The organism is Bradyrhizobium altum (genome assembly GCF_020889705.1).
GTDB classification, from domain to species: Bacteria; Pseudomonadota; Alphaproteobacteria; order Rhizobiales; family Xanthobacteraceae; genus Bradyrhizobium; species Bradyrhizobium altum.
On record NZ_JACMYP010000004.1, the window covers coordinates 57,672 to 109,480 of the forward strand.

39 protein-coding genes are annotated in these 51,809 nt (G+C 60.1%); 26 read left to right on the top strand and 13 right to left on the bottom strand.

The window, feature by feature from the left end; all coding sequences use genetic code 11:
- Nucleotides 1–93 precede the first annotated feature (93 nt).
- The 3 genes from H8B02_RS47910 (at nt 94) to H8B02_RS02825 (ending at nt 2,751) form a co-directional block, all read left to right on the top strand.
- Nucleotides 94–1,251: a glycosyltransferase family 4 protein gene (locus H8B02_RS47910; protein WP_229164763.1), complete on the top strand. Its 1,158-nt coding sequence runs from the start codon at nt 94–96 to the stop codon at nt 1,249–1,251.
- Nucleotides 1,252–1,651: 400 nt separating this feature from the next.
- Nucleotides 1,652–2,518, top strand: coding sequence for a heparin lyase I family protein (locus H8B02_RS02820; RefSeq protein ID WP_229164764.1), 867 nt, complete (start codon nt 1,652–1,654; stop codon nt 2,516–2,518).
- A 59-nt stretch (nt 2,519–2,577) separates the two neighbouring features.
- A complete protein-coding gene (locus tag H8B02_RS02825) occupies nt 2,578–2,751 on the top strand; it encodes a hypothetical protein (protein WP_229164765.1) in 174 nt (57 codons plus the stop codon).
- A gap of 60 nt (nt 2,752–2,811) precedes the next feature.
- Here the strand turns inward: H8B02_RS02825 and H8B02_RS02830 are convergent, their stop codons facing one another.
- From H8B02_RS02830 to H8B02_RS02840, 3 genes are all read right to left on the bottom strand, one after another.
- The gene (locus H8B02_RS02830) at nt 2,812–4,071 is read right to left on the bottom strand and encodes a glycosyltransferase family 4 protein (RefSeq protein ID WP_229164766.1); all 1,260 of its coding nucleotides are present in this window, start codon (nt 4,069–4,071) and stop codon (nt 2,812–2,814) included.
- Nucleotides 4,052–5,314 (bottom strand): nucleotide sugar dehydrogenase, encoded by a 1,263-nt coding sequence (locus H8B02_RS02835; protein ID WP_229164767.1) that lies wholly within the window; start codon nt 5,312–5,314, stop codon nt 4,052–4,054. Before H8B02_RS02835 ends, H8B02_RS02830 begins: the two co-directional genes overlap by 20 nt.
- 431 nt (nt 5,315–5,745) lie before the next feature.
- Nucleotides 5,746–7,488, bottom strand: a complete 1,743-nt coding sequence (locus H8B02_RS02840; RefSeq protein WP_229164768.1) for a hypothetical protein — start codon at nt 7,486–7,488, stop codon at nt 5,746–5,748.
- 703 nt (nt 7,489–8,191) lie between these two features.
- Here H8B02_RS02840 and H8B02_RS02845 point away from each other — a divergent pair.
- From H8B02_RS02845 to H8B02_RS02880, 7 genes are all read left to right on the top strand, one after another.
- The gene (locus H8B02_RS02845) at nt 8,192–9,352 is read left to right on the top strand and encodes a Gfo/Idh/MocA family protein (RefSeq protein WP_229164769.1); all 1,161 of its coding nucleotides are present in this window, start codon (nt 8,192–8,194) and stop codon (nt 9,350–9,352) included.
- Nucleotides 9,353–9,356: 4 nt separating this feature from the next.
- Complete coding sequence (locus tag H8B02_RS02850; protein WP_283842123.1) at nt 9,357–9,998, top strand: sugar transferase; 642 nt, start codon at nt 9,357–9,359, stop codon at nt 9,996–9,998.
- 43 nt (nt 9,999–10,041) lie between these two features.
- Nucleotides 10,042–11,205: a DegT/DnrJ/EryC1/StrS family aminotransferase gene (locus tag H8B02_RS02855; RefSeq protein WP_229164796.1), complete on the top strand. Its 1,164-nt coding sequence runs from the start codon at nt 10,042–10,044 to the stop codon at nt 11,203–11,205.
- Nucleotides 11,206–11,231: 26 nt separating this feature from the next.
- Nucleotides 11,232–11,969 (top strand): acyltransferase, encoded by a 738-nt coding sequence (locus tag H8B02_RS47915; protein WP_312000590.1) that lies wholly within the window; start codon nt 11,232–11,234, stop codon nt 11,967–11,969.
- Nucleotides 11,970–11,995: 26 nt separating this feature from the next.
- Nucleotides 11,996–12,952 (top strand): glycosyltransferase, encoded by a 957-nt coding sequence (locus tag H8B02_RS48375; protein WP_229164797.1) that lies wholly within the window; start codon nt 11,996–11,998, stop codon nt 12,950–12,952.
- A gap of 88 nt (nt 12,953–13,040) precedes the next feature.
- Nucleotides 13,041–14,057 carry a polysaccharide deacetylase family protein gene (locus H8B02_RS02875; protein ID WP_229164771.1) on the top strand — a complete coding sequence of 339 codons (1,017 nt, stop codon included), beginning with the start codon at nt 13,041–13,043 and terminating at the stop codon, nt 14,055–14,057.
- A gap of 62 nt (nt 14,058–14,119) precedes the next feature.
- On the top strand, nt 14,120–15,271 hold the full coding sequence (locus tag H8B02_RS02880) for a glycosyltransferase (RefSeq protein WP_229164772.1): 1,152 nt from the start codon (nt 14,120–14,122) through the stop codon (nt 15,269–15,271).
- A 164-nt stretch (nt 15,272–15,435) separates the two neighbouring features.
- Here H8B02_RS02880 and asnB (H8B02_RS02885) read toward each other — a convergent pair whose 3' ends face one another.
- Nucleotides 15,436–17,391: an asparagine synthase (glutamine-hydrolyzing) gene (gene asnB, locus H8B02_RS02885; protein WP_229164773.1), complete on the bottom strand. Its 1,956-nt coding sequence runs from the start codon at nt 17,389–17,391 to the stop codon at nt 15,436–15,438.
- Between the two features lie 971 nt (nt 17,392–18,362).
- On the opposite strand from asnB (H8B02_RS02885), the gene H8B02_RS02890 reads away from it, so the two are divergent.
- The 4 genes from H8B02_RS02890 to asnB (H8B02_RS02905) all read left to right on the top strand — a co-directional run bounded on the left by H8B02_RS02890 (nt 18,363) and on the right by asnB (H8B02_RS02905) (nt 27,028).
- A complete protein-coding gene (locus H8B02_RS02890) occupies nt 18,363–20,162 on the top strand; it encodes a heparin lyase I family protein (RefSeq protein ID WP_229164774.1) in 1,800 nt (599 codons plus the stop codon).
- Nucleotides 20,163–20,659: 497 nt separating this feature from the next.
- The gene (locus H8B02_RS02895; RefSeq protein ID WP_229164775.1) at nt 20,660–23,404 is read left to right on the top strand and encodes a type I secretion system permease/ATPase; all 2,745 of its coding nucleotides are present in this window, start codon (nt 20,660–20,662) and stop codon (nt 23,402–23,404) included.
- Entirely contained in the window at nt 23,391–24,815 is a 1,425-nt protein-coding gene (locus tag H8B02_RS02900) for an HlyD family type I secretion periplasmic adaptor subunit (RefSeq protein ID WP_229164776.1), read from the top strand. The genes H8B02_RS02895 and H8B02_RS02900 overlap by 14 nt, the downstream gene beginning before the upstream one ends.
- A gap of 545 nt (nt 24,816–25,360) precedes the next feature.
- Nucleotides 25,361–27,028, top strand: a complete 1,668-nt coding sequence (gene asnB / locus H8B02_RS02905) for an asparagine synthase B (protein WP_229164777.1) — start codon at nt 25,361–25,363, stop codon at nt 27,026–27,028.
- A gap of 225 nt (nt 27,029–27,253) precedes the next feature.
- On the opposite strand, the gene H8B02_RS02910 is transcribed toward asnB (H8B02_RS02905), so the two are convergent.
- Both H8B02_RS02910 and H8B02_RS02915 read right to left on the bottom strand, forming a co-directional pair.
- Nucleotides 27,254–28,414 (bottom strand): GNAT family N-acetyltransferase, encoded by a 1,161-nt coding sequence (locus H8B02_RS02910; RefSeq protein ID WP_229164778.1) that lies wholly within the window; start codon nt 28,412–28,414, stop codon nt 27,254–27,256.
- 526 nt (nt 28,415–28,940) lie between these two features.
- Nucleotides 28,941–29,378, bottom strand: coding sequence for a hypothetical protein (locus tag H8B02_RS02915; RefSeq protein ID WP_092125497.1), 438 nt, complete (start codon nt 29,376–29,378; stop codon nt 28,941–28,943).
- A 1,026-nt stretch (nt 29,379–30,404) separates the two neighbouring features.
- On the opposite strand from H8B02_RS02915, the gene H8B02_RS02920 reads away from it, so the two are divergent.
- Nucleotides 30,405–30,659 (top strand): PilZ domain-containing protein, encoded by a 255-nt coding sequence (locus H8B02_RS02920; RefSeq protein ID WP_229164779.1) that lies wholly within the window; start codon nt 30,405–30,407, stop codon nt 30,657–30,659.
- A gap of 1,643 nt (nt 30,660–32,302) precedes the next feature.
- The gene (locus tag H8B02_RS02925) at nt 32,303–33,526 is read left to right on the top strand and encodes a heparin lyase I family protein (protein WP_229164780.1); all 1,224 of its coding nucleotides are present in this window, start codon (nt 32,303–32,305) and stop codon (nt 33,524–33,526) included.
- Between the two features lie 1,297 nt (nt 33,527–34,823).
- On the opposite strand, the gene galE is transcribed toward H8B02_RS02925, so the two are convergent.
- Nucleotides 34,824–35,834 (bottom strand): UDP-glucose 4-epimerase GalE, encoded by a 1,011-nt coding sequence (gene galE, locus H8B02_RS02930; RefSeq protein WP_229164781.1) that lies wholly within the window; start codon nt 35,832–35,834, stop codon nt 34,824–34,826.
- Between the two features lie 296 nt (nt 35,835–36,130).
- Nucleotides 36,131–37,051, bottom strand: coding sequence for a LuxR C-terminal-related transcriptional regulator (locus H8B02_RS02935; RefSeq protein WP_229164782.1), 921 nt, complete (start codon nt 37,049–37,051; stop codon nt 36,131–36,133).
- Between the two features lie 457 nt (nt 37,052–37,508).
- Between H8B02_RS02935 and H8B02_RS02940 the strand changes: the two genes are divergently transcribed.
- The 5 genes from H8B02_RS02940 (at nt 37,509) to H8B02_RS02960 (ending at nt 43,671) form a co-directional block, all read left to right on the top strand.
- The gene (locus H8B02_RS02940) at nt 37,509–38,162 is read left to right on the top strand and encodes a LuxR C-terminal-related transcriptional regulator (protein ID WP_229164783.1); all 654 of its coding nucleotides are present in this window, start codon (nt 37,509–37,511) and stop codon (nt 38,160–38,162) included.
- A gap of 241 nt (nt 38,163–38,403) precedes the next feature.
- Nucleotides 38,404–39,249 carry a 4'-phosphopantetheinyl transferase family protein gene (locus H8B02_RS02945; RefSeq protein ID WP_229164784.1) on the top strand — a complete coding sequence of 282 codons (846 nt, stop codon included), beginning with the start codon at nt 38,404–38,406 and terminating at the stop codon, nt 39,247–39,249.
- A 145-nt stretch (nt 39,250–39,394) separates the two neighbouring features.
- Nucleotides 39,395–40,396, top strand: a complete 1,002-nt coding sequence (locus H8B02_RS02950; RefSeq protein ID WP_229164785.1) for a thioesterase domain-containing protein — start codon at nt 39,395–39,397, stop codon at nt 40,394–40,396.
- Nucleotides 40,397–40,437: 41 nt separating this feature from the next.
- On the top strand, nt 40,438–42,414 hold the full coding sequence (locus tag H8B02_RS02955) for a non-ribosomal peptide synthetase (protein ID WP_229164786.1): 1,977 nt from the start codon (nt 40,438–40,440) through the stop codon (nt 42,412–42,414).
- Nucleotides 42,415–42,498: 84 nt separating this feature from the next.
- Nucleotides 42,499–43,671: an acyl-CoA dehydrogenase family protein gene (locus H8B02_RS02960; protein WP_229164787.1), complete on the top strand. Its 1,173-nt coding sequence runs from the start codon at nt 42,499–42,501 to the stop codon at nt 43,669–43,671.
- Nucleotides 43,672–43,828: 157 nt separating this feature from the next.
- Here H8B02_RS02960 and H8B02_RS02965 read toward each other — a convergent pair whose 3' ends face one another.
- Nucleotides 43,829–44,062: a hypothetical protein gene (locus tag H8B02_RS02965; protein WP_092125505.1), complete on the bottom strand. Its 234-nt coding sequence runs from the start codon at nt 44,060–44,062 to the stop codon at nt 43,829–43,831.
- A 379-nt stretch (nt 44,063–44,441) separates the two neighbouring features.
- The gene (locus tag H8B02_RS02970) at nt 44,442–44,588 is read right to left on the bottom strand and encodes a hypothetical protein (RefSeq protein ID WP_229164788.1); all 147 of its coding nucleotides are present in this window, start codon (nt 44,586–44,588) and stop codon (nt 44,442–44,444) included.
- A 189-nt stretch (nt 44,589–44,777) separates the two neighbouring features.
- Here H8B02_RS02970 and H8B02_RS02975 point away from each other — a divergent pair, with 189 nt between their 5' ends.
- Genes H8B02_RS02975 through H8B02_RS02995 form a run of 5 tightly spaced genes read left to right on the top strand, consistent with a single transcriptional unit; the run spans nt 44,778 to nt 49,939 of the window.
- Nucleotides 44,778–45,728, top strand: coding sequence for a PDR/VanB family oxidoreductase (locus H8B02_RS02975; protein WP_229164789.1), 951 nt, complete (start codon nt 44,778–44,780; stop codon nt 45,726–45,728).
- A gap of 18 nt (nt 45,729–45,746) precedes the next feature.
- Complete coding sequence (locus H8B02_RS02980) at nt 45,747–47,087, top strand: aromatic ring-hydroxylating dioxygenase subunit alpha (protein WP_229164790.1); 1,341 nt, start codon at nt 45,747–45,749, stop codon at nt 47,085–47,087.
- Nucleotides 47,084–47,560: an aromatic-ring-hydroxylating dioxygenase subunit beta gene (locus tag H8B02_RS02985; RefSeq protein WP_229164791.1), complete on the top strand. Its 477-nt coding sequence runs from the start codon at nt 47,084–47,086 to the stop codon at nt 47,558–47,560. Before H8B02_RS02980 ends, H8B02_RS02985 begins: the two co-directional genes overlap by 4 nt.
- A gap of 7 nt (nt 47,561–47,567) precedes the next feature.
- Entirely contained in the window at nt 47,568–49,184 is a 1,617-nt protein-coding gene (locus H8B02_RS02990; protein ID WP_229164792.1) for an ATP-dependent acyl-CoA ligase, read from the top strand.
- Between the two features lie 26 nt (nt 49,185–49,210).
- Nucleotides 49,211–49,939 (top strand): SDR family NAD(P)-dependent oxidoreductase, encoded by a 729-nt coding sequence (locus H8B02_RS02995; protein ID WP_229164793.1) that lies wholly within the window; start codon nt 49,211–49,213, stop codon nt 49,937–49,939.
- 11 nt (nt 49,940–49,950) lie between these two features.
- On the opposite strand, the gene H8B02_RS03000 is transcribed toward H8B02_RS02995, so the two are convergent.
- The 3 genes from H8B02_RS03000 to H8B02_RS03010 all read right to left on the bottom strand — a co-directional run.
- Nucleotides 49,951–50,433 (bottom strand): MarR family winged helix-turn-helix transcriptional regulator, encoded by a 483-nt coding sequence (locus H8B02_RS03000; RefSeq protein WP_092125511.1) that lies wholly within the window; start codon nt 50,431–50,433, stop codon nt 49,951–49,953.
- Entirely contained in the window at nt 50,433–50,930 is a 498-nt protein-coding gene (locus H8B02_RS03005) for a MarR family winged helix-turn-helix transcriptional regulator (RefSeq protein WP_229164794.1), read from the bottom strand. The genes H8B02_RS03000 and H8B02_RS03005 overlap by 1 nt, the downstream gene beginning before the upstream one ends.
- A partial coding sequence (locus H8B02_RS03010) for an indolepyruvate oxidoreductase subunit beta family protein (protein ID WP_229164795.1) occupies nt 50,927–51,809 on the bottom strand: 883 nt, incomplete at its 5' end. The genes H8B02_RS03005 and H8B02_RS03010, both read right to left, overlap by 4 nt.

Sequence of the window (51,809 nt, forward strand, 5' to 3'; positions counted from 1 at the left end):
ACACGAACTGAGAAGCCGTACACCTCGAGTTCGCGGGCAGAGCGTCGCAGAGCTTCTTTTGATTGTGCGGTCCTATTAGGCACGAGGTGTCGGGTGCGTATTCTCTCGATGGATTTTTCCATCCCTTATCTGATGAAAGATGAGAACTACCCGATCGGCGGGTGGGCGATCGAGCTCGCAGTGTGGCTTCGTGCGCTTGAGAACGCCGGTCACGAAACCGCTGTTCTCACCTGGAAGGGCGCGCTGGAGCACGTAGGTTCGGGACAGCAAATCAAACTCATAGAGACCTACGATCCCGCTCGTGGTATTCGGGTGGCGAAGTATTTCTATTCGTACATTCCGAAAGTGTTGGCGGCCGCCCGCAGCTATCGCCCGGATATTCTGATCCAGGGAGTATGTGGAATACACACCGCCATCATGGCGTTCGTCGCCGATCAGCTGAAGGTTCCATTCGTCTATCGCGTTGTGAGTGACATAGATGTCGATGAGCGATGCAAAGCTCTTCTGCCATCCCATGAATGGATATCCTATTCGTGGGCTCGGCATCGCACCGCCGGGTTTCTTTGTCAGAATGAGTATCAACGCGGAAAGTTGGCAGCGCTTTTTCCGGACAAGCCAATCCACGTCCTTCATAATCCGTTTGCGATAGCAGAGGACGCGGCCGCTCCTTTGCCGCGCGCAGAACGCGGATACGTTGCCTGGCTCGGTGTCTTCCGCTATCCGAAGAATCTGCCCATGCTTTTCCGGATTGCCCAGGCATTGCCGGCCGTCAAGTTTCGCGTGGCGGGGATGACGTCGCCCAATACCGATCAATCGACGATGGACGCCTTGAATGGCTTGCGTCAGCTGCCAAACGTGGAATTGGTCGGCTATGTGCGGCGGGCGGACGTTCAGAAATTTCTATCGGAAGCGACAATGCTTCTCTGTACGTCGGACTTCGAGGGCTTCTCAAATGCATTTCTGGAGGCGCTGGCGGTCGGCGCACCCATCGTGACGCGCCGGCACGTTGATCCGGATGCGATTGTCGAACGTCATGTTCTCGGCGCTTCAGTTGAAGACGAGTTGGCGCTTTCAAGATTTGTCAGTGAGATTTGGAACATGGACGCGGGTGAATACAACGCACTCAGTCGGCGATGCCAGATCTATGTCAAGGCAAATCACTCCCCGATGGTGAAGACCCACGAGTTGATGGCGGCTTTGATGCCCCTTGTGGCCCGGTCGAGGCACTCGGGTGCAACTGTTATGCACTGAGCCGCTCGCTCGTTGTCCATCGAGACCGGCGATGAGCAGCGCGGGACGCGCGTGGTGAGGCGCTTAATCGGATCCGCCCGTTGATTTTGCGCCCGGCGTCAACAAGCGAGACAAGGGTCCCCTCGGCACCACCGCCATCGACGCTCTGGTAGCGTGATCCGCCGGCGAGGCAGACACGCCGGCCGCAAGGCTCTGCGCCGCGATGCAATTGATCATGCATCATTCGGAGCTGATCCCTGGCGGTAGTCCTTATTTTCCCTCGATTGAGCCCCTCGATAAATTGCATCGAGATTTGAATGGGTTACCCTTGGTGTGACTGCGCATTTTGCGACGGTCGCGGGACCGAACAAGGATGGCAATGAGAGTAGTTTTACCCCTCATCTTCGCGCTGGCTGGGAGCGTGGCGGAAACTTCCAATGGATCGACATCGAGCATTGCCAATGCAGGTGATCAGAGAACGCTGTTGGCGGAGGGCCCATCCGCCGAGACCTACAATGCTGGTGGCACCGATGGGAATACAGCAACCAGCAGAACGGCTGTTTCGTCGATCAACTCATTCTCCGGCAAGCCGCGAACCCGCTTTCGGATCGGCGACGTTAGCTACGGCGTTCACGTCGCAGACCAGGGCTATAGTCTAACCAATCCCGACCCCCAAACCCTGCGCTTCGAGGTCCGCAAGGGCGACCATGCGTGGTACGACAGCTCGTCCGTGGATCGTTCCGAGATCAATTCCACGGTGACCTATCCCGCCGCCACGCCCATCACGCTCAGCTACCAGCTCATGGTGGAGGCGAACGGCAGCAACGGGGCGCTCGTCAACAGCGCGACCGGTTGGTTCATCGTCGGACAGTGGCACAACGACGATGACGCCTCGGGCGTCGGAACCTCGCCTCCGGTCGCGCTGAACATGCAGGGCGATCACCTGCAGGTGCTCGTGCGCTACTGCCCGCCGGGCAAGAACCCGAGCAACGGCGCAGGCTTCGTCGTCACCAAGACACTCTGGACCGACCCCAACCCGATCGCGACCGGCAAGTATCACGACGTGAAAATGCAGGCCCAATTCTCGAACGACACGACCGGCTACCTGAAAGTCTGGATCGATGCGGCACCGGTCGTGAATTACAGCGGGCCGCTGGGCTTTGGGGTCGGCACCAACTGGGAATTCGGAATCTATCGGTCGGCGGCACCCGAGACCGTTGCCGTCAATTACCGAAACTTGATGATAACGACCGGGTCGTTAACGCCTGTATCGTCGGAGCGACCGTGACCCACGGTGCGCAACGTCGCCGGCGGCACCGCTTCCCTGGTCCGATGGATGCGGCCGCGATGAAGCAAAACGATCTGCCGCTGGGCTTTTGTTCAGTGCGCGATGATCCGCCTGGCGTTCTCGATTGGCGGATTAGGCGTGCAACGTTGAGCCGCTTGGGATCAGCCATGAACTGGCAGCGCATGGCCTACGGTCAATGGCCGGGTCTGCCGCAGTCTGATGGTCTGCGCTGATGGGTTTTCTGCAACGGGAACCAAGCGTCTGCCGACATGCAAAAGAAGAGGTTCCCGTGCTCATTTATCCCTTAGCTTGAATACCTTATCATAGGCCGCCAAAAGCTTCGTCGATGCATGATGCCAGGCGAGTTCGCCATTGATTCTCTTCTGGCCGAATGCGCCCATAGCTTCGCGCCTCGCCGGATCTTCCAAAAGCTCCAGTATTCTATCGCCGAACTCGGCGGTATCCGCATTCGGCACATACAACGATGCATCTCCCGCCGAAAAGCGGCCTTCCGTGAGGTCGAATTGGACGATGGGCTTGCCCAGCGTCATGTACTCCATGATCTTGTGCATCGTCGATTTGTCGTTCATCGAACTGGGGCGATCCGGATTTACGCAGACGTCCGCCGTCGACAGAATGGTGAATAGGGTGTCGTCATCGACACGGCCGGTGAATGTGACCACGTCATCCAGTTCGAGCGCCATCGCAAGCTTCTTGAGGTCCTCCAATTCCCGTCCGCCTCCGACGATCACGAACTGGATATCATTGCGGTTCCGTGTGCTGCGGATGTGCTTGATTGAATCCAGCAACAGGTCGAGCCCCTCCTGTCGCGCGATAAGACCGACATATCCGACAAGATACTTTCGTCCCTTCTTCCAGGAGGGGTCTGGTGGAAGTGAGCGAACGCGGGACACATTCGGAGCGGAGCGCACAACGAACACGCGATCCGGGCGCATTCGGCCCCGTTCAATCGCAATAGCGCGATACGACTGGTTGGTCGCAATCGATACGTCCGACAACGCGAATGTGACGCGTTCAAGCAGAACCATGACGCGCCAAAGAAGGCCGCGACGTCCGAATTTCGCCTCGTAGAGCTCCGGATTGACGTCGTGCTGATCGAAGACAAAAGACTTCCCGAACAGAAATTTGTGAAACGCACCGATTAAGAAAATGAGATCGGGCGGATTGCAGGCATGGATCACGTCAAATCCGCGCGTTGCCAGAACTTTCACGCTCAACACGAATTCCCAGAACAGCGCCACGCTGTACTCTATTGCATAACCCAGCACCCCGCGACCTTCCGCGGGCATCCAATGGCGATAGACTGCTATTCCCTCGAGCATCTCAAATGAGGCCGTTGCGCCCGGTCCCTTGGGACAGATCACGGACACCTCGTAGCCATGCCGCGCCAATGTGGTCGCTTCCGACCACACCCGGCCGTCGAACGGGACTGGAAGATTCTCGACGATAATCAGGACCCGGCCACGAACCGAGCCAACGCCCGCATGTTCGGATTTGCGCGCAACGGTGTCGTCATGAGAGAGTGTTGACATCAATTACCCGTTTTGCGTTCAGCGCCATTTGCTTCGCCCACCCTCGGGTATCGATGACGAGGTCGAATAGCTCCGATTCGGCGGCGGACTTTGCGATCAGCAACTTGCGAAGGGCGGGCAAATTGGCGAACGCATAGCCAAGGTTCTGCCCCAGCAGTTTCGACGGCTCGACGTGCGGATCGTAGATCGACAGGCCGATGTGCAAGCGGAGGAATTTGCGAGCCAGGTCGATGTTGGGACTTTCGCGAAGATCGTCGCTGTTCTCCTTGAAGGCAAGTCCCAACATAAGTACCCGTCCGCCGGGCGGGACTGCTTTCAGGCAATTCTCAAACAGGAAATTCTTGTGCTCGTCGTTCGATCTGAGCACCGAATCCACGAGCCAGGTATGCGCGCCGACATCGCTTGCGATGTATTGGAGCGCACGAACGTCCTTGGGCAGGCAGGAGCCGCCGAATGCGCCGCCTGGCCTCAAATAGTAGGGTGAAATGTTGAGCTTAGTGTCGGAAACGAAGATCTTGTGCACGGTTGTCGCGCTGATGCCGAGCTTGTCGCAAACGCGACCGACTTCGTTGGCAAAGGCAATCTTTACTGCGTGGAACGAGTTGTCGACGAATTTGGTCATCTCCGCCGTACGATAGGTGGTGTAGAAGACGGGGACCGCGATGCTCGCGTTCAACTCGTCAAGGACCGGGCACCGTTCCCCGTCCTTTGTTCCGACCACGATCTTCGGCGGATTGAAGAAGTCTTCGATCGCTACCGACTCGCGCAAGAACTCGGGATTATAGACGACGTCGACGAGCTCCATCCTGCCGTTCAATGCGCTTTCGAAAATCGGGAGAACCAGATCCTCGATGGTGCCGGGTCGCATCGTGGAGCGAAACACCACAGTTAACGCTGCCGTGCGGGTGGGGCCGATCAGGTCCGCGATCTGATGGGAAACTTCAGCGACGAAGCTCATGTTGTGAGATCCGTCCGGGGCGCTGGGTGTTCCCACGCACACTATTGCCAACGCGCAGCCGTCGAGATGCCCGCTCGCGTCCTTCGTTGCGCTCAGCAGGCGCTTTCGGACAGCGGATTCGACAAGTTGATCGAGGCCGGGTTCCGTGATTGGAGATTTCCCCGCATTGACGATCGCGACTTTCTCATCGCTGATGTCGACGCCGATGACTTCGTGCCCTTGCCTTGCCAGGCAAGCCGCTGCCGTCATGCCTACGTAACCGAGTCCGAACACCGCTATTTTCATCTCAATCCATCACGCGCATCAGGTTGCGCCGGCAACACTGGCGGCTAGTTAGGGGTTGTCTGCAAGGTCGACGGCTTCATTCAGAGATGGTCTTCGGGCAGGCCCTCTGAGGGAGCGCTACGCGTCCGCAACGCCTTCCAAAGTGCAGCCCGATTGTATTCGTTCAGGCTTGCGGAGCCTGAACTTTTTCGGGCTACCTATTCCGGTTTTGGCCGGCGAAGGCGGACTTAAGCGGCGCTAGAAGCAAGAGATCGAATGCTCGAGACCGGTGTCCACTTCAGCCGCCTTTGGAAGCGCGTGGTAGCCGCCGCCGAGAGGCGGACAAGTTGGAGGGGCGAGCGGCGGGAGGCCACCCACGCTCGTAGCTTCACGATAGAGGCAATGTGTCCGGGCCGAAGCGGCTTGATCGCGTCGCTTTGTTTCGTCTGCGGCTACGCGCGAGAACGAAGCAGGTGACCGTAATTGTCACGAAGTTCCGATAGATATCGCCGGATGGCCACCCCGAACCGGTATCGGATCGATTCCGAGGCGGGCGAACCATGCAACTGTTCGCGATAGATGCACCGTATATCCGCCGCGCCGCCCGGCGGGACATCGACCATCACTCGAACATGTCCGTCCGTGTATTCGTACGCGCTGAGGCCTTGGTTGACTTCAACGCCCTTTAGGGAAGCGATCTGCGGTTCGCGCTTCATGACGCAAATCCGTCGCGTCGTGGGCCCGCCGTTCTCGAAGAGAAGCCGCTCGGCAAGCATCCTTACCAGGATTGTTTCGCCGTCGGATCGAATGCCGTAGCTGCGGCGAACGGCGTCCTCGAGAGGTCGCCAGCAGAGTTTCCAGCGCAAGGATGCGAGCTGCCGGAGAAATGCGGCCAGGTCGCTACCGTGGCCGCGGAGAAGGTCGTGATGTCCGGCAATGAAGCACGGCTTGCCCAGGAGTCCGTCAAACGCGAAGTTTTCGATGCCGTGGTCAATGTATCGCCGGGTAAAGATCGGGAAGCTCCCATACCGGACAATGGCGACACTCCAGAGATCGGCGAGTGTCGTTTCGTTCAGCGCATCATTGGCTGGTGCGACCTCGGTGTTGACGGCCGCGATGAAGCCATTTCGCTTGAGCGCCGAGGCGGCCTCCGGCGAGAATGCCCCTTGCGGGAAAACCATCACGTTTTCGTGGTCAAGCGCGGTGTTCTGGCGAAGGGCCTGCATCCGCGTTCTGGCGGTTTTCAGCTTTCTGTCGAGCAGCTCAGGCGAGCGGGCTGCGAACTCACCTCCTGTGTGATCGCAGCCGTGTACGCAGACGGACAATTTCCCGCTGCTTTCTCGGAAGGCGGCAACAGTGCCGCGGTTTGTTCGTCTCCAGTTCCACGGAATGAAGGCAATGGTCGTTGCGAATGTCAGCTTGTCCGCAAGCTGCAACAGGTCATCAAAATCGAGGAGACCGTACCGCGGCCACAAGGGTGGATCGTCAATGATCAGGCAAGCGCTTGTTTCAACGCTCGTCAAGCAAACGTCGCGGAACGCCCACTTCAGATACATCACGACCGGCACTGCGCCGGCGAAACCCTTCTTCACATCAAAGTAGCTTGCTGCGCGTTCGCGAACGTCCACGATCGTCAGCGACGAGTCAGCAAAAAAGCGGACACCGGAATAAGTGAACTCGGCGAACAGATGCCCCTCGCGCACTCCGACGATGCTCTGGAGGTTGCTATTGCGGACGGCGAGTGTGGTATCGGCGCCCCGCTCCAGTTGGATTTGCAGTCCCGACATCGGGCCGCACATTTCGGGAAAAGAATCGGTGACTGATACGGTCGTCGGGCACTGACCAGAGCCGCGGATTTCCGCCTCGGGATCTCCGGTGATCTGGCGCAGGACGGCCTTGCAGGGGTCGGTTACTTGAAATCCATAGACGAAAATTGAAGTGGCTGCCGCCAACCATGTCGGAAGCGCCTCAGTCTTGTTGCACTGTAACACTTCGGCGAGACAGGCCGCGGAGGTCAGGACGGAGAATTGCTGATGACCTGCTGTTGGCGCGGCTATGTTATCCCCGCGCGCTTGGTCGACTGTCAGCGCAGTCCAGGGAATTTCGAAGAGATCAAGAATTTCGGTCAGGTTGCGATCATTGGTCGATGGAGCGTTACCGCGGAGCAGGAGTGCGATCGAAGTGCCTTTGGCCATGGCGTTGGCGTTTCATCCGTGGGTTGTGCCTCATCTGTTGGTAAGGCCACCAGGCCTCCTGCAGATTGTTCGTGACCTCGCGCTTGTGCGCCTCTTTTGGGGAATCCTATCCGAAAGATGGCGATGTTTCCACTATAGGACGGCTGCGCAATGGTGGTCCCCGCCGAACTAATCTGCGGTATGCGATACCGCGGGCTTATCGAGATCAGATCAGGCCTTTCGCAGTCAGGGATTTGTGAATCCCGCGGCCGGCGTGAACCTAGATTGGCGGCACTAACATTCTGCGAGAGCGCTGCGTCGGGCACCATGCGACGCGTCGGGTTGCCGCAAACGAATTGCCGACGTGAGGCATTCGCGGGGGTGTGATGCGGAGACGACCGCGTACTGTTGTCCGTCCGGACGTGCCGACCAATATTGCAAGCAAAAAAGTGATTGATTCCAACATGGTGCCCAGCTCTTGGACGCACCAGGTCCGGCCACTGCACTGCGTGCGAAGCTCCTGGGTTCCCCACGCAAGGGCGGGGGTACCCCCGATGGGCGTGAACCATAATCCGTGTTCTACCGCGGCGCGCGTGCCCAACCGGCTATCCTAATTCGACGCACGCTAAGGCCTTCAATTAGGGAGCCAACATGGCGAGATAACCGTGCTCGTGAGGATACTGATATTTCACCATTGCTTTCCTCTGGCGTGATTGTGGCAAACATGTCGAAACAATTACATTCCAAATTCGTTCCTGGCTTAGTTGATACTCAGAACAAGACCGGTGGCGGGGAAATTGAGACCGCAAAAGCCGGTCCATCGCTCGCCGTCATCGGTTGCGGCTATTGGGGCGCAAAGCACATTCGTGTTGGCCACGATATCGGCGCAAGAGTGTCGATGGCCGCCGACATGCGGTCTGACAGACTCGAATATGTCAAATCACAGTATCCCTCTGTCGCTGTTTCGCGTGATTTCGATGCGATCCTGAATAGCTCGTCCGTCGACGGGGTGATTATCGCCACCCCCGCCGTGACGCACTTTGAGCTGGCGCGGGCAGCGCTCCAGGCCGGAAAGCACGCGCTCGTCGAGAAGCCGTTGTCCATGACGAGCGCGCATTGCCGCGAACTGATCGCGATCGCCGAAGAACGGAAGCGCGTGCTGATGGTCGGGCACACGTTCGAGTACCATCCGGCGGTGGGTGTCATGCGCCAGATGATCCGAAGCGGCTCTCTCGGCGAGCTCTACTACATCGATTCGCGGCGCCTGAATCTTGGTCTCTACCGGCCCGATGCCAATGTCCTGTGGGACTTGGCGCCGCATGACCTCTCGATCATCTTCTTCCTGCTTGAGGAGGTTGCGCACAACATCGGCGCGTGGGGTTGCGCGCACGTTCTGCCAGATGTCGAGGATGTCGTTTACGCCAAGTTGGGCTTCAAGAGCGGGCCGACCGCCCATGTGCATGTTTCATGGTTGGACCCCGTCAAGGTGCGCCAGATCACGGTCGTCGGCAGCGATGCGATGCTGGTGTTCGACGACGTGGAGCCCTCCGAGAAGGTTCGCGTTTACCAGAAGCGCTTCAGGCCGCGGATCAACGGCGATTCATACGCCGACTTCCAGTCGGCCTATCATCATGGCGATGTTCATATCCCCGCGATATCCAGCAGCGAGCCGCTGAAGCTCGAGTTGCTCGACTTCGTCAACGCAATCAAGACCGGGACGCAGCCCGTTGCGAACGGTGCGCATGGCCTGCGCGTCGTCGAAGCGCTCGAAGCTGCATCGGACTGTCTGCGGCTCAACCAGGAGCACCGTGGCAACGGAACACGTCAACCGGCGTTTCTGCGGCGGAACGCGTCGGCGGGGGCTGCCGAAATTGTCGTTAGATGAAGCCTTGCGATGGAAGGCGAGCCCGCGGGAATCCGTTAAGCGGGTGCTTGACATCGCTGTGAGCGTCTCCGCGATGCTCTTGCTGGCCCCGTTCCTTGTCGCGGTGTGGGTCGCGATCCGCCTCGACAGTCCCGGGCCGGCGTTCTTTTGCCAACGCCGGGTCGGACGATACGAGAAGCCATTCAATTGCTTCAAGTTCCGGACGCTTCGTCACAAGGCCGACGAGAACGTCCATCGCGACGCTATTCGCAGGGTTTGGGCGAAGGAGGTTCTCTCGAACGACCCTGATGCCCCATACAAGCTGACAGATGATCCTCGCGTGACGCGCGTGGGGCGGGTGCTGCGGAGAACCAGTATCGACGAGCTGCCGCAACTGCTCAACGTATTGCGAGGCGAAATGAGCATCGTCGGTCCGCGGCCCGCGATACCTTATGAACTCGAGTACTTTCGCGACTGGCATCATCAACGTCACATCGTGAAGCCTGGCATCACCGGACTTTGTCAGGTTCGCGGCCGTGGTCGCCTGGGCCCGGACGCGATGCTCGAGATGGACGTCGAATATGCAATGAACTGGACCTTGTGGACCGACCTGAAGCTGATTGCCCTAACGGTTCCCGCGGTGCTGCGGGGCCACGGTGCTCGATGAGGTTCTCGGGCAATGGACATGGAATCTGGTGAGGTTTGAAAAAATGAAAATTCCATTCGTAGATCTCAAGGCACAATATGCGACGCTAAAGGATGAGGTGGCCGAGGCGATTCGAGGCGTTCTCGAATCCACGCAGTTCATCGGCGGCGAGGCAGTTGCTTCGTTCGAAAGAGATTTTGCTGCCTATTGCCAGGTGCCCTATGCGCGCGGTGTGGCGAGCGGCACGGACGCGATTCATCTGGCGCTGCGGGCGTTGGGTGTTGGCCATGGTGACGAGGTGATTACAACCGCCCATACTTTCATCGCCACGGCCGCGGCGATCGTAGCGGCGGGAGCGCAGCCGGTATTCGTCGATATCGATCCCGATACCCACACGATCGATCCGAGGATGATCGAGCGGGCGCTGACAAGCCGCACGAAGGCGATCGTTGCGGTCCACCTCTTTGGTCAGCCGGCTGACATGGGCCCAATCAAGGACATCGCACGACGGCGCGGCCTCTTCGTGATTGAAGACGCGGCCCAGGCGCATGGAGCGGAGTATCAGGGGATCCGAACCGGGGCGCTCGGCGACGTAGCCTGCTTTTCGTTTTATCCGGGGAAGAACCTCGGTGCATATGGCGATGGAGGAGCGGTCACCACCAACAGTGCAGCGATCGCCGAGCGGATCGAACGGTTGCGCGACCACGGTCGAACCACCCATTACAACCACGCCGAGGTCGGGTTCAACAGCAGGCTCGATGCTCTCCAGGCCGCAGTTCTTCAAGTCAAGCTCCGACGCCTGGATGAGTGGAACGACCATCGGCGGCGTGCCGCGGAGTGGTACACCGCGGAGTTAGGACACTCGGGCATCAAGACGCCTTTCGTCCGAACGGGATCCACGCACGTCTACCATTTGTACGTGATCACCACGAACGAGCGGGACGCAATGCGTAAGAGGCTCGACGAGGTCGGCGTGGCGAGCGGAATCCACTATCCGTTGCCGTTGCATCTCCAGCCTGCATTCGCCTATCTCGGCTACAAGCAGGGCGATTTGCCGTGCTGCGAAGCGATGGCCGCTCGATCATTGTCACTTCCCATGTTCCCGGAGCTCACGCGCGATCAGGTGCGCGGTATCGCCGCGATTGTGCGTGCTGTTGCGGAGCGCGAAACCCACCAGGAACCGCAGCGGAAGCCCGTCGCGATGCACGCCGACGGCGGGAAGGTGTGACGATGAACCGAATTAGTGCACGGGCGGTGGTCGAGACCGAGGCGATCGGTGCGGACGTGACGATCGCTGAGTTCGCCGTGGTGCGGTCAGGTGTCACGATCGGCAACAGAGTGGTCATTCACCCGCATGTCGTGATCGAGAGTGGCGCGAGAATAGGGGACAACGTCGAGATCTTCCCGGGAGCCTATATCGGGAAGGTGCCCAAGGGGGCCGGCGCGTTGTCGCGGGCTCCGCATTTTGAGGCATGGATCGATATCGGTGCCGATTGTTCAATCGGACCGCATGCGGTCATTTTCTACGACGTCTCGCTCGGCGCGGGGACCTTGATCGGTGATGGCGCCTCGATCCGTGAACAATCGCGGATCGGCTCGAAGACGGTTGTCGGACGTTACGTTACGGTCAATTACAATACGCGTATTGGCGATCGCGTTCGTGTGCAGGATCATACCTGGCTGGCCGGCAATATGACGATCGAGGACGACGTGTTCATATCGGGCTGCGTCGGCACTTCGAACGACAACGCGATCGGCCGGAACGGCTACGATGGCTCGCCGATGCTCGGGCCCACTATCGCGCGCGGCGCGGCGATCGGCGTGGGAGCCAACCTCCTGCCGGGTGTCAGAATCGGTATTGGCGCTATCGTCGGCGCCGGCGCGGTGGTGACGAAGGACGTGCCTGACAATACGCTCGTGACGGGCGTCCCCGCGGAAGTTCGACGAAAGCTCAACGGGGCCGGCGGCACTGCCGAAGCCTCAAGGGAGTAATCGTGAGAATCCTCTGTGTCACCAATATGTATCCGAGCCCGGAGCGACCAGGGTCCGGAGCCTTCGTGTACCAGCAGGTAGAGCAGCTGCGTCGGTTGGGCCATACGGTCGACGTGATCAATATTGTCGGGTCCCAGTCGAAGCTGAACTATCTGAAGGGCACCTTTGATGTGATGCGAATGACTGGCGTGACGACATACGACATCGTCCATGCGCACTACGGATATTCGGCCTATCCTGCCATGTTTCGGTTGCGGGCGCCGCTCGTCATCACGCTGCACGGGACCGATGTACTTGGGAATATCCTTGAAAGGCTGTCGACGCGGCTTGTATCGCATTTCGCCGATGCCGTTATCGTCGTGTCAGAGGAGATGCGGAAGTGGATTCCCGGAACCGTGATTCCCTGTGGGGTCAACCTCGACGTATTCAGGCCGTACGACCGCTACGAAGCGCGAGCGCGGCTGCAATGGCCCAACGATAAATTCGTCGTTCTGTTTCCATTTGATCCGACACGCCCTGAGAAGCGATATGATCTGGCCAGAGCGTCAGTCGACCGGCTGGTGCAGGAGGGCGTCGACGCGCAGTTGATGACGGTCACCAATGTGCCGAACGAGGATATGCCCTGGTATTACAGCGCGGCAAACGCCCTGCTTCTCAGCTCGGATTATGAGGGGTCACCGACCTCCATCAAGGAAGCTCTCGCGTGCAATCTTCCGGTGGTGTCGACCAATGTCGGCGACGTCCGTGAACAGCTAAATGGCATCGCGGGGACGTGGATATGTCCGCCGGACGCCGGCACGATTGCGCGCAGCCTTCGAGAGGCCTTTGATTGGTCGCTGAACGGCGAGTTTCAGGGGCGGGCGGCAGTGGCGAGATACGACCAGGCGCTCACCGTGGAAAGAATCGTCGGAGTATATGCCGATGCCCTGTCGAACTTCAGGGCAAGTGCGGTAGGCAGGCGTTTGCTACGGAGCGGACGATAGCAATGCGCTTCGTGGAGAAAACGTCGTCGCCGGGATCATCGCTTCGGCCGGCGGAGGCGTGCGGTCATGGTTCTTACGGTGAGCTAGAGTGAAGCAGCTCCTCACGAACAGCGTAATCGAAATTGCCCGTTGGTCTGGCCTGATGCCGGCCGTCCGCAAGATCCTTGCTGGCCGGGCGGCTATCCTGATGTTCCATGAGATCCAGCAGGATGGCCGCTCGGAATTGATGACCGGGACTTCAGTCGGCCTCTTTGAATACTCGCTCAATTGGCTGCGGCAAGAAGGCTGGGAGATTGTGAGTCTGGCGACATCTCTCGAGCGATTGGCGTCGGATTCCAGGACGGGCGGCCGCTATGCGACGCTTACCTTTGACGACGGCTACCGGGACAATGTCGCGACCGCGCTTCCAATCCTCGAGCGATACAACGCTCCGTTCACGATCTACGTTCCCACAGGCGCTCCCAAGCGGACATTGCAGGCGTGGTGGCTGGGTTTGCGCGAAATGTTTCGCTCTGGCGACACGGTAACGATCGATGCAATGGACAGGCGATTTCACTGCCCCCGGCTGCGCGAAAAGATGGCGGGCTTGAACGAGGTAACTGAGTGGGTTCATCAGGATTATCACCGGATCGCAACGCTTGCTCCAACGTTCAACAAGGCAGGTTTGTCATTGTCGGCCTTGAATGAGGCATACTTTATGGATGAGCGCGAGCTTCAAGGCTTGGCGCGGCATCCTCTCGTGTCAATCGGCGGGCACACCGACTCGCATGCCGCCTTATCGTGCCTTGATAGTGAGACCGCACGAGCCGAAATGGCAGATAACCGCCGCTATCTGGAGCAGTTGCTGCAGCTTCCGGTTCAGCACTTTGCTTATCCTTACGGTGACTCCAAAGCATGCGGCCCCAGGGAAGCGGGCCTTGCAAAGGACATCGGCTTTTCAACCGCAGTGACAACCCGGCATGGGCAACTGTCTGATCTCAAATCGGATCATTTTGCGCTTCCTCGTATCGGCGTTGGGGGGCCATTCGATACGACAGCCAGATTCGAGGCGCGCATCAGCGGCATTCAATCGGCCGCTCACATGCTGTTGGGGTCCCAACGTTGAATGTAAGGCCGAACCACTCACTGCGAGGTGGACTGAATCAGGTCACTCGGGAGGGCGTTGAGATGCGCATATTGCACGTTATCGAACGTCTTGGCCCGGGAGGAAAGGAACGACAAATCGTCGAATTGCTGAAAGGGCTTGCCGCTCACAGTGACATAAGGTCATTCGTCGCTGTTATGGACAAGGACGAGGTTCGCCTCGAAATTGACCGCGAACACGCGCAAGTCATTCAGCTCAATCGCAGAGGCAGAAAGGATTTGCGCCTTTTCAAGAGCCTGTACGAACTGGTCACCGACCTGAAAATAGACATCATCCACTCGTGGGGCTCGATGTGCTCCATCTATGCAGCGCCGGTTGCGAAAGTGTGCGGTACGGCTTTCGTAAATGGGTTCGTGCGGGATGCGCCCGCGCATATGACGCTGTGGACTGAGGGGTACTTGAGAGGCAAGCTGACGATCCCGTTTTCGGACGTTGTCGTTGCCAACTCGCATGCGGGCCTGGCTGCCTACGGTATTCCCGAGCGCAAAGGTCTTTGCATCTACAACGGGTTCAGTCCTGAAAGGGTCTCGAACCTAAAGGATAAGACCGAGCTTCGCAGCAATCTGGGGATGGTGACGCCCCACATTGTCGGGATGGTCGCCAACTTTACGCCGAGAAAGGACTATGAAACGTTCGTTGAGATGGCATGCGGCATCTGCCGTCTAAGGGACGACGTCACTTTTTTGGCTATCGGTAGCGGTGGAACGCTGGAGCAGGTGCGCGACAGCATCCCGACTGAACATTCGCCGCGCATAAAGCTTCTGGGGCGCCGGAACGACATAGAGAGCATTGCCAATCTCTTCACTGTCGGCGTTCTCACCACCAATAGCCATTTGCACGGGGAGGGTATTTCCAACGCGATAACCGAGTACATGGCATTGGGTAAGCCAGTTGTGGCAACAGACGATGGCGGCACTTCTGAATTGGTTCTGGAGGGCCAGACCGGATTTCTTGTGCCGAGCCATGACGCCGGCGCCTTGACCGATCGCGTGCTCAAGCTGCTCGACAATGCTGAACTCGCCGATCGTTTTGGTGCCGCAGGACGTCGGCGCGTTGAAACGGCATTCTCGCTGGATGCGATGTGCGATGCATATCTCTGCCTTTATCGGAAAGTGGCGCGCAAGGGGTCGCGCGCGACATGGCAAGGCGCGACCACGAGCGATATGGTCGATTGATCGTTTGGTCGTTCGATCTCATTCCTGGCAACATGACGTGCGATTGGAGTTCTGCCAGATGAGTAGTGATAGTCACTTCGGTTGAGCCACCTCCAGGGCAACGTGTGATGCTCCCCACGTCGTTCGCTCGCGTCTGGCCAAGCCCCAGTCGTCGCCTTGGGCGTTCAAATCGGTTCCGGAACGGAATGCCTCGCCAGAGTTTCCAGACTCGACGGCTTGAAGGCTCGCAAGAACAACTCCAGGTTGGCCAGAGACCAAAGCACCTTTTCGTGGTTTTGACGGCGGGCGAGATGCTCGTTGACTAGCTGCCGCAAGACATCCCTGTCGCAGAAGGATCCCACGCGCGCACCGTCGCAAACCAGCAAATCGGAGATAAATTCGCGATGGGGACCGCGAAACCACTCCTCGATCGGCACGCGAAATCCGATTTTCTTGCGCGTCAGAATTCCCGGTGGAAGAATGTGCTGCATCGCCGCTCGCAATACAGACTTGCCGCCGCTCCGACCGACCAGGAAATTGTCCGGAAACCGCGCCACAAGCTTGGCGAGACTGGTGTCCATGAATGGCATCCTGCCCTCAATTGAACCTGCCATCATCATTCGGTCCGCACGTTCAAGGAGGTTGTCGGGTAACCACGACGTCTGATCGAAGAACAGCGTGCGCCGGACATTCGACCCGACGGCTATCGAGAACGGATGGGAATCCGGCGGCGTTACCGGCAGGGGGCGTCCGATAATGCGATCCCGTTCGTTAAGGGAAACTCCGCCAAACCAGAGTTGCATCCGGCTCGGCCAATCCCGCTCGCCGGCTGCAGTAGTCACGATCTTGGCGCGACGCATATCATACGGGAGTGCGCGCATTGCGGGTGATATGATGCGATCATGAATGGTCTGCGGAACCAGTCGTTGGTAAAGCTCGATCCAGAGCTCGGCTCGATGCTTGGGATAGCCGCCCAGAAGTTCGTCTGCTCCTTCTCCGGTAAGGACCATTTTCACCTTGCTCGCCGCCATATGCGACAGCATCATAACTGGAATATCGGCCGGTTCGGCCGCTGGGGCGCCACGACGCAGCACAGCGGTCGGCCAGCTTTTCAGGAAGTCGTGCGGCTCCAGCACGATCTCCTCGTGATTGGTGTCGAATTGACGAGCTATGGTGCGGGCGTGATCGAGCTCGGAGTAGCCGGCTTCACGAAAGCCAACTGAGAACGTGCGCACGCGCTCAGAGCTATGGCGGAGCATGGCGGCCACAACCGCAGACGAATCGATGCCGCCAGACAAGTAGGCTCCAAACGCAACGTCACTCCGCATGCGAATGCGCACCGCATCATCGAACGTCGCCTTGAACAACCGGACCGCCTCGCCGAAGTCCGTGATATCGGGCTCTGCCGTTGCCAACGGCGGTATGAAATACCGGGTGATGTTTGTGCGTCCTTCGCGCCACACCAGGTGGCAGCCCGGGGGAAGCTTGCGCACGGCTTGAAAGAATGTCCTGGGACCGGGGACATATCGATTGAGGAGATAATGCCCGACGGCATGCGGGTCGATCTGGGAATTCATGCCCGGGAACTTGAGCAGGGGCTCGATTTCCGAGGCGAACAAAAGTCCTGAGTGCTCGGCTATGAACAGCGGCTTCTTGCCGAACGGGTCGCGCGCCAGGACAAGCTGTTGGGTCCTCGCATCCCATAGCCCGAACGCGAACATGCCACGGAAACGCCTGATCGAGTCCAATCCCCAAGCCCGGTAGGCTTCGATCAGCACTTCCGTATCGGAGGACGTGCGAAAAGCATGTCCAAGAGAGACGAGTTCCTCGCGCAACTCAATGTAGTTATAGATCTCTCCATTGAATACGAGACCGATCGAGCCATCAGCGCTCCACATTGGCTGGGCTCCGTGCTCGAGATCGATGATCGAGAGACGCCTATGCCCCAAGCTGACTTGATGGTGCCCGCCGGCAGTGTCGCCTTGCCAGTAGCCGGCGCCGTCGGGGCCCCTGTGCTTCATGAGGTTGGTGAGGCGGACAAGAGTCTCGTAGTCTTGCCGGTACTTTCCCCGAAGTGCCCAGCCAAAAATCCCGCACATGATCCCTGCCAGCTTCTTGTGTCCGGACATTGCTGTGGCCACGGATGACCCTCAATGGGAAAGGCGGAGTAATCCTTGGAGATTGCGTCATGATGCCCTCTCGACTTGCTCGCGAGGACGGTGCGCATCACGCTCCGTCGCGACGTTTGGTGTTCAACCAGCAGGATCGCGGGAGCCCGGCCGCTGAAGTTCCATGTTTGGGCTTTCTGCGAGGGCGGCATGCCAGCGAAAATTCTGTCTTTTCCGGCGTGGCCTCAGCAAGCAGACGCGAACTGAGTTTCATCCGGCGATGAGCGGACCCTCAAGCCAAATGCGGCGCTGAACCTCGCGGGCGTCGCACCCGGAGAGCTGAAGTGTGTTTCGCATCGGATCGAAACTGCACGCGCAACCTCTAACCGGTGTCAGCGCTCATTCGGGGATCCCGGGGCGGTGGCCAATGCGGCCGGCGCCGAGGAATATCGATCGGACCGCTGATCGCGCCGCTATCGATACGGCGCGGACGGGCGAAGGATCACCGCGACGCAAAAGAACCTGCCCGCGGCGCCCGATCGAGTTGATTGCCTCTGTGGGCACGGTTCGCGGTGCGCCGTTATCGGCAGTGTTTTCGAACTCGATCGTTGCTTGCCACGCGACCTGCAGCGTTCGCGATGGCGCTCGCCGACATGGACGAGATCAGTGGAGAACTTTTTTTGGTCCCCTCTGCAATGACGCTGAATTTGACTGCAACGACAAGCACATGCCGCTGGTGCCGCCGGTTTTGCAGTTTCAAACTATCGCCATGTTAAATAATTTTTTTGCCATACTCGCTCATTAACCAACCGACCCAGCAGTTGGGGATGGGCGATTCGCACTGCATTGGAATGTGCACGCAGTTGATGCTGCGATGCATCGGAAATCCGCTCGTGGCGTAGGCGTTGCGAGTGCGTGGTATGTCGCGCGCCTTCGCGCCGCGGCCGTAAATTCCCTTGTAAGCGTCAAAGAGAAAGCATCTCTGCGACCCATGGAGGCCTGAATTGGATACGACTGGGACAATCACATCATTTTCTTCCACACCGATGACGAGGTTTTCGATCGGGGGCGACGTCTACGGAGTGCAGGATGCGAGCACGAGCTACAGCCTGACCAATCCTGATCCGCAAACTCTGCGCTTCCAAGTCCAGCAGGGTGATCATGCCTGGTACGATGACTCGTCTGTCGACCGCTCCGAAGTGTCAGGCGCGGGCAACATTCCCGGCGGCACTCCGCTCAACTTGAACTATCAGTTCATGGTGGAGGCAAATGGCCCCAACGGGTCATTTACGAATACCGCAGATGGCTGGTTCATCGTCGGACAGATGCACAATGATGATAACTCGAGCGGCGTGGGCACCTCGCCGCCGTTTGCGATCCAGCTTGTCGGCGATCATCTGCAGGTTGTCGCCAGATATGTCCAGCCGGGTCAGGACCCGAGCAACGGGGCCGGCAATGTGCAGATGCTCACGCTCTGGACTGACCCCAATCCGATCCAGACGGGCGTGTATAACAACATTCAAATACAGGCCGACGTTTCGAACACCGGTGGCGGGTATTTGAAGGTCTCGATCAACGGGACCCAGGTCGTGAATTATAGCGGCCCCTTGGGCTATGGGCAGGCCACCAACTGGGAATACGGAGTCTATCGGTCGACGGCGCCCGAGACCGTCGCGGTCGACTACCGAAACATGACGTTGTTGACAGGGGCGGCGGCGACCGCCCCGACGCAGCCGACCACACCGACCACGCCCACCACCCCGAACGTTGCGCCGACGGTGACGAAGGCCTCCGCTTCGCCGGGGACCGGAACCGAGCATGTCGGCGATGTCGTCACGTTGACGCTCGGCTTGAGCGAGGCCGTGACCGTCAAGGGTACGCCGACGCTGTCGCTCAACGATGGTGCCAGCGCCACCTATGTTGGCGGCTCCGGGACAAATACGCTCACCTTCCAGGTGAAAGTCGCGGCGACTGACACGAACACCTCGGCGCTCGCCATCACGGCCGTCAATCTCGCGAACGGCGCGAGCATCACGGATTCTGGGGGGCTTGCCGCCAATCTCTCGGGTGCGGTGAAGACATTCTCCGGTCTTCAGATCTCGAACACGCCCATCATGCCGACGCAGCCAACCACGCCGACAACGCCGACAACTCCGTCGACGCCGACGGTGACTACGCCGGTGCTCTCCGTCGCGGACAGCTCGCTATGGGTCGCCGGCAGAGGCGGTCATGTCGACCTGGGGACCAAGCTGTCCACGACCGATCCCAACGACAAAGTCAGCCTGAACATCAAGGGGCTGCCGAAGTATGAGACGATCACGACCGGCGATGGCACGACGTTCAGGGGAGGCAACATCACTCTGAGTTCTGCGCAGGTCGCCAGCGGATTGACGCTGACATCGTACTACCGGGGCAATGCTCATCCGGTCTCGACTCTTACCCTGACCGCGAGCGCCACCGACCCGGTTACCGGCGCTGTGACGTCGGCGACGCCACAGACCATCACCGTCACGGATCCTCGTCCGTCCGCAACCTCAGGGAGCACGGCAAACCAGGACCATGGGCTGCACCACCACCACCACCTTGCGTCGGGCAGCAGCACGCTGGCAGCTACCGTGCCGCAGACAACCTCTTTGGCGAATTACGACACGGCCAAAGGATCCCAGGCGAGCCATAGCTTCGCGCTGCTGAACCAGTATCTGGCGGGTAGCTCTGGTCGGGTCGACGGCGGTCTGATCGCGGCAGCCGTTTCGAACGGCACCGCCTGGGCGCAGAACGCGTTCCTGACGAAGCCCCACCACTAACGTACTGCCGCACCCGGGCACCTTGCGCCCGGGTGCGGCACCGTCAGCTTCTTGGACGGCGGGCCGCAAGAGTGGTCGGTCGGCAGCCGCGGGGGCATGGTGAAACCAATCCACAACAGAGGATTGCCGGCCGCTGCTATTTGACGGAAAATCCCCGTGCTGATTCCGATTCGATACTTCGTTGTGAGCGTAGAACGTCTGAGTTTAGCTCAGTTTCCAGGCACAACTTGCGTGTGCATAAATCACAATTCGAAAGTTTTTTCGCCATTTTTGCTCGTTAACCAACGCGCTCAGCCAATCGGGGGGGCGATTTTCAAGTATCCCGTCGCGCTGAAACCTCCTCGCGGTTCGAGGCCCTAATGCTTTGATGATTGCTTGCGCCGTTTTGGCTGCGAGCAGGCGTGTGTCGCGTATCCTCGGATAGGCGTCATTGGAATTCCATGTGCATGAAAAGGAACACCAACGCGGCCGGTAGCCGCGAGGAGTAGAGTAACGAAATGGCGATCCAGAACGGAAATGCCCACGCAACTCCAGATCTAGGGTTTCGAGCGCTGGCTCTGTTCCTGCGCCTTCATGGCGTGAACACTGAACCCGATCAGCTCCGCGATCGTTGCGGAGACAATGGGATAGGCATCCGCGGAATGCTTCGTTGCGCGCGCGAATTCGGGGTCAAAGTCCGTGCGACGACAATGGATTGGCCGCGGCTGGCGGGCATCCAGCTGCCTGGAATCGCTTCGCTGCATGACGGCGGATTCTTGCTTCTCGGAAAAATCGAGGACCAGGTAGCGCTTGTGCTGCACCCGACCTCGTCGCATCCGCGGCGGATGACGCGTGCGGAATTTGAGGCGATCTGGGATGGCGGCTTGATCTCGCCCGGCTCACAGAGCCTCACACACGGCGCACGTCAGGCGATTGCCGACATCCGCGCCCGGGCAGTTGGCCTGGGCGCCGGCCTGATGCGCCACGCCGGTGGCCTGCTGATGCTTGTCCGCGACGGCTTGACCAAGGCCCGCGACACCTTGTTGACGAAGGCGCCCGACATGCGGGCGCGTTTTGCCGCTTCCGGCGATGTTGCGAACGAGGCCGCGGATATCGGGTCCCCGGCTGCGAGCGCCGCTCCCGACGACGTCGACGAATCCGGGCTCATTGCGCTTGCGATCTTGCTGCGTTGCCATGGAATTGCTGCCGACCCCGCCCAAATCCACCACCGGGTGGGCGCGGCGCGCCTCGGCGTCACTGAAATCCTGCGCTGTGCCAAGGAATTCGGGCTCAAGGCAAGGGTGCAGAGGACCAGCTGGGACAGGCTTGCAGTCACGCCGCTGCCGGGAATTGCACTGCTGCGCGACGGCAGCTTCCTGATTCTCGGCAAGCTCATCGACGGCAAGCTTCTCGTTCAGCGCCCGCTGTCTCCGCGCCCCGAAACACTTTCCCAGGCCCAGCTCGAGGCCATCTGGGATGGTGGCATTATTCTAATGGCCCGGCGCGCCAGCCTGACCGATCTCGCGCGACGCTTCGATATCGCCTGGTTCGTCGGCGCCATGCAAAAGTATCGCCGCCTGCTCAGCGAGGTGCTGGCGGCGTCGTTCTTCCTCCAGATCTTCGCCGTTGTCTCACCGTTGTTCTTCCAGGTGGTCATCGACAAGGTGCTCGTGCATCGAAGCATGAGCACACTCGACGTTCTGGTCATCGGCCTTGTCGTGCTGACTGTGTTCGAAGCCATTCTCGAGACACTGCGTGTCTATCTGTTCGCGCATACGACAAACCGTATCGATGTCGAGCTCGGTGCCAGGCTGTTTCGCCACCTCATGGCGCTGCCGATCGCCTATTTCCAGACGCGCCGCGTCGGGGATTCGGTGGCACGCGTCCGGGAGCTGGAGAATATCCGCCAGTTCCTGACGAGTTCGGCGCTCACGCTGGTCATCGACCTTCTTTTCACGGTCGTCTTCCTTGTGGTGATGTTCTACTACTCGACGACGTTGACCTGGATCGTGCTCGCGTCCTTCCCATTCTACATCGGCATATCGGCGGGAGCCGCGCCGCTATTCCGCGCGCGCCTCGATGAGAAGTTCAATCGCGGCTCCGAGAATCAGGCCTTCCTGGTCGAAAGCGTCACCGGCGTCGAGACCTTGAAGGCCATGGCGGTCGAGCCGCAGATGCAACGCCGCTGGGAAGAGCAACTCGCCGGCTATGTCGCCGCAAGCTTCCGCGTGCTCAGCCTGAACAACACGGCGAGCCAGGCAGTTCAGATGATCAACAAGCTGGTCATCGCCGCGACCCTTTACTTCGGCGCGCGGCTGGTCATTGGTGGGGAGCTGACCGTCGGCGAACTCGTCGCGTTCAACATGCTGGCCGCGCGCGTCAGCACGCCGGTGCTTCGGCTTGCACAGGTCTGGCAGGACTTCCACCAGGCCCGCCTGTCGATCGATCGTCTCGGCGACATCCTCAACACCATTCCGGAGCCGAGCTTCACTCCGTCCCGCGCTGCGTTGCCGCCGATCCGCGGCCAGGTGAGGTTCGAACATGCGACTTTCCGCTATCGCATCGATGGCCCCGAGGTGCTGCATGACGTGTCGTTCAGCATCGAGCCGGGCCAGGTCATCGGCATCGTCGGCTCGTCGGGGTCGGGCAAGAGCACCGTCACCAAGCTGATCCAGCGTCTCTATGTTCCGGAGAGCGGACGCGTGCTGGTCGATGGCGTCGACCTCGCAATGGTCGACCTGAGCTGGCTACGGCGCCAGATCGGCGTCGTGTTGCAGGAAAACGTGCTATTCAACTGCACGATCCGGGACAACATCGCACTGACCGATCCGACCATGTCGATGGAACGTGTCATCGAAGCGGCAATGCTGGCCGGCGCGCACGACTTCATCCTGGAACTGCCCGAGGGTTACGACACCATCGTGGGCGAGCGCGGCAGCAGCCTGTCTGGCGGACAACGCCAGCGTATCGCAATCGCGCGCGCGCTGATCACCGACCCGCGCATCCTGATTTTCGACGAGGCGACCAGCGCGCTGGACTACGAAAGTGAGCGCGCGATCCAGCAGAACATGAGGCGGATTTCCGCCGGCCGGACCGTGATCGTTATCGCTCACCGGCTGTCGACTGTACGTAATGCCGACCGGATCATCACGCTCGAGCATGGCCGCATCGTCGAGGACGGCAGCCATGATGAGCTGATCCAGACCAACGGCCGTTACGCCAATCTTCATTACCTGCAGGCCGGTATCCATGACATCCGCTAGTCGCAACATCGTCCCGTTTCCGAGACGCGAACTTCGGCGCCGGGAGCACGAGCTCGCATTTCTGCCGGCGGCGCTCGAAATCGCCGAGTCGCCGCCGTCACCGATCGGGCGTGCGATCGGAGCGAGCATCATCGCAATGTTCTGCATCGCACTGCTGTGGGCGACGCTCGGCAGTGTTGATATCGTCGCCACGGCGACCGGCAAGATCGTGCCCGGCGGCCGCACCAAGCTGATCCAGCCGTTCGAGACGGGTGTGGTCCGCGCCATCAAGGTCCGCGACGGCCAGAGCGTGAAGGCCGGCGACGTTCTGATCGAGCTCGACCCGACGATGACAGAGGCCGACCAGGAGCGTCAGAAGAGCGATCTGCTAGCGGCAGAACTCGACGCAGCGCGATTGCGGGCGGCACTTACAGCCGATCCGCTCGCTGCCTTCCGTGCTCCGCAGAACGCAAGCGCCGCAGAGATCGAGATGCATCGCCAGTTCCTGATTAGCGAGCGCGCCGAGCAAAATGCCAAGCTTTCCGAAATCGAGCGGCAGCAGGGGCAGAAGGAGGCGGAACGAGAGACGACATCGGCGAGTGTTGCCAAGCTGGAAGCTACCATTCCCGTGCTGCAGGAGAGGGTCGATATCCGCAAGGGCCTCGTCGAAAAGGCACTGGCTTCCAAGGTCGTCTATCTAACCGAGTATCAGGAGCTGGTCGCCATGCAGCAGGATCTTGTGCTGCAGAAGAGCCGACTGCGCGAAGCCGATGCGGCAATCGCGTTACTGAAGGAAACAAAGGAGAAGGCTGGCGCAGAGTATCGCCGCGCGACCTATGACGCACTTGCGAAGGCCGAGCAGAAGGCTGCGAGCGCGGCGCAAGAGGTGATCAAGGCGGACCGGCGCACGAAGCTCCAGCGTCTGACCGCGCCAGTCGATGGGGTCGTGCAGCAGCTTGCCGTTCATACGGTTGGCGGCGTGGTGACCCCGGCTCAGGCGCTCGCAGTGGTGGTTCCGAGCGAGAGCCAACTCGAGATCGAGGCCATGCTCTCCAACCGCGATATCGGATTCGTCCATCCGGGGCAGGCGGCGGAGATCAAGATCGATACCTTCAACTTCACGCGCTACGGACTGCTTCACGGCGACGTGCTCAGCGTATCGACGGATGCCATTACGCGCGACCGGACGCAGGGGTCGAATGACCACCCGTCGGGCGCCACGTCGAGCAGCAGCGAGCCGAAGGGTCAGGAGCTGGAGTATGCTGCGCGCGTTTCACTCGACCGGACACACATGCAAGTGGAGGACAAGCTCGTCAAGCTCGGTCCGGGCATGGCGGTGACGGTCGAGATCAAGACCGGTACGCGCAGGATCATCAGCTACCTGCTCTCGCCGCTGGCGAGGTACAAGCAGGAAGCGTTGCGGGAACGGTAAGCAGCCGTCTTGCTTGGGCGAGGCCTTGTGCCCGGACCAAGCCGGGCGCCACGCAGGCCCAATGCGGATGTTGGAAAGGCCCGGATCGCCAGTGATGCGATCCGGGTCGGCACATCGCCGCCCAGATGTGGCAAGGCCCTGAGGCAACAGCTTTGCGGTCGTCGTTGAGCGGCCCAGCGACCAGGCATTCTCGTCTGCGGGCAATCGAGGCGGGGCCTCATCCCGTAGATCACTGGATTTGTTCGGACACCCCCGACACATGGACGCGGCGTGAGGTATCCGCCGCCAATAATCTCTGCGCCACGCCGGGGCCACCTCGCTCCACCGGGACGTCCGTCGGCATCGTCCGCCGTACACCGATCACGCTGCCGCTCTGAGGGCGCAATACGGCGCTTACCTCCAGGCAGCCTCTCAACGCATTTTGGTTACTTCGGATGGTGCGCTGTTCAGCTAGCGAATTCAATGCCACTGTTGGGCATTTCAGTTCAATGCAGGCGCTGATCGTGGTGGGATAGATCGGCCAGCATGCGGAAGGGTTAATCACCTTGTGCGGCTTCGTTGGCATATTCGAATTCACTGAATCGTTTGAATCGGCGCGCAGCCGGGCGCTGGAGATGGCAAAGACGGTTAGGCACCGTGGCCCGGACTGGAGTGGCATTTATTCCAGCGAACGCGCGATGCTCGCGCACGAACGGCTTTCCATTGTCGACGTAGAGCACGGCGCCCAGCCGCTTCTCGACCTCGCCGCGGGGCGGGCGCTGGCTGTGAACGGAGAGATCTACAATCATGTCGCTCTGCGCGACGCACTGAAGCGGCCGCACGCCTGGAAAACGAAATCAGACTGCGAGATTATCCTTTATCTCTACGACGAGTACGGACCAGCTCTGTGCAAGATGTTGAGTGGCATTTTTGCGTTTGCCCTCTTCGACGAACGTACCGGTTATTTCTTCGTCGCCCGGGACCACATCGGCATAGTGCCGCTTTATATTGGATGGAGCGGCGACGGCGTAACTTATGTCGCCAGCGAAATGAAAGCTCTTGATCCGGTGTGCGAGACGATCCAGGAGTTTCCGGCGGGACATTACTATGACGGCAAGGCTCGCGAATTCGTCAAATGGTATGATCCTGAGTGGGCGCATGCATTTCCAACCAAGAAGGTATCGCTGCACGAGCTCCGGACTTCACTCGAGACCGCAGTCATACAGCAAATGATGTGCGACGTACCTTACGGGGTACTTATTTCTGGTGGGCTCGACTCCTCGCTCATCGCAGCGCTCGCAGCACGACACCGCTTCAAGCGGATCGAGTCCGGGGAGACCGAGGAGGCCTGGTGGCCAAGGCTACACTCGTTCTCCGTGGGTTTGGAAAATTCACCCGACATGAAGTATGCGCGAAAGGTGGCGGCTCACATCGGCACGGTCCATCATGAAGTTGTTTTCACGGTGCAGGACGGACTGGACGCGTTGCCCGATGTCATCCGGCACCTGGAAACCTTCGATGTCACCACCATTCGTGCTGGTACGCCGATGTATCTTATGGCGCGCAAGATCAAGGCAATGGGCATCAAGATGGTGCTGTCTGGAGAAGGGGCTGACGAGGTATTCGGCGGCTATCTCTACTTCCACATGGCCCCATCGGCAGAAGAATTCCACGAGGAGACTGTTCGAAAGCTCTTTGCGCTGAGCAGGTACGATTGCTGCCGCGCGAACAAGGCAACCGCTGCCTGGGGGGTGGAAGCCCGTGTACCGTTCCTGGACAAGGAATTCCTGGATTACGCGATGTCGATAAACCCGGCCGAAAAAATGTGCCCCGGCGCGAAGATCGAAAAGGGCATATTGCGGGAAGCTTTTACCGACCTGTTGCCGCAGGAGATCTTGTGGCGTCAGAAGGAGCAGTTTTCGGACGGTGTGGGGTACAGCTGGATTGAGTGCTTGCGGAATCATGCCGAGGGTAAAGTCTCGGATCAGATGTTCGCAGCGGCGGGTAAGCGCTTTCCGAAGCAAACGCCGACCTCGAAAGAAGGCTACTTCTATAGAACCATCTTTGACAGCATTTTCAAGAATCCGACGGCCTGCCTAACTGTCCCCGTCGGTCCCTCGATCGCGTGTTCGACGCCGACCGCGTTTCTCTGGTCCCAGCAATTTGCGAGTATGGATGATCCATCCGGAAGGGCAGTGAAGGGCGTACACATCGAGGCCATTGATAACATGTGAGCAGTCGGCAACTGCGGCCGCGAAGGCGCCGCCCGGGCCATCAGGCTGCTGCGGACCATGCGGACCAGGTTGAGGGGATCGCGGCCTCCACGACAGCGTCGGTCCGAACTCGGCGGCCAGTGCGCCTGCACGAGCCTCTATGGCTGGATCTGGACGCCTGAACCGGGAGCAGACTGCGATCTTCCCATGTGCCTGGCAGTTCGGAAGGCGGCCGCGGCCAATATCTCAATTTGCGTTTGCTGCCCCGAAGAGCCGCAGCTTCTTTTTTGGAAGGTTCATAGCGATCGTTCGCAGCGTCCGTTTCGCGTCACGGAGCTTGGCCTCGATGTGGCGTTCTGGACCGTCTCTGCAAATTGTGATCCACTTCATGGCATACTCGCTGTTTGCAAGATGGGCCTTGTGCCCAGCGCCACCAGCCAGGAAGTCGTAGCCGCTTTCCCCGCGTGAGATGCTATCCTCAATAGCCAGCACATGGCTCACGAGCCCGGGCTTAATGCGGCCATCGCTCTCGTAAAGAAAGCCGCTTTGGTAGTTCAGGACACGGCCGTCATGCACGAAATTGTACACGACCCCGACCGTCTGATCGCCAACCAGCGTCCGTGAGATGCGGACCGCTCCTGTGGGAACTCCGCGCGCGATCAACTCCTCGTGGAACGGACGGAAGCCCGGATTGGCGAAAGCCCCTTTGCGTCCCCATCGCGACCGATGAAAGTCGCTCAGCAAATCGAACGCAGCCAGGGCCTCCGTCGTCGTTTCCATGATCCGGAATTCAAGGGGGCCTCGTTCGGCATACAGCCTCATGGCACGGCTCACGGCCTGGCGCGTACTGCGGCCCAGTGTGGCGCGGTAGTCCTTCTTTTGCTGACGGGCCTTGGCGAAATCAACCCATAAGGCCGTATCAGCCTGTTTCACCTCGCTAACGAGCCCAGCCTTGCCCGCAGCGCGGCAGGCGGCCAATTCGAGGTCCGCATCAATTCCGGAGAGCACCAACTGATCCGCGCGGCGCAAGCGGGACGTCAAAGCGTCGAGACCTGCCGGAATAATGGTGTCCGGTTGCTCTGCAAGGATACTATTGCACTCGATGAACAACCGGTCGAAACGGGTATCTCCGGATTCATTGAGCAGCCAACGTGCCCGCGCATGCGGCCCAAGTCTCCAGGCTCTGCGCCGGCAGATGATCGCCAACCCGACGATCTTGCCTGACGACCGAGCTACGAGGACGTGCGGTTGGGTGCCATCCGGAATATGCCGTAGCCAAGTGCCGATCCAGAGCCAGGACAAGAAGAACGAGTGAGTGGCCCGAGCTTCGAGCTCCTTCCACGCGGTTTCAAGCCAGGCAATGCTCTCCAGAGCCTCCAGGCTGACATCGGTGACGGCATCAGGCATGCTCATTCTTGTTCAACGCCAGAGGACCGCAAGCGCGCTTTGATGAGAGAACAAGGATCCTGCTGCAATGATCGCGCATAATCCCATGATCGGGCGGGCCTGCTCACACACGAATCCTTCTGGCGGCCACGCCATTGGGCGTCTGTGACCGTCGCCTCGGCCGGGCGGATGGCGGTACTATATCTGGAATTCGACCTATGTGCGGACCCTTTCTGGTTACCTACTCCTGCGACTTGTGCCTTCGGCGCGACTGTGCCGAGGGAGGCTGTGACCGGCCAGCTTTCGGCTGGCGCCGGCGCTCCGGCCGGGCGTCTGACGGCTTTGACTGTGCCCTCTCACCGTGACCTGCCATCGCGCCGCGCCAGTTTGGCCGTGCCGCGTTTGAGCTACGGAGTGCGAACTTTCGGCTTGAACAGCAGTCTTGTCTGCCCGTTACGTGCTGCCAGCGGCGGCGCGGCCGGCGCGATACGCTCTGGCAGGTATCGCACTTCGATCGCGCTATTTCCGCAATTGTGAGGTGGAACGACTACGATGGTCGGGATAGAGCCTGGACCGATGCCAGGAACGCTCCGAGTTGCTCGACCAAATCTGCGGCGATCGACTTGTCGACCATCAGAATTGTGGTGCCCGGTGTTTTGTCGGATGACCAGGCGCCCTGAGCGGAGATCGCAGCATGATCGGAGCGGACCTTCACAAGCACGCGAACTCTCTCTACGTTGAGACGCTCGCCGACGAGATTAGTCCCTTCCACAGAGCCGCCAGCAGTTTGCCTGCCGACTGCGACGGGCGAGACCTCTAGTATCGCCTGGGCCAACCAGATCGCATGCTTGTAGGGAATCGTCCAAATTGCCGAGCCATGATCGGCGTCAACATCGACTCGAAATGCCAGTCCGTCATCGGAAGTCTCAATCCCGCGAAAACCCGTGATGGTTTGTCGGTCAAGCGTGCCGTCTCGATTGGTCAACGCGGGCCTCAATTTTGCTTTCGCGATAGTGAGCGTTGCTATTCCGAATTCAACCTGTTTTCGAGTGAGCTGATCGCTCCGTAATTGGGCGGGACCGTCGCTCCCTAGGCTGGAGCGGCGATCCCTTATCGCACGATAAGTTTGGCGGGGGTGTGGGTGTCCGCCAATCCGCACGACTGAGGACACGGTAAATCGGCAAATGCCTGCGGCAAATTGCCATTCTGAACTAGTCCTAACTAAGAGGTTCAACAGCACGTCGCCTCTGGGGGCAAAGGTATTAGCGCGCTGCAAAAATTGCGAAATCCTGGTGACGAAATTCAAGGGAGAGACGTAAAGTCATTGGTCGAGGTTGACCGCTACAACCTCCGAAGCCCCATAGCCCCAGCTCCCCCTGAGCTAGGGCTCCCCCGCGCCACGGACGTCGCTGCTTGGTCCACCGTGGGCGCTTTTGACCTTGGCGACGCCCGCGAGGATCCAGTCGTCGCCTGGCCGCGACAATGAAGAGGCCGCCAAGTGAGGCGACCTTACATTCCCGCGCAAAATGCAGCTTTCAACCACTCCAGCACGGCGGCTGAAATGGGGACAGCGCCCCGGTCGGTGCTGTCCAAGTTAGGTCACTCGCAGGAGCGGATTAGGCCATTGGCGCACCATCATTGGAACAACAATACCCCGTGTAACTCCGACGGGGTGAGTTCAGGCCCTAAGCCTTGCACCCCGGTAACGGCCCCGGTCTATCGCCCAGATCGGGGCTGTTTCTTTTCGGCGGAGCAGCGGCTGGTAGCCCGCCCATCGCGGCATGTGCACGCTATGGGGGTCGAATTCTCTCCATCGCGGGGCAAAGGGGCGGCATCTGCAGAAAGAGAGAGCAGGGGCGTGGGGCTGGTCGGCTGCGGCTCCAATTGGCTCACAGCGCAAAGCTGCGTCGCCGGCTTCGAATTGGTCGCGGCGCCTCGATCGTTAGTAGAAGCGCAATCTTTCTCCCGCAGCATCGTTCAAATTTACATTGGTTAATTGATGGGCTCGGAAATGATTGCTTTTCCCGACAGGCGAAAGTCTGTGCGTAATCCATCGCTGGACAACGGCTTGATCAGGTTTGGTGACTTGGCGCTGTGCTGTATCGTTGGTGACATCACGGAGAACGGTGCGGCGCTGAAGGCGGATGATCCGCCATCACCTCTTCCAGACCACTTCACGCTGATCGTTCCACCTAACAAGACTTACTCGTGCAACGTCGTTTGGCGAAGAGGTGCATGGGTTGGCGTCGTGTTCGTTACTGAATGAAACGAGCCAACCACGACTTCAGATATCCTGAGCAATTTGCGGAGAGCTGACAGCGCCGCTCGTCTCAGCAAAGGCAGTCATGCCAAGCCAGAGGTAGGCGCGACCAACGTCGGTTATGAAGCCTCGGCGTAGACTACCGGGCGAAACCAAATGAAGAAGGCCGCCAAACAAGGCGGCCCTACTCTGCAATTCTAGGATTGGTTTCCGTCATTCAATTGGGCATTAGTCCCGGCGAGGACAGCCTCCCGCTCAAATGTGCACTCGTCTCTGCGTATCGGGCAAGCTTTAGCAGCGCTTCCTTGGCTGCACACGGGGCAAGGGCTGCGGCCTCGTTCCGCAACTCTCTAGCTCGCTCTGCGAGCCGTGCCTCGAGAGTATCCCTCTGAACCACGCGTTGGCGTAATTGTCCCATGCGCTTTCCCTCGACCGGTCCCCATCCGGAACTTACGATTCCAAGCTTTAACAGCGCGTAAAAGCTCCCCTGGAGGAAGGCGTTCTGTGACGCCAAGACGGCGCCAAGAGGGCACCAAATGGGATAAATTGCGAATTGCCTGGCAAAGCACAGATTTTGCTGAAGGCCGAGGGGGCGAGCGCTACGCGTCTCCGAACCTTTGACACCGGCTTAGGCAGTGATGTCGGTGCTGGCGCTTTTTCATGCGAGAAGACCGGCCTGGCTCTGCTCTTGCGATGTTCGAGCCATCGCGACCTTGGCGTGCTGTAAGCCGTCCCAGTGTTCGGCCAGCATGTCCTTGTTCTGATGCAGCATAAGGCGGTCGAGATTCTCTCCCCGACGGGCTCCGGTGCTCGAGCGTGCTCGACGACCCGGCGAGCCATTCCGGGGGGCGGTCGTTGTCGTTTTCATGCCGACTTGAGCGTCACTTGCGCCTGCCTTGGTCTCAGATACCCGGGCGATGGAGTTCGTTACAGATGGTGTGTCGAACTCGCAACGTCTCAATAGTTTCGCTGGGTATCGGACGTGTTTGGGCTTCACGTCGTTGCTAATTCATCGTCTAATAATGACGGACCTTCGGCGGCGATTTTATTTCCAAGACGTTCATTTGAGATCGGGTCCAGGAGGTCGCTGTCCAGCGCCAGCGGCCTCTTCGTTTTGCTTCATTGAATTGCAAAGGACCGTCCAATGCCGATACAGGTGTGGGCCGTTGCCGCTTCGATCGGCTGGACAGCCGTTGTGGGCACGATGCTGCTGTATATGATTTTCGGCCCCGGCTAGTTCGACGACGCTGCGATGCGTCGCGTTACGCAACTACCGAGACATGGCGGTGTGTGGATCCCGCTCTTGAGCTTGCTTCAGCGCTCGCACCGGCCACCGCGGGAAATGCTCGGGCCTTTCGGTTATCTGCGGAATTTTAGCCTAACAGCAGGCATGAGCCGCGGTTCTCATTGTCGCCACGCCAGCTCATTTTTTTTGCCATACTCCCTAATTAACCAATCAAGTCTCGCAGTCGGGGGGCAATCCCACTGCAACGATATGTGTTGGCGGTCACCGCGATACATCGGAAATCTGCTCGCGGCACAAGGCGTTGCGAGCATGTGGTATGTCGCGCGCCTTCGCGATGCGCGGCAGTGGAATTCCCTTGTAAACGTCAAAAGAGAAAAATCTCTGCGACCCACGGAGGTCTGAATTGGATACGACCGGGACAATTACATCATTTTCTTCCACACCGATGACGAGGTTTTCGATCGGTGGCGACGTCTACGGAGTGCAGGATGCGAGCACGAGCTACAGCCTGACCAATCCTGACTCGCAAACTCTGCGCTTCCAAGTCCAGCAGGGTGATCATGCCTGGTACGACAGCTCATCTGTCGACCGCTCCGAGGTCTCAGCCGCGGCCAACATTCCCGGCGGCACTCCGCTCAACTTGAATTATCAGTTCATGGTGGAGGCAAATGGCCCAAATGGGTCATTTGCAAATTCGGCAGATGGCTGGTTCATCGTCGGACAGATGCACAATGATGATAACGCGAGCGGAGTGGGCACCTCGCCGCCGTTTGCGATCCAGCTTGTTGGCGATCATCTGCAGGTTGTCGCCAGATATGTCCAGCCGGGCCAGGATCCGAGCAACGGGGCTGGCAATGTGCAGATGCTCACGCTCTGGACTGACCCCAATCCGATCCAGACGGGCGTGTATAACAACATTCAAATACAGGCCGACGTTTCGAACACCGGTGGCGGGTATTTGAAGGTCTCGATCAACGGGACCCAGGTCGTGAACTACAGCGGCCCCTTGGGTTATGGGCAGGGCACCAATTGGGAGTACGGGGTCTATCGGTCGACGGCGCCCGAGACCGTCGCGGTCGATTACCGAAACATGACGTTGTTGACGGGGGCGTCGGCGACCGTCACGTCGCCGTCAACTCCGACACAGCCAACCACACCGACCACGACCCCAACTACGGTCACCAGCCCGACCACCATTGTCGCGCCGGCTGTAGCACAGGACACCACTTCGCCGGCGGCCGCGATAGCCGCCCCGGCGGCAACCGTTACAGCGGCCGACCCCGGCGCTCTAGGCGCCATGGGAGCCATGGGAGCCATGGGAATGGCGCCGACGTCGGCGTCCGGTTGGTCGACGCCAGCGGCCGCCCCAACCACTGCAAGCCTGGCAGGCCTGGATTTTTCGCGTTTCGGATTTGACACCAGTACGCTGGCAACCGCCGCGCCGCAGACGACCAGTTGGTGGGGAGATCAAGGCACGGCCGCCGCGTCTCAGGCAAGCAACAGCTATGCGCTGCTGAACCAGTATCTGGCGGGTAGCTCGGGTGGGGCCAATGGCGGCATGATCGCTGTAGCGATGAGTGGCCCTGCCTGGACACAGAACTCGTTCCTGACCAAGCCTCAGAGCTAAAGGACTGCCGGGCCGCTCGCGGTTTATCTGCGCGAGGCCGGTTCTCCTACGCGGCACCTCAGGCAAACCGGTCGCTCTTGGCCTAACGGGTTCGCATGTGAGACCCGCTCTCGCGGTATTCGAGCCGCCCGTGATCTTTTTGCGTACCACAGGCCGGCCCGATGTCCGGCCTGTGTCACTTGGCCCTGGTGAAGCATTGGTCGTCGATCTTCTCGATGTCGATCCGCCCGTCCCGACGGGCTCGAATGTTCGAGAGTGGGGTGGTCGCGCCGGCACGAGCGGTCCCTGAAGCGTTCTTCAGTTTTTCGCGAGGCGAAACAGCAAGGGCCTGGGGCGATACTGAAGCACAACGTTTGCCGGCGAGTGAAGCGCGTTTTCCAGCCGTCCAGCCTCGTTGTTCGGCGTCCTTCGGTGCGGATCTTCGATTATCAAAATGAGTACCGCATATTAGGTCAGCAAAACTTCCCGAAAGCAGTCAAACCTCGCTGCTGACCTGGAGCATCCCTGGAGAGGACTGTGGATCGGCTGGCTATCATCGCACTCGCGATCGTAATCGCGGGGCTTCTGAGCGGCGGCGTCTATTCGGTGTCGAGTTCAGGCCTCAGCACTGCAATAGTCATCAATCGCTTCACCGGCGCAGCGTGGTCGTGCAGCGTCGTTTGCGAACTCATCGAAACACGCCGCAATTCAAAATGAGGCATTTTGGCCTCGACGCGCGCATGATCTGCTGCGCCAGGCACGCCGGACTGATTTCGCCTATGCGGGGAGCTTACACATCATCGTAGGTTGAGGCGCGGATCAGGGCTGGGGCCAGCGTCTCGACAGGTCTGGCCTAAATCACGAGGCAGGTTATGGCTCAACCTGAGAGCGGCATAGCCGCGCCTACGGCGGTCGCTGGCTCGTTTTATCACCGGACAGACTTCCCTCCGGAAACGTTGGTTGTGGCCATTGGCTGCCTCCGCAAGGCATACGATAAGCCGTTCCTCGACAAGACCGACGACAACGTTTCCTCAAACCACGCCGAACTGTCCTCGGCTTCCAGGGGGACCCCGGAAGAGGGACGCTCGGGAGGACCAAGCGGCGGCGCCCGCCGAGGCCGCTGCTCGCCCCGGGCGGCCTGGAGGCGACACGGCCGGCCTGCCAGGCCGCTGTACCGCGCCTGGAGGAGGTTGGGGCAGTCCGACCATCCGGCCGAGCCGCTGGCTCGGATCATGGCTGGCGGCGGATCGGCGCTTCTTGCAGGGCTGCATACAGCGAGCCATTGCCGTCGAGGGCGGGTCCCAGAGGCTCCTGCCATCTAGCTGCCGCGATAGCCATTCGGGTTCTGCATCTGCCAGCGCCAATGATCTGTACACATCTGTGTCAGCGATCGCCTTGAGGTCCAGCCCAGCAGATTTTTAGCGAGCGTCGGGTCCGCGTAACAGGTGGCGACATCGCCGCTCCTACGTTGGTCAATCACATACGGAACTGGCCGGCCACTCACGGTCTCGAACGTCTTGATCACCTCCAGGACGCTGCTGCCGCTTCCTGTTCCGAGATTGACGGTCAGAATGCCGGGGTGTCTCAGCTCGCTCAAGGCGCTCAGATGTCCGGATGCAAGATCGACGACATGAATGAAGTCGCGGATGCCGGTGCCATCCGGAGTATCGTAGTCATCTCCCCAAACCTGCAACTTCTCACGTCGCCCGATGGCGACTTGCGCCACAAGCGGCAACAAATTGTTGGGCACGCCGAGAGGGTCTTCTCCGATAAGCCCGCTTTCGTGTGCGCCAACGGGATTGAAGTAGCGCAGGATGGCGATCCGCCAATCGCTGTCGGACCGATAGAGATCCCTTAGGATCTCTTCGACAAAATACTTTGTGCGACCATAGGGATTTATTGGTCCTACGGGATGTTTCTCGTCCAGCGGCAGGTATGCGGGCGTGCCGTAAACCGTCGCGGACGAACTAAAGACCAGTGTTTTCACATCGGCACGCGACATCGCCGACACGAGCCGCATCGTCCCGACGACGTTGTTTTGGTAATACGTCATGGGTTGAGTGCCGGACTCACCGACCGCCTTGAGCCCGGCGAGGTGAATGACCGCGGTCACGTCGTGGGTGCGCAGGATCTCGTAAATCGCGTCCTCATCGCAGATATCGATCTGCCGGAATACGAGCGATCGCCCGCAAATGGCCTGTACCCGTTCGAGCGATGCGCGATTGCTGTTGCAGAGATTGTCGACCGCAACGACATCCAGCCCGGAGTCGAGTAGGGCGACGGCGATATGGGACCCGATATAGCCGGCACCTCCGGTCAACAGGATCATTCTGATTCCATTTCCATTCCGCGTCTGCCCGCGAAATCTGAGATCGCGACTACGACTCCAGCCCGCGGTGACAGACCGAAATCAAGACGACACGCGCACGATCACCGGGGATTTGTAGTTGTATTTGTAGTTGTCCTGGCAACGCCCGCGTCAAGCGTTTGCGCTGACACCAAAGCGGCCGGCACCAACGGTGCCGATCGCCACATCGATGAGTGCCGCATCCATCGATGTGGCACGGGCTTCAGCTCGAGATATCCGGCCGAAAGCTTCCCGGTGGGTGGCCGAACCAATTCCGGCTATTTCCGCAGCCGGATCGCCCCGTCGGCCTTCGAACCAATATCCTTGCGGGCGTGGCCGTTCGTAAGAGGCACTTCGAAGAAGTTTACCGCATGGTCAATTGAACCGAGCGGCGCGGGCCGGCCTGTCCTCGCGATTTTGGGAAGTTCTCGCTTCGGTGGGAGGAGGCGCTCGGTTGCGTCAGCGGCCGGGTACGCCGTCCCGCTTGATGGCCGAGCTGCAGGTCGATGGTTCAGCCCCCAGATCGCCGCCTGTGTTCTGTTCTGAACACGAATCTTGCGGAGGATCGCCTTGATGTGAACCTTCACCGTAGCTTCCGCGATGTCGATCTTGCGTGCGATGCATTTATTGGAATCGCCTTCGATCAAACACTGGAGAATAGAGATTTCTCGCGGCGAAAGCTGCTGTGCGAGCCTACCATCCGCGTTCGCCGGGGCATGACTATAATCGAGGCGTGGAGGGACACCGTCCGCGTCACGCTTTTCGGCATCAAGAGCGGACGTCAGGAAGTCGGTCGGAAATACCGTTCCGCCCATCATGACGAGCTCGATAGACTTGATGAACGCATCGCAGTTCATCACGTCGATGAAATAGCCGGTGACGCCGGCGCGGATCGCAGCAGTCAACTCGCTCAGTCGATAGTGATCTGCAACGACAGCAATGCGTCCATCCGCGTGGCGGCGCTTGAAGCACTCGATCTGCTCGATTGTAGCGCCGAAATCATCGCCACTGTGAACGACCAGGAACAGTGCCGGACAAACTGAAACGTTTCCGACATTGGCCTTGCCAGGCAAATCGTCCGCATCGGAAATTGAAGGAAAGACTTGAAAATTTTCGGAGTTTAGAATTCTGGCGAGACCTTCTTTCCGAAGACTATTTTCACCACCAAGCACAATAGAAAAAGAATATTGTCGTCTCATGGAACTCTCCTGGACGCTACAAAATATGAAACAGGCTCATCGGTTTAATCCGACTCGTTTCTTGGATGGCTTGCCAAGCCAAAACGCTGCGACGCATTGAAATTGCTTCTTCAGATTTCGGTCGCTGGGACTGAAATTTGGGGCGAAAAAAGCCCTGAGCATGCGTCAAAAGATTTACTAATATTAGACGCTAATCCCCAATATCCCTATATACCGTTGGTTATAGACATTCCTTGGGATGTCGCCCGTAATATCACACCCGTGTTTTGACGGAGATCCGTTCGAACGGTGCTCGCTGAGGGCTGCGTTGGCACTCTAATGCTATTTAAGGTTGCAAAACTGCCGGAATTCGGCCTAGCCGCGATGAGAAATCTTACTTGAATGCCTCAAATTGAAGTAGCTTGGGAGCGATATTGGGGTGCCGATTTGAACTGGAGGGACTGAGGATTGGCCGAAAATGCATTTCAGTCGTGTGGTCATTGCTAGCAGATATCCCGTTGTTTTACTGGGTCTGAACTGTCTGCTGGAAGCAGAACGTGATTTCAGGGTTGCTGCTCGATGCAGCGATAGCGCGAGTTGTTTAAAGGCAATTCGCGCTCTCGTGCCCGATATCGCCATTTTGGACATATCGATGCCTGACATTTTTGGGCAGGCATTGCTCGATATCGCAAATTCCCGGGCTCCTGCTGTTCGGCTCGTGTTCCTCGCAACCTCCGTTGAGGATCGCGACCTCACCATGTTGGCAGAAGTGGGCGCCTTTGGCGTTATCCTGAATGACGAGGAGCCCGAAACTCTTCTCCAGACGTTGCGGCAAGTCGCGGACGGCCACAGGATGCTGCCTGCGCCTTCGAGCGAGGTCGCTATCTCTTCTGGGCAGTCCGCGATTTTGGAGAAGCATCTTGCCGTGCTGACGGATCGGGAGCGTCAGATCATGCGTCTGGTATCGGAGGGATTGTCAAACAAGGAGATTGGCCGTCGTTTGAAGGTAACTGACGGCACCATCAAGGTTCATCTCCACCACATCTTTCGCAAGCTCGAGATCGGCAACAGGACAGCTCTTGCTACGCTCGCGGTCTCATACGCTGGGCAAAGCGGCTTGCCTTCCGATTAGCACGCAAGCTTTTTGACTTAGGGCTCCGTCAGCGCGAAAATTAGGCAGGAAGCCAAAGCGTACGAACGTCAGGGGCCTAGGTCTTTTGATGTAGCCCATCCATACTTCTAAATATCCATCAGGGCTCCTTGTTTTCGCACCTACGTGATTGTTCAATCGAAGAAATCCGCGTGAACGGGAGCTGCCGCTCCAGAAAGAATGCTCCGGTGCGCATGAGCGCTCCTGCGATCGGAATCGACGTATGACGCTTGACTGGCCTGAGCTCGACCTTACCCGACTTTCCGGCGTGGGCGTGGGCGGGGTCGATGGCCGTGGCGCGTTGGCTTCGAGCCGAATTCTTCATGTTGCCTTGGCCCGCTCGGGGCCTCGATTGTTGCAGCCCGCCGAATTCGACGTCAGTCAGACTCTTGTCGAGCCAGCAGCGTCCTTTTCGAGCTTTCTTGATAAGGCGGCTGAGCCGAGGGCCGGGATCATCGTGCCGGTTCTCGAGGGTGATGGCTTGGAGGTTCTCGCATGCATGCTCGATGTGAGGCAGGATATCGTGCGCGGGATAGGCGCCTTCCTCAGCGAGGCGGAGCGTAGGCGCGCTGAAGGGTTGAAGTCGGAGCGGGACCGCCGCCGCTTTATCGTTTCCCGTGGACAGCTGCGCCAGATCCTTGCTTCCAGGTTAGGAGTCTCGCCGTCCGATGTCGAACTGGAATACGGACAGCTGGGTAAACCCCAGCTCTCACTCCGCATGCCTTCTCGCAATTTGCACTTCAGCGTCTCTCGATCCGGAGATGTGGCAGTCGTCGCCCTCTCGACCGGGCAAGAGGTCGGAGTGGACATCGAGGCAGTTCTCACCGTGCCCGAAGCGGACGAGATCGCCGCGCTGTGCTTTTCGGCCTCCGACTACGAGTCTTATGCCGCCCTCGGTCCGGACGACCGGCTGGAAGGCTTCTTCCGGCGTTGGACCCGGCTGGAGGCCATTTCCAAGGGCCTGGGATGCGGCTTGGGATACCCAAGCTCTTGGGATGAAAAGGATTGGGTTGTCCGAAGTTTCGTACCTAAAACGGGGTATCTCGGGAGCGTGGTTGTTCGGAAATGAATGGTCGTCCGGACTGGAGCTTCCGCGATGTAATCATTCACTAGCGGGGAGCCCAGCCCACTTGTTGGAAAGGCACGCAAGTTCATTCCAAGCCGCGCTTGTTCGAGATACCTCGCGGTCGCAGTTGAGAATACGGGAATAGCCTATGCAAGCGCAGGTGACGCAGTTTTCGGAACTGCTCGCAGACCTCGCGGTCAAGGACATCAAGGTCTGGGTCGAGGGCGATCGGCTCCGGTGCAGCGCACCGGCTGGCGCGATGACGGCGGAGCTTCGCGATCAATTGCAGGGGCGAAAGGGTGAGATCATCGCCTTTCTGAACATGGCGACCGCCGCGGCCACACAGCAGCCTGCAATCATTCCCCTGCAGTCGCGCGGAACGCGCACGCCCATTTACGCTGTACCGGGGCATGTCGGAGCACCGTTCTCATTCTCGGACCTGTCGAAGCACCTGGGTGGCGATCAACCGTTCTATGCACTTCAACCGCCTGGCTTCGACGGACAGAGCGAGCCGATGGACCGCGTCGAAGATATCGCCGAGTACTTCGCTGGCCAGATCGTTCAGTATCAGCCGGTCGGTCCGTACATCATCGCTGGATACTGCTCCGGCGGTCCCACAGCCTTCGAACTGGCCAAAATCCTCAAAAAACGCGGGGCGGCGGTTCCGTGCGTCGCCCTCTTTGGTCCTCTTCACCCCGCCACCCATCAGGAATTGCTGCGTTTGCTGTACTTCTCTGCCTGGGGGACGATCCGATCGGTCCGGAGATCGATGGCGAAGTTGCCGACATTTGGCGCTCGTCTCCGATATTTCGGCAGTCGCCTTCGCGAGCGCGCCTTCCTGCCCCTCGTTCGCAAGGAGCCTGTCACGACAGATCCGGTGCTAGCCAGCAGAGCTCTGCTCAAATCCACGGCGATGGCGGCATTTCGGCGGTACACTCCGACTCCGTACTCAGGCCGTGTGTGCATATTCCTTCCGAACAAGGCCTGGCTGCGATCGGGCGCAGCACCTCATCGATGGCGGCTCGTGGCGCCCGATGCCGAATTTTATTTCGGCCCCGAGGACTGCGACGAAGTCTCCATGCTGGAAGAGCCTGACGCACCTGCCGTCGCAGAACTTTATCGCCGTGCAACTCAGAAGCTCAGAGATTGACGTGATCCGATTTTTAAACTTGCCGGATGGGAGCGCATTTCATGAATGAGGTCCTGCCTATCGTGGCGGAGAGCGTGGGGCTTCCTCCGCTGCAAGATGCCGATCATCGGGCGCTCGTCGTCGATTACAACGCCACGTCGGCGCATTACCCATCGGACAGGACAATCATCGATCTCTTTCATGATCAAGTGACGCTCAGTCCTGATGCTGAAGCGATCCGCTTTGGCGATGCCATGCTGACATACCGGCAGCTCGACGAACGCTCCAACCAGATGGCCGCGCATCTGGGCTCACAGGGCGTGGGGCCGGGTCGGATCATCGTTGTCTTCATGGAGCACTCCATCGAAGTCGTCGTCGCGATCCTGGGTGTCCTCAAAGCCGGCGCAGCCTATGTGCCAATTGATGCGGCGACGCCGAAAGGACGCATTGCTACAATCCTGAAAGACATTTCCAACGGGACCGGTGGGCAAACGCCGGTGGCGATCACTCAGGCGCGTCTGCAATCCGCCATCTCGCCGGAGCTTGCCGACATTTTCGTGCTCGATGCCGATTTCGGCTCGATTTTGGATCAGCCAGCCTCGGCCCGTCCGTCCGCCGCCAAGTCGAACGGCGTCGCCTACATCATCTTCACTTCAGGCTCGACCGGCACTCCCAAGGGCGTCGAGATCGAGCATCGCAGCCTCGTGAACTACATCTGGTGGGCCGCGCGGGTGTACAGTTCCGGCCAGCCGCTCGCATGGCCACTCTTCTCATCTCTTGCGTTCGACCTGACCGTCACGACGCTCTTCGCGCCACTCATCACGGGCGGCCGGATCGTGGTCTATCTTGGTGATCCGGGGGTGAAGAACATGGTCGTGCTCAAGGTGGTCGACGACAATGCCGTCGATATCATGAAGCTGACACCGGCGCATCTCGCGATGATCCGCGACCGCAATCTTGAGGCCACGAGATTGCGCAAGTTCATTGTAGGCGGGGAGGACTTCAAGACCGAGTTGGCTCGCGACATCACGAAAGCCATCCCTCATCCTGTCGAGATCTACAATGAGTACGGACCAACCGAAGCCACTGTGGGCTGCATGATTCATCGGTTTGAGGTAGAGCAGGATCGCTCTGCATCGGTGCCGATTGGCGTTCCGGCTGCCAATGCGGGAATTTACGTCCTCAGCAAGGAATATCAGCCGACCGGCCCCAACGTCATCGGCGAGATGTTCATCGCAGGCGATGGTCTCGCGAGAGGTTATTTTAACCGCCCCGACCTGACCGAGGAGCGTTTCCGCACGGCTACAGATCCTCGAGATGGCTTTTCGAGGCTGCGGCTGTACAAGACCGGCGATCTTGCCCGCTGGAGCTCGGAAGGGCGCCTGGAATTTCTCGGCCGCGCGGATCATCAGGTGAAGGTTGGTGGCACGCGTATCGAGCTGGGTGAGATCGAAGCGCGGCTTCTCAAGCAGCCCCACGTTCAGGAATGCGCGGTCGTTGCCATTCCCACTGCAGTGGGAAATGCTGAGGAAGGCGCAATCACGCGACTTGTAGCCTACTATGTCTCCTCGAAACCTCTGACCGTGGCGGAGCTACGCGCCCACCTCGCCGAAGAACTCCTGGAGTCCATGATTCCGGCGCACTATGTCTGCCTCGAACGGATGCCGCTCACGTCCAACGGCAAGATCGACCGCTCCTCGCTTCCCGAGCCGACGGCGGATAGCATTCAGCCGGCGCACGAGTTCGTCGCCCCGTCAACAGAGACCGAGAAGACCTTGGCTGCCCTGTGGTGCAATCTCCTCAAGGTCAAGTCGATCGGACGGTACGACAATTTCTTCGACCTGGGCGGGGAGTCGCTCCTGGTCGTGAGAGCGGTGGCGCGCATGCGAAAGATCTTCGGCGTCGACGTGCAGCTCCGCAACCTGTTCGAGCGCCCGACCGTGGCCGAACTGGCGGAAGTGATCGACGGGATGCGCTGGGTGGCCGATTCCAGAGCTGCTTCACTCTCGGGCGGACCGCGAGAGGAAATCGAACTCTAGTCGATCGGAAGGGCCGCAAGTGATTGCAAGGGCGCCGATACGGTCCGGACCTCGAGCGTTGGGCTCATAGCGGAGCGGACGAAGATGATGGACAAAGCTTGGGTAACGGCACAAGAACCGGAGCTGCCTTGGGCGGCGGCGGAATATGAGCTTTTACGGGACCAGGTCCGCCGCTTTGTCGAGGAGGAAATCAAGCCCTGTGCAGATCGCTGGGAAGAGGAGGGCGGCGTTCCGCGTCCGGTCCTGCGTCGGATGGGCGAACTTGGCTTCTTCGGCATCCGCTATCCGGCCGAGTACGGTGGTGCCGAGATGGACGCGGTCGCATCGACGGTCTTCGCGGAGGAACTCGGGCGCTCCACCTATGCCGGCGCCGCGGACGCAATGCTGGTCCATGCCGAGATGGCTTCCGGTTATGTCTTTCACGACGGGACCAAATCCCAACGGGCGCGCTGGATGCCGGGCATTGTGAGCGGCGAGGTGATCACCGCGATCGCCATCACGGAGCCGGATGCGGGCTCGGACGTGAAGGCCATCCGCACGCGCGCGCGCCGAGACGGCGACTCCTACGTGCTCGATGGTACGAAACTATACATCACTAACGGCGTCTGCGCGGATCTCTACTGTGTTGCGGCCAAGACCGATTCCGCGGCAGGGAGCAACGGGATCACGATGTTCCTCGTCGAGAAGGGCACGCCAGGCTTCAGCGTGGCTCGCGAGCTGGACAAGCTCGGCTGGCGCTCCTCCGATACGGCCGAGCTCGTCTTCGACGGCTGCCGCATTCCTGCCGATAACGTGCTCGGCGCGGAGGGGCAAGGCTTCTACTCCATCATGCGCAACTTGCAGAACGAGCGCCTTGTCCTCGCCGCCATGGCTATCGGGATGGCCGAGGCGGCGATCGATATGACCCTCACTTACGTGAAAACGCGCCGCGCATTCGGAGGCGTCCTTTGGGACATGCAGGCGATCCGCCAGCGTCTTGCGATGCTCTCTGCGAAGGTGGAGGCAAGCCGCGCGCTTCTCTATGCCACCGCCTGGCGCGTGGCGGCGGACGACGACTGCATGCGCGAGATCTCGATGTTGAAGGCCATCTGCGGCGAACTCGTCAACGAGGTGGTGTATGCATGCGTGCAGTTCCACGGCGCCATGGGCGTCATGCGGGAGAGCCCGATTGAGCGCATATCGCGAGACGCCCGCATCCTTTCCATTGCTGGCGGCGCGACGGAGGTGATGCTGGATGTGGTCGCGTCAATGTCGTGAGCCTGATGCGGATGAGTGACATATCTGGACGTTCTTGATGCTGAAGCGATAAATCCTCGGCAACATTCGCACTGACCGTAATTGGGCTTCAGACCCGACAGGCGTCTGGCCGATCACCCGGCCTGGCATCCGAGGCGGCGTCTGCGGCATGGCGGTACTAAGTGTCGCCGAGCCACTGGCCGATTTCTCTGGATCCGACGACGCGTTTTGGTTGGTGCGGGTTGATCGTTCCGGCCGAAAGGCTCTTGACACGCCGGTCCTGCGCCAGCGTCCTGGTGAACTGCTTTGCCTCCTGCTCGGATTTGAAGGTCGTAGTCCTTCGCGCATGCCTTTCGGGTGGAGCGTCGCGTTCATCAACGAAGGAGACGTACCAGACGTGATTTTGCGTCATGTGGCGACCTCCGAGATTGGGTCCAGGTGCGAAAACAGGGCTCTGCCAACCTAAGCGAGTCGGTGGCCGGGTTCACGGATAAGGGAGGAAAATACGGCTTCCGTTCAAAGTGTCCCTAGGGTCTTTCTAAGTAATTCTTCTGAGCAACAGGTTTTCAGGCCGCCCGACGTAAAATGATGTGAGGTATGTCTGAATTCGCCCTCCACGCTGATGGCCTTCTTTTCGTACTGCCGCGCGGATGGTCCGAGCGCTGCCTCGGTTCTGGCTGAAGGGCCCGGACTGTTGGTCTGCTAAGGCAATGAATTTCAGCATTCCTTCGTCGCCTGTTGGTCGGAAAAGCAGAAGCGGCGTCCCTCCCGGATTTGCGCGTCCAGCTCCGTCATTCTCCAAACCACAAGGTCGATGGCCGTCCAAGACGAGCCGCGAGGCGCCGGCACGCAAGGTCGATCGCGATATTGCGAGGTGTCTTGCCGGCGATGCACTTGGCGAAAACGCGATGCACGATGCCGGCCTCGGTGTCGATCATCTCTAACTCGCTCGGTTTTGCCGACGGCGGTGGGAATGCTCGATCGCCGGCGTCGCGCCCGTCGCGGATCACGCGTTCAAGCCGCGCGACGCCGGCAGGACCGGGAGCCGCAACCGCCGATACTCACGATTGACAGGCAATTATTACATGTATAAAAATATGCAAATTCATATAATATGAGATGCCCGAATGGACGCGCATCCGCTCAAGCTCAGAGTGCAGTCGATCGTTGCGGAGACGCCTGTCATTCGCAGCGTCGTGTTCGGTGTGGAGGGCGGTGCCGTGCCGGAGTGGCAAGCGGGCGCGCACATTCGCGTGTTGCTGCCGGGCGGAGGAGATCGGCCGTACTCCCTGATGGCATTGCCGGACCTGCCTGAAGGCGCTGTTGCGCTGGGGGTGCTGCGCGAGGAGACGTCGACCGGCGGCTCGCAGTTCATGCATGCCCTTCAGGTCGGCGACGTCGTCAGCGCGACCGCGCCGGTCAACAATTTCGGTCTTCATAAGGGCCCCGCGCCGGCGTTGCTGCTTGCCGGCGGCATCGGGGTTACGCCGATCCTATCCATGGCGGCGGTGCTGAAGGCGCAGGGAACCTGGTTTCGCCTGCACTATGCCGGACGAATGCCGGGGCTGCTGGCGTTCCTGCCGCAGTTGCAGGCGATCTGTTCGGACGGCCTGGCGGTTCATTACGACAGCGATGCGTCCCGCCTCGATATCGCGGCAGCGCTTGGCGATGCGCCCGCAGATGCCCACGTCTATGTCTGCGGGCCTGCCGGCATGATTGAGGCGGTGAAGGCAACGGCGCTCGCCAGGGGTATCCCGGCAGACCGCATCCATTTCGAGCTGTTCAAGGCGGAGCCGGCCAGCTCCCCGAACCAGCCGTTCGAGGTCGAGCTCAAGTCGACCGGGCAGGTCATTACGGTCGCGACCGATCAGAGCATCATCCAGGCGCTGGAAGCGGCAGGGCTCGACGTGCTCTATGATTGCCGGCGGGGCGATTGCGGCATCTGCCAGTGCGGCGTGATCGCGGGCGTGCCCGATCATCGTGACGTCATTCTCAGCGACGACGAGAAGGCGTCCAACAAGATCATGCAGATCTGCGTGTCGCGTGCGAAGTCGGACCGGCTGGTGTTGGATCTCTGAGAGGAGGCAAGAGGCGCCATGGCGAAATACGGAAAGGATCCCCGCGCGATCGGCGGGCTTGTACGCGACGCCGAGGTGCATCGCGACGTCTATGTCGATCCCGAGGTCTTCGATCTCGAGATGGAGCATCTGTTCCCCAACAGCTGGATCTATGTCGGGCATGCCAGCCAGTTGTCGAAGGCCGGCGATTTCATCACCGCCAATATCGGCCGGCAGCCGGTGGTGGCCAGCCGCCATACCGACGGCTCGATCCACCTGTTCTACAATCGCTGTCCGCACAAGGGCGTCAAGATCGCCTCCGAGCCGTGCGGCAATACCGGAAAGTTCTTCCGCTGTCCCTACCATGCCTGGTCGTTCAAGACCGACGGCTCGCTGCTCGCGATCCCGCTGAAGAAGGGCTACGAGGGCACCGGGTTTACCGACACCCAGGCGAACGACGGGCTGTCGCGGATCAAGAATGTCGTCGTCTACCGGGACTTCATTTTCGCGCGCCTGAGCGAAAACGGCGTCGGCTTCGAAGACTATTTCGGTGAAAGCCTCTCGACCATCGACAACATGGTCGATCGCTCGCCGGAGGGGAAGCTGGCCATCGAGGCCACGCCGATCCGCTACATGCACACCTGCAATTGGAAGATGCTGGTCGAGAACCAGACCGACACCTGCCATCCCATGGTGGCGCATGAGAGCTCGGCCGGCACCGCCATCAAGGTCTGGCAACGCGAACAGGGCGATTCCAAGGAGACGCCGATGGCGGTGCAGCTCTATGGGCCGTTCATGAGTCCGTACGAGTTCTACGAGCAGAGCGGCATCCGGATCTGGCCCAACGGCCACGGCCATACCGGCGTCGCCAATTCCATCCATTCGAACTATTCGGACGTCGAGGGCTATCTCGGCCAGATGGTCGCAGCCTATGGCGAGAAGCGGGCCCACGAGATTCTGGGAGAGGTCCGGCACAACACCGTCTATTTCCCGAACATCATGGTCAAGGGCGCGGTGCAGATCCTGCGCAATTTCATCCCGATCGCGGTGGACAGGACGCTGGTGGAGAGCTGGGTCTACCGCTTGGTCGGCGCGCCCGAAAAGCTCTACGAGCGTGCGCTGATGTACAATCGCTTCATCAACGCGCCGACCTCGATCGTCGGGCACGATGATCTCGAAATGTATGAACGGGCCCAGGAAGGGCTGAAAACAAACGGCAATCAATGGGTCAATCTGCGCCGGCTCTACGAGAGAGGCGAGGAGCCTGACGTCACCGCGGTGATCAACGGCACGTCGGAGCGCCAGATGCGGAACCAGTTTCATGCCTGGGCCAAATACATGACCATGGACATGGACCAGCCCGTCGAGGCCGCGGAATGATCAGCGAAAAGACCATCACCGATTTCATCTATCGGGAAGCCGACCTGCTCGACACCATGCAGTGGCAGGCCTGGCTCGACCTGTTCCATCCGGAAGGGCGCTACTGGATGCCGCTGGAATGGCAGCAGCAGGATCCGGTGCTCCAGCCGTCGCTGATGTACGAAGACCTGTTGCTGATGAAAGTGCGCATCGAGCGACTGGCCGGCGAACGCACCTTCAGCCAGAAGCCAAAGAGCCGCTGCCATCACCTGCTTCAGGCGCCGCAGATCCTCGTGTGCGACCCGGCGGCCGGCGTGTTCAAGGCACGGACGTCCTTTCTCTACACCGAGACGCGCGGCGACGCGCTGGAACGCTTTTCGGGATGGGCTTCGCACGATCTCGTCCAAGTCGGCGATGAACTCAAGATCAGGCTCAAGCGCATCGATCTCGTGAATTTCGACGCGCCGTTCGGCAATATCCAGCTTTTCATGTGAGTGCGCCTTGACCACAGCGACCACCGTCTATGTCCGCTTCCGCGAGATCGCCCTCCAGCGGGAGGAAGCCGGCTTTCTCAACGTGCTGCCCGAGACGGCCGAGATCTACGGCATCGCCGCCGGCGAGATCTCGTATCGCGCCATGTTTGAGCGGGTGGAGCGCTGGCGCGCGGCGTTCGCTGGCCACGGCTATGGCAGAGGCCATCGGGTCGGGCTGCTGCTCCAGAACAGGCCGGTCTTCGTCGAGCTGTGGTTCGCGTTGAACGCGCTCGGTGTTTCCGTGGTGCCGATCAACCCCGATCTGCGGGTCAGCGAGCTCGAATACATCATCGCGCATTCCGAGATGAATGCCGCATTCGTCCTCGACAAACGACGCGACGAGGTCGAGACGGCGGCACGGCAGGCCGGCCGGCCGATTCCGGTTGCGACCGACGGCGGCGAGATCCCAGCTCCGTTCGGCGGCGCGCGGCCGGCGAACGCCGGCGACGGTTTGAGCGAATGCGCGCTGCTCTATACCTCGGGGACGACAGGCCAGCCCAAGGGCTGCGTGCTGACCAACACCTATTTCCTGTATTCAGGAGACTGGTATCGCGATGTCGGCGGGTTGATCGATCTCAGAGGTGATGGCGAGCGCATGATCACGCCGCTGCCGCTATTTCACATGAACGCGATGGCGGTGTCGCTGATGGCGATGCTGTCGGTCGGCGGCAGCCTGACGATGCTCGACCGCTTCCATCCGCGCAGCTGGTGGAAATCGGTGCGCGACAGCCGCGCGACCTGCCTGCATTATCTCGGCGTCATGCCCTCGATGCTGATGGGCGCGCCGCCGACGCATGAAGACCGCGTACACACCGTGCGGTTCGGCTTCGGCGCCGGCGTCGACAGGCTGCTGCACGCGCCGTTCGAGGAGCGCTTCGGCTTTCCGCTGCTCGAAGCCTGGGCGATGACCGAGACCGGAAGCGGCGGCGTCATCGCCGCCCATGTCGAGCCGCGCAAGGTCGGCACGAGCTGTTTCGGTCGTCCGGCGCCCGAGGTCGAGGTTCGGATCGTCGACGACGGCGGCAACGATGCGCCGGTGGGAATGCCGGGCGAGCTATTGGTGCGGCGGGCGGGGGATGATCCCCGCTACGGCTTCTTCAGCGAGTACCTGAAGAACCCGGAAGCCACCGCCGAGGCCTGGAAGGACGGATGGCTCCATACCGGGGATATCGTGTCGCGCGATAATGATGGCGACCTTCATTTCGTCGATCGCAAGAAGAATGTGATCCGCCGCTCCGGCGAGAACATTGCCGCGGTCGAGGTCGAGTCCGTGCTCAACCGCCACCCCGCGATCCGGCAGGCCGCGGTCGCGGCGACACCCGATCAGGTGCGCGGCGACGAGGTCGCGGCGGTCATCATCGCCGAGAAGCCGGGGGCAGACCGCGCGCTGGCCGAGGATATCGTGCGCTGGAGCCTGGAGCAGATGGCCTATTACAAGGCGCCGGGCTGGATCTGCTTCGTCGAAAAACTCCCGTTGACCGCGACCGAGAAGATCCAGCGCGGCGGATTGAAGGATTTCGTCGCGAAGCTGATGCGCGATGGCGCGTTCTTCGATTGTCGCGACCTCAAGCGGCGGCAGGAGTGACACGTGCCGTTCGCAGGGAGCCGATCATGAGCCAGACCCGCACCACACTCATCACCGGAGGCAATTCGGGAATCGGCGAGGCGCTGGCGAAAAAGCTGGTCGGCGAGGGACAGCGGGTCGTCTCGGTCGGGCTTGAGAAGCCGGACTGGACGCACGATCTGCTCACCGCCTATCGCGCGGACCTGACGAGCATGGCCGAGACAAGGACCATTGCACAGGAGATCTGCCGGGATCACGCGGTCGATTGCCTCGTGCACAATGCCGGCATCATCCTGCCGAACCTGCTGGCCGATGCGAAGCCGGAAGACATCCTGACGCTGGCGCAGTTGCACCTGGGCGCACCGATGCTGCTGACGCAGGCGGCGATGGAAGGGATGCGTTCACGAAAGTTTGGGCGGATCGTGTTCGTGAGCTCGCGCGCCGCCATGGGCGCGGCCACGCGTTCGGCCTATTCCGCCACCAAGGCCGGCGTGCACGGCATGGCGCGGACATGGGCGCTGGAGCTGGCGTCGAGCGGGATCACGGTGAACGTGGTCGCACCGGGACCGATCCTGACCGACAATTTCTGGGGCGTCATCCCGAAGGACTCCGAGCAGCAGGAGCGGATGGCGCGCAACGTTCCGGTCGGGCGGCTCGGCTCACGCGAGGACGTGGCGCACGCGATCAGCTTCTTCCTCGACGAGCGCTCGGACTTCGTGACCGGACAGGTGCTCTACGTCTGCGGCGGCACCAGCCTTGCCGGCCTCAGTCCATGACCGCGTGCGGATCAGATCTGATTCTGGCGGATGTTCTCGACCATCTTGGCCAGCACGCGGGCGCACACCTCGATCTCGTCGGGATCGATACCGACGGTCAGCCGGTCGTAGTTGTTCTCCATGATGGGCCAGATCTTGCGCAGCAGGGCCTCACCGTCCGCCGTCAATCCGACGACGCGGCGACGCTGGTCCTCCTCGGCGATCTCGCGCTTGACGAGGCCCGATGACACCATCGACTCGACCATCCGGCTCGCGGTCGACTGCTCGGTGACGGCCAGAACGGCGATCTCGTTGACGGTCAGGGTCTTGTAGATGAACAGGACCGACAACGTCCGGAACACGACGTTGTTGATGTTGTGCTCGCTGAGATCGCGGTTCTGATCGAGGTTCCAGCGATTGGCGAGCCGGTTGAAGAGATAGGGAATATAGCTTTGCAGCTGGTCCCGCGTCCGCGGTGGACCGGATTTCCATCTGCTCCTGGAGTCTTTGGCCATTATGTCCTGCGACCCTGCTTCTTGCTTTCGCTGCCAAGTTTCGAGGAGAGGGACCGCAACACCGACAGTGCAGTCTCCAGCTCCTGGGCGGGAATATTTTCAAGCCGTTCGCTGAGATGCCTCTTGTGCACCTCAGCCGCCTTCCTGAACAGCGTTTCGCCCTTTGGCGTCAGGCGCACGATGAACGACCGGCGGTCCTCGCTCGACATTTCCTTGCTGATGAGGTCGTCGGCCAGCAGTCGCTGCACCAGGCCCGAGACGTTGCCGCCGGACACTTTCAGGTTCTGCGACAACTGCCCGAGCGCCATTCCGTCCCTGTAACGATCGAGCTGCGCCAGCACGTCGAACTTTGCCAGCGACAAGGCGAATTCCGAGCTCAGCATGGAATTCAGGGACGCAAACAGCTCGCCATGCAGGGACAGCAGTTGCAACCACAGCCGGGTTTCAATCTGCCCAAACACGGGAGCTGTGCCCTCCTTGAGTGCTGCCGGCATCATGCAAAACTCTTGATGGTCTGGATCACGCCGTCGAGCTCCTTGCCCTCGCTGTCCTTCAGCGCGGCTTCCCGCAGTCGGCGCGCCCAGTCGGCGGCATCGTCGCGCGGTGCGACCAGCTTGATCGCGGCCAGCGTCTTGTCGAATTTCGACAGGCCGCGGCTGTGGGTGTCGGAATAGCCTTTGACGAGGCGCCGGCATTGCAGGACCTCGACGCCCAACTGATAGTTCGCTCGCACCGCCTCTGTCGCGGCGTTGAGCCATTGGTCCCGATGAGCGGTTTCGATGGTGTGACGCAGCGAGCGGCGGCGCATGCCGCGAAGGCCGCCGACGACATAGAGCGCGAGGAACGAGGGCAGCGAGTAGGTCCGCACCCGGCGCCCCTTGTTGACGCGCCGATCGAGCCAGCCGAGCAGGCGCGGCCTGGCGCCAAGCCAGCGGCCAAGGCCCACTGGCAGCATGCCCATGACCTCTTCCATGCGGGGATGCATGAACTCGGTGGTCTGTAGCACCTGATCCTGCGACAATTCGAGCTCGTCCTCGATCCGCGCGCGGCGGCTGGATCTGGTCTTGAGGTCGGCAACGCGGATGACGTCATCATAGGCCATGGCGTTGGCGAGATATTTTGCGGCGGCCTGGGTGAAGGCAAAACCTCGCCCGGCGCCACCGGCGCTGCGATCGGCGGCGTGGAGCTCGCCGAGGATGTCGAGATATTCGCCGCCATAGGCGACATCCTGGAAATCGACGACCTTCTTCAGCCCGGCGCGGCCCATCGCCTGCACGGCCTCCGGCAACTCCTGCGTCAGCCGCGCGGCGAGGCCGGCAAGACGGGGATCCAGAGCTGCCGGGGAGGGAGCGGTGTCAGCCGCCTCCGATTGCGCC

What these genes read in the sequence shown, in the direction of transcription:
- H8B02_RS02825 (WP_229164765.1), top strand. Translation starts at nt 2,578, where the DNA reads ATGAAGCAAAACGATCTGCCGCTGGGCTTTTGTTCAGTGCGCGATGAT.
- H8B02_RS02830 (WP_229164766.1), bottom strand. Translation starts at nt 4,071, where the DNA reads ATGTCAACACTCTCTCATGACGACACCGTTGCGCGCAAATCCGAACAT.
- H8B02_RS02835 (WP_229164767.1), bottom strand. Translation starts at nt 5,314, where the DNA reads ATGAAAATAGCGGTGTTCGGACTCGGTTACGTAGGCATGACGGCAGCG.
- H8B02_RS02840 (WP_229164768.1), bottom strand. Translation starts at nt 7,488, where the DNA reads ATGGCCAAAGGCACTTCGATCGCACTCCTGCTCCGCGGTAACGCTCCA.
- H8B02_RS02845 (WP_229164769.1), top strand. Translation starts at nt 8,192, where the DNA reads ATGTCGAAACAATTACATTCCAAATTCGTTCCTGGCTTAGTTGATACT.
- H8B02_RS02855 (WP_229164796.1), top strand. Translation starts at nt 10,042, where the DNA reads ATGAAAATTCCATTCGTAGATCTCAAGGCACAATATGCGACGCTAAAG.
- H8B02_RS48375 (WP_229164797.1), top strand. Translation starts at nt 11,996, where the DNA reads ATGTATCCGAGCCCGGAGCGACCAGGGTCCGGAGCCTTCGTGTACCAG.
- H8B02_RS02880 (WP_229164772.1), top strand. Translation starts at nt 14,120, where the DNA reads ATGCGCATATTGCACGTTATCGAACGTCTTGGCCCGGGAGGAAAGGAA.
- H8B02_RS02895 (WP_229164775.1), top strand. Translation starts at nt 20,660, where the DNA reads ATGGCGATCCAGAACGGAAATGCCCACGCAACTCCAGATCTAGGGTTT.
- H8B02_RS02900 (WP_229164776.1), top strand. Translation starts at nt 23,391, where the DNA reads ATGACATCCGCTAGTCGCAACATCGTCCCGTTTCCGAGACGCGAACTT.
- H8B02_RS02910 (WP_229164778.1), bottom strand. Translation starts at nt 28,414, where the DNA reads ATGCCTGATGCCGTCACCGATGTCAGCCTGGAGGCTCTGGAGAGCATT.
- H8B02_RS02920 (WP_229164779.1), top strand. Translation starts at nt 30,405, where the DNA reads ATGATTGCTTTTCCCGACAGGCGAAAGTCTGTGCGTAATCCATCGCTG.
- galE (WP_229164781.1), bottom strand. Translation starts at nt 35,834, where the DNA reads ATGATCCTGTTGACCGGAGGTGCCGGCTATATCGGGTCCCATATCGCC.
- H8B02_RS02935 (WP_229164782.1), bottom strand. Translation starts at nt 37,051, where the DNA reads ATGAGACGACAATATTCTTTTTCTATTGTGCTTGGTGGTGAAAATAGT.
- H8B02_RS02940 (WP_229164783.1), top strand. Translation starts at nt 37,509, where the DNA reads ATGCATTTCAGTCGTGTGGTCATTGCTAGCAGATATCCCGTTGTTTTA.
- H8B02_RS02945 (WP_229164784.1), top strand. Translation starts at nt 38,404, where the DNA reads ATGACGCTTGACTGGCCTGAGCTCGACCTTACCCGACTTTCCGGCGTG.
- H8B02_RS02950 (WP_229164785.1), top strand. Translation starts at nt 39,395, where the DNA reads ATGCAAGCGCAGGTGACGCAGTTTTCGGAACTGCTCGCAGACCTCGCG.
- H8B02_RS02955 (WP_229164786.1), top strand. Translation starts at nt 40,438, where the DNA reads ATGAATGAGGTCCTGCCTATCGTGGCGGAGAGCGTGGGGCTTCCTCCG.
- H8B02_RS02960 (WP_229164787.1), top strand. Translation starts at nt 42,499, where the DNA reads ATGATGGACAAAGCTTGGGTAACGGCACAAGAACCGGAGCTGCCTTGG.
- H8B02_RS02965 (WP_092125505.1), bottom strand. Translation starts at nt 44,062, where the DNA reads ATGACGCAAAATCACGTCTGGTACGTCTCCTTCGTTGATGAACGCGAC.
- H8B02_RS02970 (WP_229164788.1), bottom strand. Translation starts at nt 44,588, where the DNA reads ATGATCGACACCGAGGCCGGCATCGTGCATCGCGTTTTCGCCAAGTGC.
- H8B02_RS02975 (WP_229164789.1), top strand. Translation starts at nt 44,778, where the DNA reads ATGGACGCGCATCCGCTCAAGCTCAGAGTGCAGTCGATCGTTGCGGAG.
- H8B02_RS02980 (WP_229164790.1), top strand. Translation starts at nt 45,747, where the DNA reads ATGGCGAAATACGGAAAGGATCCCCGCGCGATCGGCGGGCTTGTACGC.
- H8B02_RS02985 (WP_229164791.1), top strand. Translation starts at nt 47,084, where the DNA reads ATGATCAGCGAAAAGACCATCACCGATTTCATCTATCGGGAAGCCGAC.
- H8B02_RS02995 (WP_229164793.1), top strand. Translation starts at nt 49,211, where the DNA reads ATGAGCCAGACCCGCACCACACTCATCACCGGAGGCAATTCGGGAATC.
- H8B02_RS03000 (WP_092125511.1), bottom strand. Translation starts at nt 50,433, where the DNA reads ATGGCCAAAGACTCCAGGAGCAGATGGAAATCCGGTCCACCGCGGACG.
- H8B02_RS03005 (WP_229164794.1), bottom strand. Translation starts at nt 50,930, where the DNA reads ATGATGCCGGCAGCACTCAAGGAGGGCACAGCTCCCGTGTTTGGGCAG.